At 45.9% G+C, this 41,400-nt stretch carries 43 protein-coding genes, 1 riboswitch and 1 other annotated feature; of the genes, 22 read left to right on the top strand and 21 right to left on the bottom strand.

The window, feature by feature from the left end:
* Positions 1-192: 192 nt before the first annotated feature.
* The 5 genes from FC07_RS13470 to FC07_RS13450 all read right to left on the bottom strand — a co-directional run bounded on the left by FC07_RS13470 (position 193) and on the right by FC07_RS13450 (position 5,439).
* Positions 193-399: a CsbD family protein gene (locus FC07_RS13470; protein ID WP_057905608.1), complete on the bottom strand. Its 207-nt coding sequence runs from the start codon at positions 397-399 to the stop codon at positions 193-195.
* 928 nt (positions 400-1,327) lie between these two features.
* Positions 1,328-2,323 carry a hypothetical protein gene (locus tag FC07_RS13465; RefSeq protein WP_057905607.1) on the bottom strand — a complete coding sequence of 332 codons (996 nt, stop codon included), beginning with the start codon at positions 2,321-2,323 and terminating at the stop codon, positions 1,328-1,330.
* 194 nt (positions 2,324-2,517) lie between these two features.
* Positions 2,518-3,807, bottom strand: coding sequence for an MFS transporter (locus FC07_RS13460; RefSeq protein WP_057905606.1), 1,290 nt, complete (start codon positions 3,805-3,807; stop codon positions 2,518-2,520).
* Positions 3,808-3,809: 2 nt separating this feature from the next.
* Positions 3,810-4,715: an isocitrate lyase/PEP mutase family protein gene (locus FC07_RS13455; protein ID WP_191981099.1), complete on the bottom strand. Its 906-nt coding sequence runs from the start codon at positions 4,713-4,715 to the stop codon at positions 3,810-3,812.
* Entirely contained in the window at positions 4,702-5,439 is a 738-nt protein-coding gene (locus FC07_RS13450; RefSeq protein ID WP_057905613.1) for an isocitrate lyase/phosphoenolpyruvate mutase family protein, read from the bottom strand. The genes FC07_RS13455 and FC07_RS13450 overlap by 14 nt, the downstream gene beginning before the upstream one ends.
* 60 nt (positions 5,440-5,499) lie before the next feature.
* Positions 5,500-5,745, bottom strand: a binding site (T-box leader).
* Between the two features lie 423 nt (positions 5,746-6,168).
* On the opposite strand from FC07_RS13450, the gene FC07_RS13445 reads away from it, so the two are divergent.
* Entirely contained in the window at positions 6,169-6,435 is a 267-nt protein-coding gene (locus FC07_RS13445) for a helix-turn-helix domain-containing protein (protein ID WP_057905605.1), read from the top strand.
* A gap of 40 nt (positions 6,436-6,475) precedes the next feature.
* Here the strand turns inward: FC07_RS13445 and FC07_RS13440 are convergent, their stop codons facing one another.
* Entirely contained in the window at positions 6,476-8,119 is a 1,644-nt protein-coding gene (locus FC07_RS13440; protein ID WP_057905604.1) for an APC family permease, read from the bottom strand.
* Positions 8,120-8,265: 146 nt separating this feature from the next.
* Complete coding sequence (locus tag FC07_RS13435; RefSeq protein WP_057905603.1) at positions 8,266-8,814, bottom strand: TetR/AcrR family transcriptional regulator; 549 nt, start codon at positions 8,812-8,814, stop codon at positions 8,266-8,268.
* 136 nt (positions 8,815-8,950) lie between these two features.
* On the opposite strand from FC07_RS13435, the gene FC07_RS13430 reads away from it, so the two are divergent.
* Together FC07_RS13430 and FC07_RS13425 are read left to right on the top strand one after the other, a co-directional pair.
* Positions 8,951-9,877 carry an alpha/beta hydrolase gene (locus FC07_RS13430; RefSeq protein ID WP_057905602.1) on the top strand — a complete coding sequence of 309 codons (927 nt, stop codon included), beginning with the start codon at positions 8,951-8,953 and terminating at the stop codon, positions 9,875-9,877.
* 141 nt (positions 9,878-10,018) lie between these two features.
* On the top strand, positions 10,019-11,281 hold the full coding sequence (locus FC07_RS13425; protein ID WP_057905601.1) for a hypothetical protein: 1,263 nt from the start codon (positions 10,019-10,021) through the stop codon (positions 11,279-11,281).
* A 99-nt stretch (positions 11,282-11,380) separates the two neighbouring features.
* Here the strand turns inward: FC07_RS13425 and FC07_RS13420 are convergent, their stop codons facing one another.
* Positions 11,381-11,944 (bottom strand): hypothetical protein, encoded by a 564-nt coding sequence (locus FC07_RS13420; RefSeq protein WP_057905600.1) that lies wholly within the window; start codon positions 11,942-11,944, stop codon positions 11,381-11,383.
* A gap of 294 nt (positions 11,945-12,238) precedes the next feature.
* Here FC07_RS13420 and FC07_RS13415 point away from each other — a divergent pair, with 294 nt between their 5' ends.
* The 7 genes from FC07_RS13415 to FC07_RS13385 all read left to right on the top strand — a co-directional run bounded on the left by FC07_RS13415 (position 12,239) and on the right by FC07_RS13385 (position 18,176).
* The gene (locus FC07_RS13415; protein WP_057905599.1) at positions 12,239-13,027 is read left to right on the top strand and encodes an oxidoreductase; all 789 of its coding nucleotides are present in this window, start codon (positions 12,239-12,241) and stop codon (positions 13,025-13,027) included.
* A 98-nt stretch (positions 13,028-13,125) separates the two neighbouring features.
* Positions 13,126-14,100 carry a helix-turn-helix domain-containing protein gene (locus tag FC07_RS13410; RefSeq protein WP_057905598.1) on the top strand — a complete coding sequence of 325 codons (975 nt, stop codon included), beginning with the start codon at positions 13,126-13,128 and terminating at the stop codon, positions 14,098-14,100.
* 103 nt (positions 14,101-14,203) lie between these two features.
* Entirely contained in the window at positions 14,204-15,082 is an 879-nt protein-coding gene (locus FC07_RS13405; protein WP_057905597.1) for a DMT family transporter, read from the top strand.
* 190 nt (positions 15,083-15,272) lie between these two features.
* The gene (locus tag FC07_RS13400) at positions 15,273-15,518 is read left to right on the top strand and encodes a hypothetical protein (protein WP_057905596.1); all 246 of its coding nucleotides are present in this window, start codon (positions 15,273-15,275) and stop codon (positions 15,516-15,518) included.
* Positions 15,519-15,542: 24 nt separating this feature from the next.
* Positions 15,543-16,505 (top strand): alcohol dehydrogenase catalytic domain-containing protein, encoded by a 963-nt coding sequence (locus FC07_RS13395; protein WP_057905595.1) that lies wholly within the window; start codon positions 15,543-15,545, stop codon positions 16,503-16,505.
* A 202-nt stretch (positions 16,506-16,707) separates the two neighbouring features.
* Positions 16,708-17,502: a type I methionyl aminopeptidase gene (map, locus tag FC07_RS13390; protein WP_057905594.1), complete on the top strand. Its 795-nt coding sequence runs from the start codon at positions 16,708-16,710 to the stop codon at positions 17,500-17,502.
* Between the two features lie 230 nt (positions 17,503-17,732).
* Positions 17,733-18,176 carry an SH3 domain-containing protein gene (locus tag FC07_RS13385; RefSeq protein ID WP_057905593.1) on the top strand — a complete coding sequence of 148 codons (444 nt, stop codon included), beginning with the start codon at positions 17,733-17,735 and terminating at the stop codon, positions 18,174-18,176.
* Here the strand turns inward: FC07_RS13385 and FC07_RS13380 are convergent.
* The 5 genes from FC07_RS13380 to FC07_RS13360 all read right to left on the bottom strand — a co-directional run bounded on the left by FC07_RS13380 (position 18,173) and on the right by FC07_RS13360 (position 21,359).
* Positions 18,173-18,646, bottom strand: a complete 474-nt coding sequence (locus FC07_RS13380) for a hypothetical protein (protein ID WP_057905592.1) — start codon at positions 18,644-18,646, stop codon at positions 18,173-18,175. The two genes, FC07_RS13385 and FC07_RS13380, sit on opposite strands and share 4 nt — an antisense overlap.
* Positions 18,647-18,801: 155 nt before the next feature.
* A complete protein-coding gene (locus FC07_RS13375; RefSeq protein WP_057905591.1) occupies positions 18,802-19,188 on the bottom strand; it encodes a carboxypeptidase regulatory-like domain-containing protein in 387 nt (128 codons plus the stop codon).
* 93 nt (positions 19,189-19,281) lie between these two features.
* Positions 19,282-19,932 (bottom strand): YczE/YyaS/YitT family protein, encoded by a 651-nt coding sequence (locus FC07_RS13370; RefSeq protein ID WP_235807525.1) that lies wholly within the window; start codon positions 19,930-19,932, stop codon positions 19,282-19,284.
* The gene (locus tag FC07_RS13365) at positions 19,925-20,359 is read right to left on the bottom strand and encodes a MarR family winged helix-turn-helix transcriptional regulator (RefSeq protein ID WP_057905590.1); all 435 of its coding nucleotides are present in this window, start codon (positions 20,357-20,359) and stop codon (positions 19,925-19,927) included. The genes FC07_RS13370 and FC07_RS13365 overlap by 8 nt, the downstream gene beginning before the upstream one ends.
* Positions 20,360-20,426: 67 nt before the next feature.
* Positions 20,427-21,359 carry an AEC family transporter gene (locus FC07_RS13360; protein ID WP_162255885.1) on the bottom strand — a complete coding sequence of 311 codons (933 nt, stop codon included), beginning with the start codon at positions 21,357-21,359 and terminating at the stop codon, positions 20,427-20,429.
* Positions 21,360-21,749: 390 nt separating this feature from the next.
* Here FC07_RS13360 and FC07_RS13355 point away from each other — a divergent pair, with 390 nt between their 5' ends.
* Both FC07_RS13355 and FC07_RS13350 read left to right on the top strand, forming a co-directional pair.
* Entirely contained in the window at positions 21,750-22,316 is a 567-nt protein-coding gene (locus tag FC07_RS13355; RefSeq protein WP_057905588.1) for a TetR/AcrR family transcriptional regulator, read from the top strand.
* A 61-nt stretch (positions 22,317-22,377) separates the two neighbouring features.
* The gene (locus FC07_RS13350; protein ID WP_057905587.1) at positions 22,378-23,802 is read left to right on the top strand and encodes a DHA2 family efflux MFS transporter permease subunit; all 1,425 of its coding nucleotides are present in this window, start codon (positions 22,378-22,380) and stop codon (positions 23,800-23,802) included.
* A 247-nt stretch (positions 23,803-24,049) separates the two neighbouring features.
* On the opposite strand, the gene FC07_RS13345 is transcribed toward FC07_RS13350, so the two are convergent.
* The 6 genes from FC07_RS13345 to FC07_RS13320 all read right to left on the bottom strand — a co-directional run bounded on the left by FC07_RS13345 (position 24,050) and on the right by FC07_RS13320 (position 28,413).
* Positions 24,050-24,790: a class I SAM-dependent methyltransferase gene (locus FC07_RS13345; protein WP_057905586.1), complete on the bottom strand. Its 741-nt coding sequence runs from the start codon at positions 24,788-24,790 to the stop codon at positions 24,050-24,052.
* Positions 24,791-24,861: 71 nt separating this feature from the next.
* Entirely contained in the window at positions 24,862-25,503 is a 642-nt protein-coding gene (locus FC07_RS13340) for an arginine repressor (RefSeq protein WP_057905585.1), read from the bottom strand.
* Between the two features lie 92 nt (positions 25,504-25,595).
* A complete protein-coding gene (locus FC07_RS13335) occupies positions 25,596-26,225 on the bottom strand; it encodes an endonuclease III domain-containing protein (protein ID WP_057905584.1) in 630 nt (209 codons plus the stop codon).
* Positions 26,218-26,718 carry a methylated-DNA--[protein]-cysteine S-methyltransferase gene (locus FC07_RS13330; RefSeq protein WP_057905611.1) on the bottom strand — a complete coding sequence of 167 codons (501 nt, stop codon included), beginning with the start codon at positions 26,716-26,718 and terminating at the stop codon, positions 26,218-26,220. The genes FC07_RS13335 and FC07_RS13330 overlap by 8 nt, the downstream gene beginning before the upstream one ends.
* A gap of 157 nt (positions 26,719-26,875) precedes the next feature.
* Positions 26,876-27,430, bottom strand: coding sequence for an ECF transporter S component (locus FC07_RS13325; protein ID WP_057905583.1), 555 nt, complete (start codon positions 27,428-27,430; stop codon positions 26,876-26,878).
* On the bottom strand, positions 27,427-28,413 hold the full coding sequence (locus FC07_RS13320; protein ID WP_057905582.1) for a nucleoside hydrolase: 987 nt from the start codon (positions 28,411-28,413) through the stop codon (positions 27,427-27,429). The genes FC07_RS13325 and FC07_RS13320 overlap by 4 nt, the downstream gene beginning before the upstream one ends.
* A gap of 18 nt (positions 28,414-28,431) precedes the next feature.
* A riboswitch (PreQ1 riboswitch) is annotated at positions 28,432-28,476 on the bottom strand.
* A 329-nt stretch (positions 28,477-28,805) separates the two neighbouring features.
* On the opposite strand from FC07_RS13320, the gene FC07_RS13315 reads away from it, so the two are divergent.
* The 5 genes from FC07_RS13315 (at position 28,806) to FC07_RS13295 (ending at position 34,511) form a co-directional block, all read left to right on the top strand.
* Positions 28,806-29,537, top strand: coding sequence for an MIP/aquaporin family protein (locus tag FC07_RS13315; RefSeq protein ID WP_057905581.1), 732 nt, complete (start codon positions 28,806-28,808; stop codon positions 29,535-29,537).
* Between the two features lie 164 nt (positions 29,538-29,701).
* A complete protein-coding gene (locus FC07_RS13310; RefSeq protein WP_057905580.1) occupies positions 29,702-30,544 on the top strand; it encodes an aldo/keto reductase in 843 nt (280 codons plus the stop codon).
* Between the two features lie 17 nt (positions 30,545-30,561).
* On the top strand, positions 30,562-31,230 hold the full coding sequence (locus tag FC07_RS13305) for a DUF6198 family protein (RefSeq protein ID WP_057905579.1): 669 nt from the start codon (positions 30,562-30,564) through the stop codon (positions 31,228-31,230).
* A gap of 260 nt (positions 31,231-31,490) precedes the next feature.
* Positions 31,491-32,864 carry an NAD-dependent succinate-semialdehyde dehydrogenase gene (locus FC07_RS13300; protein WP_057905610.1) on the top strand — a complete coding sequence of 458 codons (1,374 nt, stop codon included), beginning with the start codon at positions 31,491-31,493 and terminating at the stop codon, positions 32,862-32,864.
* A gap of 174 nt (positions 32,865-33,038) precedes the next feature.
* The gene (locus FC07_RS13295) at positions 33,039-34,511 is read left to right on the top strand and encodes an ABC transporter substrate-binding protein/permease (RefSeq protein ID WP_057905578.1); all 1,473 of its coding nucleotides are present in this window, start codon (positions 33,039-33,041) and stop codon (positions 34,509-34,511) included.
* A 95-nt stretch (positions 34,512-34,606) separates the two neighbouring features.
* Here FC07_RS13295 and FC07_RS13290 read toward each other — a convergent pair whose 3' ends face one another.
* Positions 34,607-36,391 (bottom strand): GGDEF domain-containing protein, encoded by a 1,785-nt coding sequence (locus tag FC07_RS13290; RefSeq protein ID WP_057905577.1) that lies wholly within the window; start codon positions 36,389-36,391, stop codon positions 34,607-34,609.
* A 249-nt stretch (positions 36,392-36,640) separates the two neighbouring features.
* On the opposite strand from FC07_RS13290, the gene FC07_RS13285 reads away from it, so the two are divergent.
* The 5 genes from FC07_RS13285 to FC07_RS13265 all read left to right on the top strand — a co-directional run bounded on the left by FC07_RS13285 (position 36,641) and on the right by FC07_RS13265 (position 39,636).
* Positions 36,641-37,525: a LysR family transcriptional regulator gene (locus FC07_RS13285; RefSeq protein WP_057905576.1), complete on the top strand. Its 885-nt coding sequence runs from the start codon at positions 36,641-36,643 to the stop codon at positions 37,523-37,525.
* Positions 37,526-37,655: 130 nt separating this feature from the next.
* Positions 37,656-38,405: an SDR family oxidoreductase gene (locus FC07_RS13280; RefSeq protein ID WP_162255884.1), complete on the top strand. Its 750-nt coding sequence runs from the start codon at positions 37,656-37,658 to the stop codon at positions 38,403-38,405.
* Between the two features lie 11 nt (positions 38,406-38,416).
* Positions 38,417-38,809 carry a cupin domain-containing protein gene (locus tag FC07_RS13275; protein ID WP_057905575.1) on the top strand — a complete coding sequence of 131 codons (393 nt, stop codon included), beginning with the start codon at positions 38,417-38,419 and terminating at the stop codon, positions 38,807-38,809.
* Position 38,810: 1 nt separating this feature from the next.
* The gene (locus FC07_RS13270; RefSeq protein ID WP_057905574.1) at positions 38,811-39,134 is read left to right on the top strand and encodes a carboxymuconolactone decarboxylase family protein; all 324 of its coding nucleotides are present in this window, start codon (positions 38,811-38,813) and stop codon (positions 39,132-39,134) included.
* Entirely contained in the window at positions 39,121-39,636 is a 516-nt protein-coding gene (locus FC07_RS13265; protein ID WP_057905573.1) for a flavodoxin, read from the top strand. The genes FC07_RS13270 and FC07_RS13265 overlap by 14 nt, the downstream gene beginning before the upstream one ends.
* Positions 39,637-39,772: 136 nt before the next feature.
* Here the strand turns inward: FC07_RS13265 and FC07_RS13260 are convergent, their stop codons facing one another.
* Positions 39,773-40,504, bottom strand: coding sequence for a Fic family protein (locus FC07_RS13260; RefSeq protein WP_057905572.1), 732 nt, complete (start codon positions 40,502-40,504; stop codon positions 39,773-39,775).
* Between the last annotated feature and the right edge of the window lie 896 nt (positions 40,505-41,400).

Genomic DNA, 41,400 nt, shown 5'->3' with positions numbered 1-41,400 from the left:
TGGTGTAGCAGCATTCTCGTTAAGGTTTAGGAAAAGATATGCATAATTCAGGCTTAGAAATAGAAAATTGCGCAGAATATTAATAAAAACACAAACAATCACACAATACCGTTTATTGTAAAATCCTAGGCAGTTCACAGTGCCCACCAAAAAACACCTTATCGCCCACACAGGATAAGGTGCTTTTTTGAATCAGTCTTTGAGTTTCCGTTTCAGTTCGTCCACGGCGCCTTTGGCTGTTTCTTTGGCGTCCGCTAACTTTTCCTTGGCTTTCCCAGCAGTGCTTTGGGTTTTGCCTTCCGCTTCAAGTTCTTTGTCGTCGGTGAGCTTGCCGCCGGCTTCCTTCGCTTTGCCGGCAAGTTGGTCCTTTTGGCTCTCAAATTTTTCGTTTTCGGTCATGTTTGAACCACCTTTCCTAGGAATACTGTTATTGTAACAAGCGTCAAGTCTAGGATTCAAGCAATGTGTTGTAGCAAACAGATGAGACAAAATCGTCGTTGCTAACGATGATCGGCTTAGGCTTGTTGGCAATTGGCACAACGCTCGGCAAAGCCTTGACCCGAAAATCAAACTAACTGTGAAACCACCATTCGCTGTGAATGGTGGTTTTTGCTTGCGGTTGATACGCAAAATAATACTGAAAAATTTAAAAAATAGTTTTGAAATTTATTTTATAGGGCTGGTCAGTGAATTGCCAAGCGTTACACAACTCATTTTCAAACGGATGTTCGCGTAGCCGGTTGACTTTGTGTTAGTGGGTTGTAATAATAGCCGTGTCAGATCAAAACGTGATCAAATTGGGTTTAAGGCGTTAGATAATTTCGATCAATAGGTGGTTGATTTGGATAGCTAATATGCAAAGTATTGGGGGCGATACAATGATGACAGCAATTAATATTGATTAAAAAAAGCAATTGCGATCCATTGGATAAGGCAACATTACAAGCTCATAATGAAATAAAACGTGGTGACTATAATAGTTTCCAAAGCGTCAATGACTGTTTTAAGGATTTAACCCAACGTGAAGATTGGGCAAGCAAAACTGTTTAAAAAACAGGCACGTGCAATGTAGCGTAGAGGCGCAGCTAGGTTGGTATTGTATACAATTACGACAAATAATCTTGAAAAACGATATGCGTATCGAGAGCACACCTTAAAAGGCAATCGTGAATTGCGTGTTAGTGGCGGCGATTGGTTATTGCGCTATCGCGTTACTGCGGTACGCTGACTTTGTGGTTGTTAGTGACCGACACACATCGCGACGTGTTAAATATTGAATCATCAAAAATACCCAGCAAGGTTAGTCACCTTGCTGGGCAGTATCAGTCTAATAATGGAAGAAAAATAAATAATCGTTAATAAAAATTTGTTCTAGTGCATCCGTGGTGTTCAATGTGAAGTGCCAATCTGGCAAGTAGTAGCAGTGCCATTGGTCGTCTAAATGCGCCAATACATTATACTGAATGCGACCAAACTGGTAGGGCGCGTGTTGCGCGTTGACCCGACTTAAAAAGTTAATGTTGGTGTGCGGTTTATAGCAGAGCTGTAAAGCTGACATTTGAAATAGATCTGGCCGGGTGATTTGAACGGTAAGTGCACTGGCATCCGGCGCAAGCGTGACGGCTGTATCTTGATAAGTTGCGTTCACTGGCGCATCAAACAGCGCCAACTTTAAGTTTTCAAACGCTGGCAATGGGCCAGTGGCTGGATCACCGTTTGGCATATTTAACTGACTGCTTAGGTGAAAATCGGCCTGATCGCGTAGAATTTTAAAACATTCGGCTGTGGTGTGGCCTGCATTTAACAAGGCGTCATACTGGTGGTCCACCGGAATCGTACGTTGGGCCACTGGTTCAGATACGGTAGGAACTTTAAACAGTCCTTCTGAAGGTGAAAAAAGTTGCTGGTCGTTAGTCGCTAAATTAGCTAAAAAATGATTGCGATAGGCGCTGATCAAGGGACCGGTAAACAAGGCCACCATTAATCGTAATTTGTGGGTATCGCGGGCATAATGGGCGGCCAGGTTATCACCATATTGTTGAAGCTTAGCGGCAGTGTCTGCTGTCAGCGTCAACGTACCAAGACAGAGCTGATTTTCCAGGCCTAAGTCGACCCACAATGTGTAATCGCTATCATTTTCGACGTAAATTTGATAGCGGGCGACATAATGAGTTAAAGGTTGGTAATGAAAAAGGATAGCGGCGTTTTCGAGTTGGGACTGACGAGTGGGTACAATGTCAAGCACGGCCACCGGTTCAGCTTGGCGCACGGCGTCATCTGAAAAATGCGTGGTGGGCTTGAACTGTTTGAACAAAGTTTTCATGTGCGAGTCCTCCGATTACAATAATTGCCAGGGCGCTGTTGTAAAACAAACACCCCACCAGCTTTTATTGTAAAAGCTAGTGGGGTGAATTGAAAGGCTTTTTGTGAATGAACAATCAAAATGAAACACTGGCCATCAAAAAAACGGATTGCGTTATGAAATGTATCGCGCAATCAGCTTTTTAAAATCAGCGGTTATTTAATGGCCTTATCGTTGGTTTCAGGGCCCCATAACCCAATGACGATTGCGGCAATCAAGGCTAAGACCGCAATCCCATAATAAATGAAAGCAGTGGCAACTTGGGTGATCATAAAAGCAACAACCGTTGGCATTAAAACGTTTAACAGCTTTGAAACACCATTGGCAATTCCAGCACCACGGAAACGATGAGTGGTTTCGAATAATTCATTCGTATAAACGCTGATCACCGTAGCCATAGACGCATACAGTGAAATGGTCAGCAAGAAGCCGTTTAAGACGATTCCAATGGTGGTGGTCTCGTAAGCGTAAATAATCCCTAAAATGGCAGTAGTCATAAAGGTGGTGATAATGACTTTTTTCCGACCAGCATGATCCACTAAGGCAGCGCCAATCGCAGCACCAACTGGCGCACCTAACATCATAATGGCGGAAAATCCAATGGAGCTCACAATACTAATGCCACGTTTTAACAACAAAGTTGGCATCCATGACGTGAACGTGTATTGGCATAATAAGGTGGCACTGACCCCAACAATGGCGATAAATAGACCGTGAGCAAAGCTAACGTGGCTAACCGGCTGATGGTGGTCACTAAAGTCATCGTCAGCGTACAATCCACGGGTGGTTAATTGTTGAATGATAACATCGGCTTCATCCCGACGCCCTTTGGCCAACAACCAACGGGGAGATTCAGGAAAATGCCGCCGTAACAGCCATAGCAGTAATGCGCACAGGCCCATAATAATGAACATTGAACGCCAGCCTAACCGTGGAATCGCAAAGGTGGCAATCAACAACGTGATCGGTGCGCCGGTATTGGCCACAATGGCATTTAAGCCTGACCAGTGTCCCCGCCGTTTAATAGGGGCAAATTCGTTGACCACCGCATAACCAGTGACGATCTCGGCGCCTAATCCAATAGCAGCAATTAACCGACAAATGATCAATAGGGTGATATTAGGTGCAAAAGCAGCTAGCAAGGTAAAGGCACCGAATAATAGCAAGTTGATTTGATAAGATTTTTTACGCCCATAAAAATCACCAATATAGCCAGATAAAACTGAGCCAATAAATAATCCTAAAAATCCGCTAGATAAAAAGAGGGAGCCTTGTTGAATCGTGGCAAAGCCTTGGGCCACCATGGCGCTGTTAATGGCACTGGCCATGTACACGTCGGCAGCATCTAAAATCATCCCGGCACTGGCCAATGCGAATACTTTATAGAATAAAGGCGTTTCTCGCGCCGTGTTGAGTTGTTGCTCTAAACTTAATTTTGCTTCCATAACTAGCCCTCCATATATTGCGTCATATTTTCTGGGGCGTACTGCGCCTCACGGGTGTTGACTTGATTCAAACCGACAAATTGATTGAACTTGTTAAAAGTAATCATTTGTGCTTCGGCAGCCGTGGTGGTACCGTCATGCTGTAGTGTTTGGAGCAATTGTTCTTCAGCATAAGCTTGAGTGTAGGTCATGGCCGTTGGGTGGACCACGATGTTAAAGCCTAATTGTTCCAAATCAGCAGCCGTGGTGAGTGGTGTTTTGCCACCTTCGATCATGTTGGCCATGAGTGGTGTTTGTGGAAAAGCCGCGTGGATCTGTTCTAATTCAGCGACACTTTGTGGGGCTTCGATGAAAATCAGATCGGCGCCAGCGGCTTGGTAACGTCGGCTACGGTCGATGGCATCAGCTAAGCCATAAACAGCCCGGGCGTCTGTACGCGACATGATCAAAAAGTCGTCGTGTTTCCGGGCGGCTTTGGCGGCCCGAATTTTAGCTTCTAAGACCTCAGTGGGTTCAACCTTTTTACCGGCCATGTGGCCACAACGTTTCGGCCAAACTTGATCTTCGATGAAAATGCCACAGGCACCGATGGCTTCATAATTTTCAACTGTTCGGCGCACGTTATCCAAGTCACCATAGCCGGTATCGGCGTCAGCAAAAACTGGAATGTTGGTGGCATTAATGATCTCCCGACACCGTTCGAGCGCCATACTGAAATCGCTAATGCCACGGTCTGGCATGGCTAAGGTAGACGCGCTGGTGGCATAACCAGCAGAGAAAATTGCTTGGGCACCAGCTTGTTCAGCAATTTTAGCGGCTAAGGCGTCTGGGGCAACCACCATGCGGACAATGTGGCCACTCATGACTTCGGTTTTAAATTGATAACGCATTTGTTCATTTTTCAGCATAAGCGAGTGCTCCTTTCAATAACGTCTGTAACGCTGTAGCCTGGGCCTGGTGGGCTTGTTGGGCCAAATAACCGGTATCCAACCAGCCGGTGATCCCGTCGATCATATTGGTGGCAGGGGTCCAAGTGGCCAGCAATGGGAGCGGTTGTGGTCTGGCGGTTAGGGCTTGCAACAAGGTTGTCGCCGCGTGGGCTAGGACAATGGCATCGGCACCGGCTTTCGCTAAATACTGAATGCGTTGTTGCGCACCAGCGCCGCCATAATCCCAAAGGCCGTCTAGTTTCACCCAAAGTTGGGTAGCAGGATTTTCAAAACTGTCCTTGGCGGCGCGCACTTTGCCTAGCAGATCGGCAGGCGTGGTAGTGGCCGGTTGTGCCATATTGTGCGCCGGATAAGTTTGGTCATTTAGCAGTAAAATATCACCACCCGAGCGTTCCAATTCTTGTGCGGCGTAATAGGTGTTTAGCGGGTTGCCAAAACCAGACTGCAAGTCAGCAATCACCGGCACTGTTTTTTTCAGTTGTAGATCGCGGACAAATTTGGCGTATTCTGAAATGGTCAATAACCCAGGATTACGTTCTGCCAACAAGGTTGTTGTGGTTAACGTGGCATCTAAATAAATGGCGGGTGCTTGCCCAGCGTTTAAAAGTTGGTATGTGGCGCCATCACCGGCCGCCGGTAAAATTGTTTGGGGATGGGTGCTGAGATAATGTAATAAGTTCATGATAAATCGACCTCCAGTGAATCAAATTTGAAATAAAAAACGCCCTACGAAGAAAAATCCTCGAAGGGCGCAATTGAGATTGCACGGTACCACCTTGTTTTTGCCGCTAAGTTACAGCAGCCTTGCGAGCGTGTCAAATAAATTTGACAGATTCGCTGGCCCGATAATGAGGGCAGTCAATGACGACTTCTTTCGTCGCCGCCATCGCTCCAAGCCTACTTTCCTGATTGTTAAGTTACGTTCGTCACATCACCAGAACGCTCGCTGAAACTTCAAATCAGTACTCCTGCTTTTCATCACTTTTTAATTATTTTTTAATGTGGTAGTAGCATAACGCATTATTTTTTAATTGTAAAGTGGCTATTTCAAATTGAATGCAAGCGTAACAGCTTTCATAGCTGCTATATCAAATGATAATTGAATTAATTTAAAATGAGAATGACTGTTATGATCAATCCGACGTTATTTGACATGAAGTGGTGATGTTGTTGTTTGGACTTTTCCATAGGAATCTTTCCGTAAGAGCCAAATTATCTGAGGGTCATGCAGGAAGGCCGTCAGCACGGCTTTAAAGGTGCTTGACTATTTCTAGGCGAGGCTTTTATGTATTGGATGCTGTGTTTTATCTTTGCCAGCGTCTTGCGTCAATTATCGCTGCAGTAAACCGCTTGCGAAATAGCAAACGTCCAGTTATGCTAGGGCTAAATGATGAAAGGGGCGCTTACTATAATGTTAACTTGGACCACTGTGCAACAACATCAAACCAGCCTATCACCTACCACACAACAGCAAAGCCGATTACTCGCTTTCCTTGTTGCGCAACGCATTAAATTGGGCATCACCCAACAAGACTTCGCGGCCTTGATCGACATGAAGCAACCGCAATTGGCTAAAATTGAACAATTGCAGTCGATGCCGTCACTGACAACGTTAAATCGTTATGCCAAAGGCTTAGGGCTTCAAGTGACATTGGCGTTGACGCCATTAGAATCGTAATCAAAAAGCACGACCTCGCCAATCCGAGTCGTGCTTTTCATTAAGCTGCCACAAGGCCTTTTCGGCCATTATGGGTCATATATAAAATCAAACCAACCACGATCACATCGACCACTGCGGCGCTACCGTAACGCAGGCCAGCGGCAGCGTGCGGCAACAGGCTTGTGGTGATGCCTTGGGTAACCAGGTAGACCAAGGCCACGATCATAATCACGGTAAATAGCCACCACAGTCCTTTGCCAAAGGCATTCCCTGTTTGTTGCCGTTTGGCGATCCAAGGCATCATAAAGCCTAGAATGACCATGCCAATTGGCACCACAATATTCAAGGTAAGCATTAGCGCAAAGGTTTTTTCGTTGGCATCGGTAGGGAAGAAGCCTAGCACTGCCAACAAGAAGGTGACCACTAGCATCCACAATCCGACGATAAAGCCTAATTTATCTGATTTGATGAAAGTGTAATCTGGTTTTGGAAAACGGTCTGCATGACGCCGCACCATGATGTAAGACCAGAATAAGAAACAAGTTGAAAACGGTGATACAATGCCGTTTAAGTTTAATAGCCAGTTGAAAATATCATTGATTTTTGGCAACATCCCACCTAATGCCATGATCAACGCACATAAAACGGTGGTCAACCAGTAGCCGTTGATCGGTAGACCATCGGCGGTTTTCTTGGTTAATTGCCGGGGCATGAAACGCTTGGCCACATCGGATAAGAAGACCCGAGTAGAGGCGTCCAAAATGACGGCTAATTGGGCTAACATGTAAATTCCTTGGACCACGGCAAACAGGTACATTAAACCGTTGCCCATGCCAAATTGTTTACCGATGGCTTGAAAAGCGTAGTATGAACCGTTCATTTTCAAGTCGTTTGGGAGGTGATGGGCGTTAAAGTACACACCTAAGGAGAAGGTGCCAAACAAAGTTAAAAACATGGTCATAATGGCAATCATTTTTAACGCCTTCGGAAAATCCTTTGCCGGATGCTTCATATCTGCCGTATACGGCGCGGCGAGTTCAGAACCGTTCATGGCAAATACGAACAGGCCAAAGGTCGATAGGAAGCTCAGCGACCAAAAATTTTTCGGCATAAAGGAACTGAAATGGAAAGGATGGGTGGCAACCGGATTGCCATGGGCCAGTCCGACGAAGGTCATGATCACAAACAGCACGGTCATCACAAACATGGCGCCACCCCCAATGGTGGACATGACTTCCAGTGATTTATTTTTAAAAAAATGTTGGAGCCAAATGAAGACAATGAAAATCACAGCGGTTAAAATACCGAACCAAGCGTTGCCTAAATTGGCTTGAATATTGCCGTTCCCGTTTTTGATCCAGCCAAAGGAAATGACTACGGAATTGGCCACATCCACCACGTAAGGCAGGCCGGTGATCCAATAAAACCAAGCGGCAAAATACCCGACTGTATCGCCGTTTGTTTGGCGCATCCAGCTGGTGATCCCGCCGCCGTGTTCCGCAAATGTGGACCCCATGTGCGCGACAATCAAATTATACGGAATGACATAAAAAATGGTCATGATCACCCAAGATGTAACGGCGACCAAACCTTGGTTTTGAAAGTTATAAATAATGTCATCAAAGCCGATCACGGTCACGAAATCCATCAGTCCCACGATCACCCAAGGAATATAGTGTTTTTGTTTTGTTTCAGGTTGCATAAATTACCTCCAAAGTCTGTAGTGTCAAGCGACAACCACGGACCCTGGTGCTTTATTGTGAAAGAGCACGTGAGCCTCCTTATATTGAAATCTAAAAAGTAACAAATCTTTTTGTATTTTAGCGGAATTTTTGGTAAAAAGAAACACTAATGAAGATTTTCCAGCAATAAATCACTTAAACGTTGGGCAATTTGCTGTTGTTGTGCTGTTTGCGCGGCTAAAACGTATTGGTCTAAGACGCCGATCACACCAGAAGCGAGAAATTGTAGTCGCACAGGATCGTGTTGAAGTGCTGGATTATTGCGCCACAGCGCCTTTTGCTGGATCTGCGTTTGGACAAAGGTTAATAATTGTTGGCGATAATCGCTGGCGGCACTACTGGCCAAAATCGCTTGGATCAAGGGCTGATGCTGGTCAAAAAAGTCTAACCAGACCAGTGTTTTCGCTTGGAAATCGTCATCGCTGATCTGTTCGCAAATTTTTGCTAACGCTTGAAATAATTGCGTCACCATTTCAGCGACCAGTGCGTATTTATCGACGTAATGCAGATAAAAGGTTTTCCGGGCCATATCGCTGGTGGCGCAAAGGCCTTTCACGGTGATTTTATCTAAGGGTTCATGTTGCAATAAGGTTTGTAATGCCAGTTGCAACTGTTGGCGTGAACGCTTGACCCGCCGGTCTTCTAATTGAGGCATGTTAACACCACACTTTTTGAAATTTGTAACTTAAGTAACAGTTGGCGCCAATTGGTCATTGTGTTGTGGCGCTACTTTTAATAATATACTCGTGAGCAGTAAGTAACACAAGTGTATTATAAAGGAGCGTTTAACAATGGAACAAAAACAAATTCAATTTGCCAGTCGGCATTTTAACTTAGCAGGGGTCCTAAATTTGCCAGATCATTTGGACACGACGGTGCAACATCCCGCAATCGTGGTCAGTCATCCCAGCAGCAGTGACAAGCAACAAACATCTGGTTTATATGCGCAAAAACTAGCAGCGCAAGGTTTCATTACTTTGGCGTTTGATGCTGGTTATCAAGGTCAAAGTGAAGGCACACCGCGCTACATTGAAGACCCTGCCGTGCGGACGGAAGACATTAGCTTTGCCATCGATTATCTGGTGACGTTGCCTTACGTGGATGCCAACCGGATTGGGGCGCTGGGAATTTGCGCAGGTGGTGGTTACACCATTAATGCCGCTAAAACAGACCGCCGGATCAAAGCAGTGGCTACAGCCGCAGCTGCCAATGTTGGGGCGGTTTATCGCGAAGCATTTGGCCCAGATGCGACTTTGTTGCAAACCTTAGAGCAAATTGGCCAGCAACGAACAGCGGAAGCACAAGGCGCTGAACCCATGATCACGCAGTGGATCCCGAATAGCCCAGCTGAATTGGAACAAGCTGGTTATCAAGATCGGGATTATATTGAAGCAGTGGACTATTACCGAACACCGCGTGGGCAAGACGAATTCGCACCTAATCACTTGCGCTTTACCAGTTTGGCGCAAGTACTGGGCTTTGACGCCGGTCACTTGGTGGAAAAGCTGCTGACTCAACCATTGTGTTTGGTGGTCGGTGAAAAGCCAGGTGCGTTTGGGTCTTACCGCTTTGGTTGGGAAATTTATGATCGGGCGGCAGCAACTGATAAAACATTGACAGTGTTACCCGGTGTTAGTCACTATGATCTGTATGACCAACCAGCACCTGTGAAGCAAGCATTAGCGCAGTTTGTGCCATTTTTCCAAGCGCATTTATAAATGATTGATCAACGTCGCCAGTGTGCGGCGTTATTTTTTTAAAAAATTTTAAAATAAAAAAACGAAATCAAATGTTTTAGCGCATCTTAATTATAGAGCAGGTCAAAAACCGCTTTAATTCAATTAAGGAGCGCTTTAAACATGGCATTAAAGTTACAACAGTTACACGTGGAAAATATCAAGGACATTCAGGACGGCACCATTGATTTTCGACAGGTCGGGCCAGTATTAGGACTTTACCCGCTGACGCAGGCGAAATTGGCCATTCAAATCGGTGACATTTTCAAATTTATGCGGGAAATGATGGATCGCGGCCAAACGGTCGGCGCTGTTGAAGCCAGTACGGCGCTGGCAACACTAAAACAAGTCAGTCAAATTGAATTGACCTTTAAAATGGATCAAGCACTGATCACTTATCAAGTGGCATTTACCCAAACAAATTTGGCTAAATGGAAGATGAATGGTGTCCAAGTCGTCCGGGAAAAAGTGTGCTGCCAAAATATTGGCGTGGCAACAACTCAGATTTTATTAGATTATCGTAATCCAGATTTAGCAACAACTGAGGAAGACGCGCAGCACTTGCCCCTTTGGTATTTAACCCCCAAAGCATGTCAATGTGTGGCGCGCTGGTATTTATTAAAGCAACTGCAACAGGAGATCGAAGCACGTAATAGCTCGTTTTTATTTTCTTGGGGCTGTGACAATTTATTATCGCAAAGGGTATTGCCCCAACGCCTGGAGGAGGTTCGCAACCAATTGATCGATTGGTTGCGGCAAATGAGCCTTTATACATTTCATGAAACCAATGATCTTGAACCGGCGTTTCCACTTCCTAATCATTTTTCAGGGATAACACCGATTGCGATGGACACACCTGAATTAGTGCTGGAAGGTGATTATCGTGAAGCCAAGCGCATTATGCGCCAGATCAATTACATTTTAGCCGTTTTAAAGCCTGATTTGCGACTCGATCTTTTTCAAAATGATTTTCATAATTGGCATCGGATTCGGATCAATACGCAACGAGGGCCGCAATTAAATGAGTTGCCGTTGCCGCTAAAACATGTGATTTTCTGTTTGGGAGGTCTCATTGAAGCTTATCATAACCCAAACGCCTTGGTTGTTTTGCCCCGCACGGCTTTAGACGTACCTCGCTTTACGGCGTTAATTGCAGTATTGGCCAAAAATGCCAAAGGGCAAGTGATTTTCACGGCTGCCGATACCCGTTTAATGACACCATTACAGCCAACAGCCTGTGTCCTGGTCACCGACCAAAAAAAGGCACATTACCAATCTTGGACGCGCCATGCTTTTCCAATCCAGCCGGCTGAAACGCCTTGTGTGTCGCTGGTCACTTTACGCAAAGCCTTTGAACAAGCAACCACTTTCGCCATGCAATTTTAGCGGCCACACTGTAAACGTGCGCGCCAATCATCAGTATTGTTAGCGAAAAACAGCATAAAAAACGAGTCAAGCGTTCGCCTGGCTCGTTTTGATTCCATCTTAGTAACCGGTTTGATTGTTGTCGGCCGCTCCTGTATTTGGGCTGGTACCAGCACTTGTACTGGCGTTGGTATCATTGCTAGCACTCGTGTTATTGTCAGTGTTTGTGTTACTAGTGTTATTACTGGTGTCAGTACCAGTATCGGCGGTGCTATTGGCATTGTCCGTTGCACTGCTTGTGGCGGTATTGTTGTCACTGCTAGCAGCCGTCGTTTGTTGGGTGGTTTGGTCAGTCGCAGTAGACGCTTCGGCCGCGGCAGCATCTGTACTAGCCTGGGTAGCGGCGTCATCAGAAGATGAAGCAGCCGCCGAAGCAGCATCTGCGCTGGCCTGGCTTTCTGATTTAGCCTTTGCTTTGCTTTCTGAAGCCGCTTTGGCCTTGGCCCGTTTTTTAGCAGCTTTTTTATCGGTTTGAGCTGACGTCTTGGTTGTTTTAACTTTTAGTTGATCAGCAACTTGAATTGAATTTCGTCGTGATTGCGACCAATCCGCATTTTGTCGACCACAGGCTGCCAGCGTTAGCGCGGCAACGAATGTGAGACACAGCGTGATGCCTTTTTTCATAAGTAATTCCTCCAAAATACTGTAAGTGCGTGTGATTCAAATCAAATTTAAACGCAAGTTAGCGTGTAGCGGTGATTTTGCCGTCAAAAGTGACGCAGGACAATCACGCTTATTCTTATTAAAAACTAATTTGCGTAACCTGACAATCATTATTTTGAAAATTTGGCGGCCAATTACGATTAAACTGTAACTGATTGGCATCAATTGTGCTTAAATTGACGTGAATTGTCCTATTAAAAGACGTCAATTGCCCGTAAACTAAAGCCATTAACTTGAAAAGGAACGGTGAAGACAATGACCAAAATTTTAGTAACAGGCGCCAGTAGTGGGATGGGCTACCAAATTGCAACGGCTTTAGTGCAGCAAGGGTATCAGGTTTATGGGGCGGCGCGACAGGTGACGAAAATGCCAGCCAATGTGATCCCATTGTATCTGGATCTGACAGATGAGGCGGCGATTGAAAAAATGGTCACGCAAATGGGGCCGGTGGATATGGTGGTCAACAACGCAGGCTATGGGGCTTATGGTGCCATTGAAGACGTTACGTTGGCTGAAGCCCGCCGCCAGTTTGACGTGAACCTGTTTGGCTTAGCCCGTCTGACCCAACTGGTGTTGCCACAAATGCGGGCACAAGGGCACGGCCGGATCATCAACATCGGTTCCATGGGCGGCCGCTTTACCACTTATCTGGGGGCTTGGTATCACGCCACCAAGTATGCGCTGGAGGCCTTCACCGATGCGTTACGCATGGAAAGCAAGCCGTTTGGCATTCAAGTGATCCTCATTGAACCTGGTGGCATTAACACACCTTGGGGCCAAATCGCAGCTGACCATTTGGTACAATCAGCCCAAGGCGGGGCCTACGCACAACAAGCTCAAAAGGCAGCGCAACAATTAGCAGCGACCTATCATTCACGTTGGTTATCGCAACCAACCGTCATTGCCAATACCGTTTTAAAAGCCGTCAAGCGTCGTCATCCCCGGCCGCGCTATTTAGTCGGTGCCGGTGCTAAACCACTGGTGTTGCTGCATACCCTGTTACCCACGCGCAGCTTTGATTGGTTAATGGTGCACTTCACCTAGACCAAAGGACTCATCGTGTTCGCAAAATCTTAGGAAAACGTCATCTTGACGTGGTACCATTAACAGTAGATCGAGGAACAGAGAAAGCAGGTTAACAAATGAAATACGCAGTGCACACACAATTACGTCGTTTTCTTGGAACAATTGGCTTAGATCTTGCTGATTTATTTCAACGTGCCGGTTTACCGGACCGAACTTGGCAGGAAACCATCACGCTGACCCCAATGGCGTATTATCAATTTTTACAAGCTATTGACAGCCAATTAACGGACGACCAAATTTTGGCGTTAAGCGACGTGGCCAACGTACAATTCTTTTTCCCACCACTATTTGCAGCGCTAGCGGCCCAAAACGGCTATCAAGCAGTCCAACGTTTAGTGGCCTATAAACAATTGATCGGCCCGGTAACAGCCCAATTGACGGAAACGACCACAACGGTGGCGGTGCACTTTGATTTTATTTATCCCGCTATGGCGCAAACGCGCTTAGCCTTGTTAGTCGAACAACTCTCGCTATTAAGCCTATTACGCACCGGCACCCGCCAGCACATTGTCCCGTTGAAGATCAAAAGCCCGGTCACTTATGGTGCGGCGATCCAAGATTATTGTGACGTGATGCCACTGGCTAGCGATGACAATCAAATTGTATTGACCAAAGCCGCTTTGCAAAAACCGTTTAAAACAGAAAATAACGTCATGTGGCAGTATTTAGAGCCAACGTTAAAGGCCAAGCTTGCGCAACTGACAGCCGCTGCTTCCTTGGCCGCAACCATTCGCAAAGACCTGATCACCGCCATTCCTAGTGGTCAATTTAGTATTGAAGCCATCAGTCAAACGTTAGGCTTAAGCCCACGCACCCTGCAACGGAAGCTGGCACAAGAGAAAACCACTTTTAACAAATTATTACAGGAAACGCAAAGCCAATTAGCGGTGAATTACTTACAGGACTTTAAACTCAGCAATGCGGAAATTGCCTATTTAGTGGGTTATGCTGAACCCAGCGCTTTTGCAAGGGCCTTTCATCGCTGGACCGGTGAAACCTTGGCCCAGTACCGGAAACAATTGGTGCATTAATAGAAAAAGGGTGTACTTCTGGCCTAAGCGTTTTATAATGAAAAAAATGATGCAAAAGGACTGAGGAAATGCAGGGTGTTAATAAATTGGGAAGTGAGCGGCCATGACCGATCGACGGGCACTGTGGCTGATGATTTTGGTTGTGGCAGCGTGGGGTGCCTCCTACATGTGGATGAAAGTGGCGCTGGTCAGCTTAGCACCTCTGATGCTGTTAGGGCTACGTTTTACGGTCGCCTTTCTGGTCACTGGTGTGGTGTTTCATAACGCTCTCCAACGGTTGACCCGGCATGAAGTCAAAGTAGGCCTTATTTTAGGCACATTACTATTTCTGACCTTTGCCCCGGTATTAGTGGGGTTACAACACACCAGCGCTGCCACAGTGGGCTTTCTCACCAGTACTACGGCGATTTTCGTAATCGTTTTAACCGCGATCATCCAGCAAACTTGGCCCACACCGGTTGCTACAGCCACCACGCTGACCATGTTGTTAGGCCTATACTTAATGTTGGCCAGCGGACCGCTGCAAATGAACGGCGGTGCCTTGTTTTGTATTTTAGCTGCGGTGGTGTACGCCATTTATATTCTGGTTACGTCGCATTACGCCCACCAAGGCAGCGCCGGTTTAGGCGTTAGCGTGTTACAACTTGGCGTTGCTGGCGTTGAAGGCCTGATTGCCAGTGCCTTTGCCGGGCAAGTTCGTTTACCGCAAACCCCAACCCAATGGGGCGCCGTATTGGCGTTAGGCTTGATCTGTAGTGCCTTTGGTTTTATCGTCCAAACCAATGTCCAACATTATTTAACGGCGGTTACGGTAGGCTTGATCTACTCCTTAGAGCCGATCTTCGCCGCCGGATTTGCGTTTTACTTTCTCAACGAACGGCTGAGTCCCCGCCAACTGATCGGCGCTACCATTGTCTTTGCCAGCGTCACCATTGCCCAATTGGCACAATCTTGGGCACAAAGGCGAGTTAGGGCAAAATAAATGGGAAACTGATGTATATTCATTGAACCCCATGACTAAACACCGTACACTGAAGATACTCCTAAAGAAATTGGACCTGGACAAGCTAATTTCTTAAATGTTAATTTCATAATATCCTTTTTTCCGCCTCACAAGTTGAGGCGGTTTTTTGCTATAATAAGGGCAATTTATTTGGAAGGGAAGTTTTAGCATGTTAAGTCAGCAACAGCGTCGCACCATGTTGGTTTTGGATGGTTTGAATTTCTTATTAGCAGCGGTTAATCTGCGAACCGCCGTACGCCAGTATCACGCATCATTAGCTGCAGCACAGGCCCCTCAGCATGGCTGTCAGCACAGTCATTGTCAACACCAGCACCGGTTACACCACTTCATGCGGTTGCACGTACAAGCCCATTGCCGTCATCATCGTTTCAAGCAACAGCACTGTCACCATTAACCAACCAGGAAAGAAAGTGTTTCAATGAAGGCTTTGTATTTTAACGAATTTGGTGGCAATGAGGTGCTACAGTATGGCACGGTTGCGACGCCGGTACCTGGTGCTGACGATGTGTTGGTACAGGTGCAATATGCAGGTCTGAATTTTGCGGACATTTATCGCCGTCGTGGCACGTATCATTTGGAACCCCATACGCCGCATATTAACGGCTATGAAGGACTAGGCACTGTTGCGGCCGTTGGTGAAAATGTTACGCATTATCAAGTTGGTGCCGCAGTTTTCTTTGTGGACACTCCGTTAGCACAAGCAGAATACGTGGTCGTACCTGAAAGCCATGCGCTACCAGTGCCAACTGACCTGGCCCCAGAAACGATTGCAGCAATCGGTTTGCAAGGCTTAACGGCTGACTTTTTGGCACACGATTTAGGTCAAAATCAACCAGGTCAGCGGGTATTGGTACAAGGGATCAGCGGTGGTGTCGGGCAACTGTTGTTACAAATTTTAGTGGCGGATGGGCTGCAAGTGGACGGCATTACGTCGACAGCTACCAAGCAAACACTGGCCTTACAACAAGGGGCAACACAGGTCTTTTTACGTCAAAATTTAGAACAAGGTGCACAACAAGGGCAGTATGCCACGGTTTACGATGGTGTCGGGCGTACCTTGCCGCAAAGTCTAAAATTAGTGCAACATCGTGGTAAAGTGGTCTTTTTCGGGATGGCTGGTGGCAATCCACCAGCACTCGATCCAATCGCACTTTTAAATGTGTCCAAAAGTCTGTTAACAGGCGACCTATGGGACTACTTAACCAGTTATCAAGCGCGCTTCCAGCGTAGTCAGCGCCTATTGACTTATCTCCGCCAGGGCGCGCTACAAGTTGCACCACCTACGATCATCCCCTTGCAAAACGGGGCGCAGGCCTATGCGCAGTTGGAATCTGGTCACAGTCACGGTAAAATTTTGTTGCAAGTGGCAGGCAGCCATTAAATGAACCAGGCGCTACCGTCTGATGATCGGTCATAACTGATTTTCAGGTGTGCCCCCGGTGACCGCACGGCATGCCAAATTGGCGCTTAAAATCAGTGTCATTTGTCAGCGCAACATGACTTGGAAACTGATGCACCAGTGAATGAAATTTTAGCGCCAATGTGCTAAGCTTGATGAGCACAGTAAATAAGGGGGCAACACGTTGATTACATTAAAATCAGATTATGAAATTGAAGGGATGGCCAAGTCTGGCGCGATTTTAGCCGGAATGCATGTTGGTCTACGCGACATTATTAAGCCAGGAATCTCCAGCTGGGAAATTGAAAAATTCGCTTGCGAATGGATTGAAAGTCATGGCGCGACACCTGAAGAAAAAAACGTTGATGGCTACAATTATGCCACTTGTGTTTCGATCAATGATGAAGTGGCGCATGCCGCACCACGCCGCGGCTTAATGCTGAAGGCTGGCGACATTGTGGCAGTGGACACCGTGGTAAACTGGCAAGGCTTTATGTCCGATTCTTGCTGGACTTATGCGGTAGGTGAAATCAGCCCTAAGCGTCAGCAATTAATGGATGACACCAAAAAAGCCATGTATTTAGGCATTGACCAAGCGGTTGTTGGCAACCGGTTAGGTGATATTGGTTATGCAATTCAGCATTACACCGAAGATCTGAAAGGTTACGGGGATGTGCGTGAATTGATCGGCCACGGGATTCAACCGACCATGCATGAAGCACCAGATGTGCCAGCTTATGGCAAACCAGGCCATGGCTTACGTTTAAAAGCTGGCATGACCTTGACCATTGAACCGATGATCACCACCGGTACTTGGGAAATCGCCAGCCGGCCACAACCACATGAAGACTGGGAATACTATGTCACCGCTGATGGTTCTGATTGTGCCCAATATGAACATACCATTGTGGTGACCAATGATGGTCCTAAAATTTTGACCAGCCAAGATCCAGATCTAGATGCAAAATATTTATTGTAATGAAAAAAATCGTTTACTGCTTTATTGGCAGTAAACGATTTTTTATTACCATTTACGCAAAAAAAGTCGCTTTCAGTGATAATATTTTTAGACGGGAACACACGTTTAAGAAAACTTTAAAAAGGTTGTTATAAAATATTTTTTTTGATAAAGTGTTGTCATACGCAGAGGGAGGTTGCAGCAAAGCAGTCGGCTACGACGCTAACAAACATATTAAAGGGGTTGGTGAGATGCGTTTTAGAAGGTTACTTTTAAGTGGGTGTCTGCTGTTAATTGCAGCGATAACGGTGGGCCTTGCAAGCGGTGTTTTATGGCGGTTACCGGTGCGGTTATTAACGTTTTATCATGAACTAGGGTTTGCCAGTCTGTTTGGCGTCGGCTTATTACTAGGAACGTTCGCCATTTTGGCAGCGTGTTGGGTCTGCTTGGCAATTGCTCGGGGATGTTGCAAAACGGCAGGCCTTGACACCACTTGCCGTTACAGCTTTAGCGCGGTTAAAATGGGCCTGCGTCGGGCTTTGTTGCCAAGTGATTTATTAAATGGCGGCTGGTGGAGAGGCACCGGGCTTGATGGTCATTGGGTTGGTGTTTATCCCGTTTGTTATCAGTGTGTTTTTAGCAATATTACAACGGTAGTAGTTGACCAATTAAAAAAGCCTGATCACAGGCTTTAAAGCATCATCTGGCGGAGACTGATCGGGGTGGTTTGCACGGTGCCATCATTGCGAACCACTGTGATAAAGCCTTGTACAAACCAGAAACTATCTAAGTTATCAAACGTTGCGTTGCCCACCCAAGCATTGGTTGCCGGATCAACAGCTAACGTTGGTGTTAATGTTTTGACCACAGTGGCCTTTTGACCTAAGGCTGGTGCGGTATAAAGTTGAATGTTGGTTTCAACGGCTTTGATGTTATCAGCCGTCGTGTGTGGGGCTAAGTAAAAATTAACTTGCGTTACAGTTGTTGATTGGGACCCGGTTAAATCATAAGCGCAATTGGCCAATAGTGGCGTTACTTGTTCAATTGGCGCGAGAATATCGACTTTTAAGGAACCGCTTTCATTATTTTGCGCCGCAACAGCTGTTCCAAATAGTGATAAACCTAACAGCAACATAAAACCTCGTTTGAATGATCGTCCCAACATGAAAAACACCCCTTCGCATAATTTATCTTATCATTATCATAATTGATATGTGAAGCTCAGCGCAATTGATACGCCTGTGTTTTGATAAAAAATCTTTGAAAGGGTGGCCAATGGCAATTAAAAAACCACATGCAAGTCGCATGTGGTTTCAAAGCTTAACGCCAACGTTGTTCGATACGTTGCTTTGTTTGGCTAGGTTGTGTTGCGCCATCATTAGCAGCAGCGTTGGCCTTTTGATTTGTCACTTTTAAGGTTTGGGAGGTACTTTGGCGACCGTTTTGTGTGGCCACAACTTGGTAAGTACCAGCAGCTAAATGCCGGGCAACAAAATGGCCTTGTGCGTCAGCACTGGTGTTTTCCACAACTTGCCCATTACGGGTAAATTGTACCTTAGCACCGGCAGATGTGATGCCTTGGATCTGCGTTGAGCTAGCAGATGCGGTTGCCGGAACGCGTACATCAAGTTGACTTTGCCAGCCGCCTAATAACCCAAATGCAGCGACGACTAGTACGCCCAGTCCAAAACGATTAATTGATTTCATGTTTCATGTGCCTCCACGGTAATTTCTTTTTAAACAGGGACTAGTATACCGCAGATGAAATAGGGATGGTAGCAATAAGTTCATGTAAACGTTTTAGTGTTGCAACCAATTTTGTAAACCGCTAAAATGTGCTTCGATCCACCCAATGATACGTCCGGTGAGGATGGCTGCCACTAAGGTGCCTTCACGCACGCCGATCAAACGATGACTGAAAATAAAGGCCAAGCCGATTGCCATGACCACCATCGTAATGTCGGTACGAACTTTCATTTTGGCAAAGGGTTGATGGAAACGAAAAGCTAAGGCCGCGGCAATGCCTTCTCCTGCCATGACAATGGCTCGGGAGTTGACTTCGAAAAAGACACCCCAGGCTAAGCAGACCGTACTGATCAAGGTGAGAATCGCTTTGGCCCAGTAAGTTTGCGGGGTTAAAAAGCTAAAGACAGTCATAAAAAAGTCGATCAGTGCACTAAAGATAATGGTCGGCACCAATTGAAGCACGTTCCGCCAACTAAAATCACGTCCCAGAACAATGGCTTCTAAGACCACCACTAACGTCATGAAAATCATAGTGTTTTGACCAATCGTCAGTGGGGTAATGATCGATAGTACATTAGGGACGCTAGAGATTGGGGAAGTGCCTAGGGTGGCAATTTTGGCTAAGGCAATACTCATGGCCATGATTAAAATTCCCAGCACCAAAGTAGCATAATGGCGTAATTGATGTTGCCAAGTATTAGTCATGTGGTGCCTCCTGGCGCAAGGCGTCATAAACATGTTCTAATTCGTGTTGTAATTGTGCTAAGTCGATCTCAGGATGGGCTTGGGAAAATTGTTGCCACCATTGGGCGTTGAGGTTTTTCAATTCAGCAGCGGTTTGTTCACCAGTAGCGGTGAGGGCCACCAAACGACTGCGTTTATCGGCGGGGTTGGCCTGACGCTGAACCCAGCCGTGTTGTTCCAATACCTGCAGGTCCTTGGCAAGTAAGCTAGGGTCAACACTGTTGGCTTTGGCAATTTTTGCCTGGGTCAGGTTAGGATGATCGCTGATAAAGAGCAATAGATCACTTTGAGTGGCGCGCACATTTAATTTAGCGATTTGCTGATTCAAAGCACCTTTTGACAGGCGATAAACGCCAGAAAGGTATTTGGTTAAAGGCGATGTTTGCAAAAAAGGACCTACTTTCAAATTTAATGGATATCTCCATTAAATTCCAAAGCAAGCCTTTTGTCAATGGTTAGAACAGTGGAAGTAGCCATTGAACAGCGATCCAGCAGATGATTGGAAGGGTGAAAATGGCAGCAATGGTTGTGACAAATACTGCCCCAACCGCATAATCACCATCCGAGCCAGCATGTTTGGCTAACATGACGATTGCGGACATTGCCGGCATCCCCGTCAGGACCATCAGCGTAAAACGCATACTAGCTGGAATCGGCACAAACTGCAACGCCATAAAAATCAGCAATGGCAAGATCAGCATTTTATAGAGCACTAAGCCGTATAGTTCCCGGCACTTTAAGTAGCGCCTAATTTGCAAACCAGCAAACACGGCGCCTAAGTAGATCAATGCCAGCGGGGTCGCCGTGGCCCCGACTTTACTAAGGGCGCCGTCTAAATAGGGCGGTAACTGCACCCCGACTAAAATCATCAGCAACGCCAACGCGATGCCGACGGTGGCGGGGCTGATCAATTTATGCCAGTTAAAGCGCTCGCCACTGGTTAACTTGATGCCAACGGTCCATAACATCAGCTGGTCCACAATGGAAAATACGGCCACGTATAACATGCCCCGACTGGGAAATAAGCTGGTAAGAATGGGAATTCCCATAAAGCCCACATTCCCAAATAGACTAACGGCTTCAAATACTTGCCGCCGTGGCGCCTGTAAATGAAACAAACTTGCGGCCACTGTTCCTAAAGCTAGCAATAGCCCGTATAAAAGTGCCGCCAGCACTAATAGCGGCCAGGTTTGAAATAAGACGGTACGAGTAACCCCGTGCAGTGTGTTGGTAAAAATCAACAGCGGTAAGGCTAATTTGATTACCACTGCAGAGACCCCAGCAATCCCACGCTCATTTAAAACCTTGGTTTTCACCAGTAATACACCCATGATCATGTAAATCACAAACAAACCAATTTGTTGGATCACAATTTGAAATTCAGCCAATAAAACCATCCCTTCATCATTTGTAACTGTCTTCACTATCTTAGAGGTTTAAGGGGCGCAGCGTCAACTGAAATTAAATCGTTTACCCCGCAGCGTGCGACTACTATAATGAAAAGGATAACGTTCAGTCAGGCACGGTGGGGAGGTGCTGGCGCCTGTTGAGGCCCACGCCCATGTGAATCGAATTGCACACGGCATTGATAGCTACTCAATAGGGTCACGGCCAAGAAACAGCAATTGCCAGCCTATTCGGTTAGCAGCCAAAGAACGCTTAAGCCAGGCGCCTAAATACAATTTCCCAGTGTGTGATGTTTGATCAGTTCAAGGCTTGACGAAATAGGGACAGCAGGATTAATATATAGACCAGTTGTTATAATTAAGGAGGAACGCATGAGTACACGTGAAAAATTGATTGTCACTGCCGCAACGTTGTTTCAACGTCAAGGCGTGCGGGCAACCGGATTGGCTGAAATTTTAAAGGTCAGTGGCACGCCTAAAGGGTCACTTTATTATTATTTTCCCAAAGGCAAAACAGAGTTGATCGCGGCTGCCATTGATTATGCCGGCACAAATATTAAAAATCACGTTCAGGCTGCTTTAGCCAGTGAGGTCGATCCCGCTAAGGCCATTGAACGCTTATTTAGTGAAATTGCTGCGCATATTTCAGAAACAGGCCATTTGGATAATGTTTCCATTAGTTTAGTTGCATTAGAAACCACAGATGAGCCTAGTCTACAACAAGCTTGCACCCGACTGTTTACGGAACTGGAGGCCATGTATACAGCAAAATTGGAAGCCAGTGGTATCGCTAGTGAGGCGGCAGCAGCATTAGGACAGCTGATTCAAGCTGCTACTGAAGGTTCTTGTACCATTGTAGCGACGAAAGGCCAGCCGGAACAATTGCTGGTCACCGCCCGTTTATTGCAACAATTGATTCGCGCGCAATTACCAGCCTAGTGTCCGAAAACGAACCGCCTTAATTCATAACAACGACATTAAATAAGGATGGTTCAATGTTATGCAAGCAACACAAACAAAAGAAATGCCCCAGGCGCGGGTTAAAATCGCCCATCCCAATTTGGCCATTTTAGGGTTAATGATCGGTTCATTTGTTGGGATGTTTTCAGAAACGGCCTTAAACATTGCGTTACCAAGCTTAATGACCGCGTTGCATGTGACTCAGGGCACCGTACAATGGTTGGTCACAGGTTACATGTTAGTCATTGGAATCTGCATGCCGTTATCAAGTTTGATCACAAAATGGTTTACGACAAAGCGGATCGTTTTATTTGCATTAGGTGCTTTTATGTTAGGGGCCTTGATCTCGGCTTTAGCCAGTGCTTTTCCCATGGTATTACTCGGCCGAATGATGCAAGGCATCGGAACTGGTGTAGTGTTGCCATTGATGTTTTCAGTGGCATTACAAATTTTTCCATCTTATAAATTAGGGACGATCATGGGGTTAGCATCTTTGGTGATCATGGTTGCACCAGCTGTGGGGCCCACCATAACGGGTCTGATTCTGGCTAAATTGACGTGGCATTATATTTTCGGATTATTTGTGCCTGTTTTGGTGCTTGCTTTTGTGTTAACCGAAATTGGGTTGGATAATATTTATCCGCAAACGAAAACACCTGTGGATTGGTTGTCAATTGTGACATCGACCATCGGCTTTGCTGGGATCGTGATGGGGGCGTCAATGGCCAGTGACCTCGGCTGGCTATCTTGGCAAGTACTGGTTGCGTTGTTGATCGGGATCATTGCGCTGGTTGTTTATGCACGGCGCCAATTACAGTTGCCGCAACCGATGCTTAATTTAAAAATCTTTAAAACCAAGCAATTTACGGTGGGCACGTTATTAGTCATGTTAGATTTTGGTATTATTTTAGCCAGCATGTACTTGTTACCCATGTACTTACAGCGGGTGCTAGGATTACCAGTGGCGTTAACCGGGATCGTGATGCTGCCTGGTGGTGTGATGAATGCTGTTGTGTCTGCGATTGCTGGTCGCTTATACGATAGCCACGGTGCGAAGTGGTTGGCGCGTGGCGGTTTTTTGATTGCCGGTATCGGTGCGTTGTGCTTATTCTTTAGCAATGCGCACAGTTCCATTGCCTGGTTGATCTTCGGTCATGTGGTGTTAATGATCGGCGCGCCGTTAGCCATGTCGCCTGTTCAAACTTACGGCTTAAGTAGTTTGAAAGGTGCCACCAGCGCAGATGGCAGTGCGGTGATGAATACGTTGCAACAAGTTGTCGGCGCTGTTTCGACGGCGATTGCAACCAGTTTGATTGCCATGGGCAGCGCGCGTCAAGTCGGCGTGGCTGGGCTAACCAGCGGAACTCACGCCGGTTTTATGTTCGTCTTGATTTTAGTGGTGATTGCTTTGATCATCACGTCGCAAATTAAAAACGTTCAGCAGCACGCTGCTGAACCACATTAGTTCGTAGAAGGGTGTTCTGCGTCTAACAAAATACAAGAGGCTGAGCCATAATTACTTATTTTGGTTTGCACACCGCACCCGGCCGATTTTAAATTTATCTGAAAAAGGAACAAAATCGGCCTCTAACGTGCGCCATAATGCAGATTCCGACCTTTAACAACAAAGTAGCTCCAGACTCAAAAACCAGAGTCCGGAGCTACTTTTCGTTAATACTCGGAACCTAAACGCATTATGGCCCACCCATTTTTTAAGGTTTGCTGGCGACCGCTTGAAGTCGTTGATAATCGGCGATCCAAGTGCCATTTTGCCACAATTCAGAGACGTTGGTCGCTAATTGAGCTAAAACGGCAGTTTGTTGCGCCGCAGTTAAGTGCGCTAGGTCAGGTGCAAAAAATTGCCGGGCCCAGTTGGCTAAGCCAGCTTCACCAGCAGCCAGCGGGGTTGGTCGTTTAAACGTTACCAAATGTTTCACGTGAAAACCAGCCTGAGTCAGCGCTTGACCAAACGTATCTGTGGTGGGGAAATTAAAGCGTTGTTGGTGAGTACCACCAACTTGGGCCAGTGCTTGGGCAAAGCCGGTTTCAATGGTTTGAATATTACCAGCGCCACCAAACTCACAAATTAATTGGCCGCCAGGTTTCAAAGCCTGGAAGATATGGGCCAATAAGGTGGGATGATCGGGAATCCAATGAAAAACGGCATTGGAGAAAATAAGATCATATTGTGGCGTAGGCGCTAAGGTTAACCCATTGCCAACTTGAAACTTTAGTTGCGGATAGTGCTGGCGAGCCTTGGCAATCATGTCAATAGAGGCATCCATGCCGGTTACTTGACCGTAGTCTTGGAGCTCAGCGGTTAAAGTGCCCGTGCCGCAGCCTAAATCTAAAATTGTTTGTTGTGGTGCTTGCGGTAAAAAATGCAGTAAGTTTTCGCCATATTTGGCGACAAAATTGTGTTTTTGATCGTATAATTGCGTGTTCCAGTGCATGTAACCACTTCTCTCATCGATGTTGGCATCTATACTAGCACAAAATAAAAAAGCCAGCAGCACTGACTTTTTTAAAAATCAGCCCAATTTTCTAAATCATGGGCTAAAGTTGCATTTGAGACGTTAACCGTACTATCGGCTAATAATTCGGCCAAAGCGCTACGATCCCAAATTTGGTAGTGGCGCGCTTGAGCGGCTTCAATGGCGTGAGGCGTGGCCATTTGATTAGTGACCAATATCCCTTGCCCAACGGCTGGTGCTGCCTGTTGCAAGCAGGCATTCACATCTTGCGCACTAAAAGGGCTGTTCGAAATATCGCAGTAAAAGGTGTAGGTCAGATTTTTGTGGGTGGCCTGCAGTTGGACTGCCGGTATTACCACCAAATGCGCATACCCCAGTTTGGTTAGCAGTAATTTAAAGTAGTTGGTAAAATTTGTCGCGGACAATTGATCGACTTTTTGTAACTCATAAGTGACAAAGTCGGTTTGATCCGCATTTAACTTTTGGGGCTGTGCCGGTTGTCGTTGATGGAACAACCCTAAAAACCAGGCACGAATGTTTTTAGGAAAAATAAAGTAAGCCATGACCAACGCCACGACCCCGGCGGCTAAATTGTCACTTAATGGACCAGAATCAAAGGGCGCGGTGAGGCCAACCATTAAGAAAATCGTCCCAACGATGATCCGCCCAGCATGTGTTTTGTTTTTTTTCATAAGTCCTCCAAGAAATGTTAATGCGCTAATACTATACCTAAAAACCACTGGTTATGAAGGACATAACGGGTTATTTAAAGAAAACGCAATAATTACAATTGTTGGGCCAGTTGACTGCGACTAAAATCGCCGGAATGTTGTAGAAATTGCTTGCCAAATTCGTCGATCAAGCCGTGAAATTCTTGGGCATCTTGGAATGTAAAATTTGCAGGTAGCTGGATCTGTTGTTGCAAACCAGCATAAGTTTGGGTGTTGGCATAGCCAAGTTGCTGGAAAAGCAAGCGGGCATAATGATCGGCAATAAAGGCGGGTTGATCGAAAATGAAGACTAAAAACACATCTGCGGTTTCCTGTCCAACCCCGCGTAACGTTAATAATTCTGACCGAAGCGCCGTGCCAAAGTGGGTTGCAATGTGGGCGTAATCCCAGTGATACTGTGCAAACCAAGTGGCCACGGTGCGAATGGCAATGGCCTTGTTGTGGTAAAAGCCGCTTGGTCGAATGAGTTCAGTCAGTTGGGCTTGATCTAACGCCAGCAAAGTATCTGCTTGAAATGCAGTTGCCGCTTTGAGATTTTGCAAGGAACGGGCCACGTTCCGCCAATTGGTGTTTTGGACCAACAAGGCTCCTAACATAATTTCCAGCTTGGAATCCGCTGGCCACCAGCCGGAAGGGCCAATTTCTTGGGTTAGCGCACGATAAAGCTGGGTAATGCTAAGCATGTTGGCGGGCTTCCATATCTAAGAGGTCTTGTTTAAAAGCAGCGCCAGCTCGATATTGACCAGTGGTATGGTCGCTACGAACGATGCGATGGCACGGAATCACGATCAAGAGTGGGTTTTTCGCCACGGCTGTGGCCACGGCACGAACAGCTGTGGGATGGCCCACTAAAACAGCCAGTTCCTGATAAGTACGGGTTTCACCGTAAGGAATGGTCAACAAGGCTTGCCAGACCTGTTGCTGCAACGCAGTACCACTTTGCCAATCAAATGCTGGCAGTTGTGCTGGGCGTTGGCCACTTAAGTAGGCGGTTAAATAATCGGCGGCTGCTGCAAAGCGATATTGACTCGGCACTAATGTGGCGTCCGTAATGAAGTCGTGAATCTCATCAATGTCACCGTTAGGACTGCCGACAAAGCTTAAACCTTTTGCGGTACCAGCGAGAAAATATTGTTGTTGGTTAAATTCATATTTTTCAAAGTAAAGGGTTGTCATCCGCTCACCTGGTTTCATAAGATATGAAGGATTGGTCGACCTTCACAGCTAAGCATAGCCGAAAAAGTTTAAAAAACCTAGCCACAATGCCTTTAAAATTCCGTAAAGAAAAAAGCACGCTTGACCTTAAAAAGAAGCCGGTCAAGCGTGCTTAAAGTTAATGTGATAAATCAGGCAACCGGCGCTGGATTACGCGATAGGCAAGGCCCACCACAGTTAAACTAACCAAGCGATCCAAATAGTCGGTGCCGACTTGGATCAGCAAAACAGCGGCAGTTTTGCTTAAACCAGTGCCGAGTAATAATTGAACCAGTAAGCTAGAACCTGATGATGTGATCCCACCGAAAAACTGTACGGTGATCAACGTCGATAATAGGGTGCCCGGTAAGGCAATGACAAGGGCTAACCACCAGTTGTGGCTGAGCTTGCTAGGGGATAAGCGCCGGAAGGCTAATCCGGCTAGTAACCCTAAGACCAATTGAATCGGTAAGAAAAAAAGGGAATAGAGGTCGGTGGTTACGCCAACGAACAAGCCAGTTAAGCCCCCAACGGCCATCCCAGCAAGCGGGCCAAACATCGCGGCGGCCAGCAGGGTGCCCATTGAATCCAAATAGATCGGCAGTTTCAATAATAACGCCAAGTTACTGCCCACCACATTCAGGGCAATGCACAAAGCCGAAACCGTTAAAATGCGGATTTTAATTCGGTTCATGCGCCCACCTCCAATAACTGATGCAAGGTGGTGCTGAGATCAGGGTCAGTGGCTTTTAGCACTCGGGTCAAAAAGAGTCGCCAAAAAGCGAGCACGTCAACTTGGGTTAAAATGTGGCTGTTGGCCTGTTGATGCCAAAAATCATGGTCGTCAACAATGGCTTGACCACGGGCAACGCCAGTGGTGGCAACCGTGGTGTAGCTGTCAAAGCCGCTTAACAAAGTCGGGTCGATCAAAAAGGCCATGGCCAAGGGATCATTAATGACGCAGCCGATCACCCGTTCATATTGCCAATGAAAATCAAAGTAAAATTGCGTGATCTGTGCAATAAAGTCACCGAGTACCGGATTCACGCGTTTCATGTAGCTTAAAAGACTAGGCGTCAACACGATTTGGCGGGTCACATCTAAGCCCACCATTTCCAATGGCACCGGGGTGTTTTCCAGCACAATTTTAGCCGCATCCGGATCGCACCAAAAATTGTATTCTGCCACTGGGGAGCAATTACCATGGGACTTGTACGACCCACCCATGGCGACAAAGCGGTTGACTTGCGCAAATAATTCTGGTGCCACTTGCAACCGTGCGGCCAAGTTGGTTAACGGACCTAAAGCTAAAACCGTGGTGTCAGGTTGTGCCATCAGCGTTTTTCGTAAAAAGCCAACAGCATCATCATGTACCGCCACTGTTGTAACAGCCGGTAATTGGCTATTGCCTAAGCCGTCGTCACCATGCGTATCTTGGGCGCTGGTGTAGGGTACTTGCAACGGTTGCGCCGCGCCAACATAAACTGGCACATCTAACCGATCTGTCAGCTTGAGGATCTTGAGCACATTTTCAGCCCCTAATGTTGCTGGGACATTGCCACTGACGGTGGTGATTCCCAATACGTCCCATTCAGGTGAATTTAGCGCTAACAACAGTGCTAGACTGTCATCAATACCAGGATCACAGTCGATGATCAAAGGTTTTTTTGCATTCATTTTCCTACCTCCTTAGCGAAGTTCTTGGTTTTTTATCCTGGGAAGTTTCCGAACCAGTCCAAGGCAAGCCTTGATTTGATAAATGCAATGGCTTCAGTATACTATCTTTGTGACGCACACTTCAACCAAGATTTTGTTACTCAGTGAGCATTTTAATAGGCAAGACCGCTGGTTTAGAACCAGGTTCAGTATATATGAAAATATTTTTAATATAATAATGCTATTCTAGCTAAAAAACTTTTTTGTTTTATTGGAAAAGTAGGTGTAAGTACCGCTAGATCAAGCTTTTAAAAATTTAGCTTTACGAAAGCGCTTCCAGCTGATAAAATTTATTCGTGAGTATTTTTGACATTCCCTTATTGTTCACTCATTGACAGAAAGTAGGAGAATCTATGCATTATACTTTATTCACTCGCGTGATGGCGGAATTTTTTGGTACCGCTTTCTTACTCATTTTAGGGAACGGCTCAGTTGCGAATGTGGAACTGAAAGGCACCAAAGGTACAAAAGGTGGCTGGATCTTGATTGGGATCGGCTACGGTTGTGGGGTGTTGATTCCGGCCATGATGATCGGACATGTTTCAGGGAACCACATTAACCCGGCTTTCACCATTGGGCTGGCGCTAAATGGCATGTTCCCTTGGAATGAAGTTGTGCCATATGTTGTGGCACAGTTTGCCGGTGCCATTGTGGGGCAGCTGGTTGTGGTTTGGTGTTACAAACCTTACTATGATAAGACCACTGATCCAGAAGCTATTTTAGGGACTTTCTCAACCATTGATGCCGTTCATTCTAATAAAGATGGGATGATCAACGAATTCTTTGGGAGCTTCATTCTTTTCTTCGGTGCCCTTTGCATGACTGGGAACATTGCCTTTGAATCCAATATCGGGTTGGCCAACTTCTGTGTCGGGATCTTAGTCGGAACATTAGTGGTTTCCTTAGGGGGCGCCACTGGACCTGCTTTAAACCCGGCCCGTGATTTAGGGCCACGTTTGTTACACGCATTATTGCCATTGAAGCATAAAGGATCTTCTCAATGGGACTATTCATGGGTACCCGTTTTAGCCCCGATCCTAGGCGCTACAGCCGCTGTTTTTGCTTACAAGCAACTCTTCGTTTAATGTTGCATGCCACTTTACAATCAGGGAAAGTCAATTCAGGATCATACATAATCCTAAACCAAGCGACTGCGCACTGCAGTCGCTTTTTTGCTGCAAGTGTTTTAATAAAACACCAGTTGCTGACAGTGCTATGATGAAACTAAAACTGGGAAGAAGGGCAAGTCATGCGACAAATTCAATTTGGCACCGAACAAGTTTCAGCTTTAGGCCTAGGCACTTGGCATTTAGGTGAAGGCAATCAACAGCAAACAGAACAAGAATTAGCGGCGTTAAAACTGGGGTTACAAGGTGGCATCAATGTGATCGACACCGCCGAAATGTACGGCGAAGGCCGGGCAGAAATCTTGGTTGGCCGGGCCTTACGTGACGTCCAACGGGACAATGTTTTCTTGATTTCCAAGTTTTATCCCCATCACGCCACGCCTGCTTTAATGAAGAAAAGCTTAACCGCCAGTTTAAAGCGTTTAGGCACTGATTATTTAGACTTGTATTTGCTACATTGGCGGGGCAATACCCCACTGCAGGAAACGGTGACAGGCTTGGAACAACTTCAGCAAGCCGGTTACATTCGCCATTGGGGCGTGTCCAATTTTGACTTAGTGGATTTGCAAGAATTGTGGACCACTGAAAATGGCCGCCATTGCTTTGCCAACGAAGACTTGTACAATTTAGGCAGCCGTGGCGTGGAATTTTCAGTGTTGCCTTGGCAACAACAGCGCCAAATCGCATTTATTGGCTATGCGCCGTTTGGGTCCGAGCATGGCGATTTCTTCCAGGTGAAACCAGCTTTAAAAGCTTTAGCAGCGGCTAAAGGGGTTAGCGTGCAACAAGTGATGTTGGCGTGGACCTTACAACAAGGCTACCTCACGATTCCCAAAGCAGGCCAACCAGCACACATGCAAGCCAACTTAGCCGCGTTACAGCTGACGTTAAGTGCAGCTGAGATTCACCAATTAGAACAAGACTATCCAGCCCCAACGCGCAAGCAAGGCTTGGATGTTATTTAGATAAAGGTTGTGTCGTCGTGTTTCATTTAGTTGATTTTAAACAACGGTTTTATTTTTTGTTAATTGCGCTATTTTTATTAGGCGCTGGCAATGCGCTGGCAATCGCAACGCATTTAGGCAGTGCGGTTTGGACTGGGACCACTGTGAATTTAGCCCACGTGTTTCATGCCCAGTTAGGCAATACTTTGTTTGTCTTTGGCATTGCGGTCACAGTGCTTAATCAGTTACTACTAGGCCATTTTGACCGGCGTCGTTTGATCTCAAATATTTTGTTCACGCTGCCGTTTAGCTATTTAGTCGCAGCATTTACCGTGTTTTGGCAATGGCTCGGGGTGGGGCAGCTGAACTTACCTGTGCGCCTGATTTTGGATACTTTGGGCATTGTGATCGTTGGCACAGGCGGGTCTATTTACCAGCGCGCAAACTTGATTTTGCACCCAACTGATGATCTGGCCTACATTATCCGCTTTAAATATTTAAACGGTTCAGCGACCTTTGGACAGTGGGCCAGCTACATCCCACCATTGTTATTATTGGTATTTTGCGGATTCTGGCTCAAAAGACTTGATGCGATTGGTTATGGGACCGTGGTGGCCTTATTGGTACAGGGATCTATCGTGGCTTGGGCGGATCATCATATTTTCACCAGCCTGAAACAACATGTGGACGTAGTCGCCCATCGTTGAAAAACATTCATGAAATTTTCGGCTTTAAAATTTATTTACAAAAAGTTTTTTTGTTCATCAGTTACTTTGTTTTTCATTTTTAACCGTTCCCAGTGCTACCGTATACCATTTGTAATTTAATCGAAGAAATTTAAATGTTTGGCGTATATGCGTCTTTAATCACAAACTATACCAATTTAAAAAACATTATGATTTTGGTTGTCTTAAATGAGGAAAGCGCTTATAATGAACTCACATCTTATGAAGGAGGAATTTTACCAATGGCCTATCAAACAATTTATCCCTACACAAATGAGGTTCTTAAGTCATACAACAATGCAACCGATGCTGAGTTAGAAGAAGTTCTGACAACTAGCGCAGCATTATACCACCAATGGCGGCAGGAACCCGCCGCAACACGTAAACCGATCTTGCACAAAATCGCTTCAGCATTACGCGAACACAAAGCAGAATTGGCGAAGATCATGACCCAGGATATGGGCAAACTCATTGGTGAATCTGAAGGCGAGGTCGACCTATGTGCCGATATTGCCGACTATTATGCCGACCAAGCTGAAAACTTTCTACAGCCAGTGCCGTTAGACACTGCTGCCGGTAAAGCTTACTATGTGAAGCAAGCCACTGGTGTTTTAGTCGCCGTTGAACCTTGGAATTTCCCACTGTACCAGATCGTGCGGGTTTTTGCCCCAAACTTTATGGTGGGGAATCCCATGATTTTAAAGGATGCTTCCATTTGCCCAACGTCCGCCAAAGCTTTTGCGGATCTAGTCCTCGAAGCCGGCGCACCTGCTGGCAGCTTGACCAACTTGTTTATTAGCTATGACCAAGTTGAAAAAGCCATTGCCGACCCACGTGTAAGTGGGGTTGCTTTGACAGGCTCTGAACGCGGCGGTAGTTCCGTTGCGGCAGCGGCTGGGAAGTATTTAAAGAAGTCTACCATGGAACTTGGCGGCAATGATGCCTTTGTGATTTTAGACGATGCAGACTGGGATCTGGTTAAAGAAATCACCCCACAAGCACGCCTTTATAACGCTGGTCAAGTTTGCACATCATCCAAGCGCTTTATTGTTTTGGAACAAGATTACGATAAATTTATCGTAATCTTGAAAGAAGCCTTTGCCGCTGTTAAGCCGGGTGACCCATTGGACCCAGCCACAACCTTAGCCCCACTATCATCTGCTAAGGCCAAGGTCAAAGTGCAATCGCAAATCGACCAAGCCATTGCTGGTGGCGCAACGCTGGTTTATGGTAATGAAACCGTTGACTTACCAGGCCAGTTTATCCAACCGACGATCTTAACGGATATTAAGAAGGATAACCCTGCTTATAACACTGAGATCTTTGGCCCAGTCGCGCAAGTTTACAAAGTTGCTAATGAAGCAGAAGCCATTGCTTTGGCTAATGACTCTAGCTATGGTTTAGGCAGCTCTGTGATCTCAAGCAACCCAGAACACGCACAAAAAGTGGCTGAACAAATCGAAGCGGGGATGACGTTTGTCAATGCTTACTGGATGAGTTTGCCAGAATTGCCATTTGGCGGTGTGAAGAATTCCGGTTATGGCCGTGAATTAAGTGCATTGGGCTTTAATGCCTTTGTCAATGAGCATTTAGTGATCAACGCAGCTGAAAAATAATTGATTTTTTGCAGGAGAGGTCAACGTGACCTCTTCTTTTTTTACATAAATTGATTATTTTATACAGCATAAATGTATAAAATAGACTATTTTTAATTATTTTTGGCTTTATATTGCATAAAAATATTTTTACATGTATAATACCCCTAATAATAAAAAAGAGCGGGTGTTAAAATGAAATCGAAATTCATGAAATGGTTGATGTTGACCATATTACTGTTTGCGCCATTTGTCGGTTGGTCCGCGTTAACCACAACGTCAACGCAGGCCGCTACGGTAACAGATAGCCACTTAAAGAAAATTAAAAAGCAAGGCTATATTACGGTGGGGTTGTCGGCAGACTACCCGCCTTACGAATTTCACCAAACCATTAAAGGGAAAGATGAGATCGTTGGGTTTGATATTAGCCTAGCCAAAAAGATCGCCAAGGATATGGGCGTGGAGCTGAAGGTCAATGAAATGGGCTTTGATGCCTTATTAGGTGCTTTGAAAACCGGCAAGATCGATATGATCATTTCGGGGATGTCGGAAACACCTGAACGGGCCAAGCAAGTGACGTTCTCCAAGCCTTACTTGTACGTTAAACAAGTGGTACTTGCGAAAAAGGAAGATGCCAGCAAGTTCAAAACGTCTGCTGATTACAACGGCGTAGCAGTGGGGGCACAAAAGCAAACCACTCAAGAAGAACTAGCCCAAAAAGAATTGTTTGGTGCGAAAGTCACTTCTTTGCAAAAAACCACCGATTTAGTGTTAGACCTGCAAAACAATAAATTAAAAGCCGTTGTGATGGAAAAACCAGTGGCAGATGCTTATGTCCAAAAGAACAAAGATTTTACGATCACGAAAACCACATTTGCGAATTCGACTAAGCCAACAGCAGTGGCCTTACCAAAAGATGCGCCGGCTTTAACGGCACAGATCAACAAGACCATTACCACAGTGAACAAAAAACATTTAATGACGCAATATAAGCAAGAAGCCAATGCGTTGATGTTTCAAAAGCAAGGCTTCTTTCAACAGTATGGCAGTTACTTTGTTAAGGGGACCTTGTATACGGTAGCGATTGCCATTGTAGGGGTTTTCTTCGGGGTGATCCTCGGGACACTGTTAGCCTTTATGAAACGTGGTAAAAACCTATTGCTGAAGTCCATTGCCATTGTTTATATCGAGTTCATTCGGGGGACACCGTTACTGATCCAAGTATTTATCGCGTTCTTCGGGGCCCAAATGTTAGGCCTAGGGTTGTCAGCCTTGGTTTCAAGTATGATTGCCGTGTCGCTGAACTCTGGGGCTTATGTGGCTGAAATTATTCGTTCTGGGATCGGCTCGGTGAAGCCAGGCCAGCTGGAAGCTGCGCGTTCCTTAGGGCTCAGTCAAACCAGCAGCATGCGTTACGTGGTCTTACCGCAAGCCATTAAAAACATTTTGCCAGCGCTAGGCAATGAATTTATCACGGTATTGAAAGACTCCTCAGTGGTATCAGTGATCGGGGTCGGCGAATTGATGTTTGAAACCGGCGTGGTGCAAGGCGCTAGCTTCAAGCCATTTTCACCATTGATGTTTGCGTCATTGATCTACTTCGTATTGACTTTCGGGATTTCACGGTTGTTGGCCGTATTCGAACATCGGTTAGCAAAATCAAATTAAGTCAATAAAAAACAACTTCCAATTGCGGAAGTTGTCCAGAATGGAGACAAACGCCATTTCTCAATTGAGAAATGTGAGTTTGTCTCTTTTTTGAGTTAAGTCATCCGTGGTAAAACAGGTTCGCCAAAGTAATAGCCTTGCGCATAGCGGACGCCAATTTGTTTTAAAGTGCTTAGATCAGCGTCCGTTTCAACGCCTTCTACAATAAACATGAGATGGTGGTCATCCGCGACTTGTTTCCAAAACTTGATCAAGGTTAAGCCTTCCGTGCGGCGTTGGGCATCATCTAGCCGTTGGACCGAAAATTTCAAATAATCTAAGTAAGGGAGCAATGGGGCGACTTGCTCGTAAGCGTTGATGGTGCCGACGCTATCCATGGTGAGTTTGATGTGCCCAGCGTGATAGATCTGGCTCATCCGTTGCATGGTGGTCAGATCGGGCGCGTGGGTGATTTCTAATACCAAACGTTCGCCGGCATCCGTTTGATTTTGAAAGCGCAACTGGCGGTTAAACTGAATCAGTTCGGTGGCCACTGCTTCATTCCGAAATTGTTGTGGCGTTAAATTAAGCGCCACCGATTTAATGGTGGAATGTGCAATGGTGCGCCGCATCAGCGCAATCTGGTCACTAACGGCCATGTTAAAGTCCAGCGGTCGTAGCCATTTACCACGCTCAGGGTAATACACCCGCATTAACAGCTCATTGCGAATCGATTGATCTTTTTCAAAATCCAAAACAGCCTGGGTGAAAAACGCATAGGTGGCAACCAACGAATTGTGGCGCATGCTATAGTGTGAGGTGCCTTCAATCGTGATGGCATCGCGGCCTTCGTGTTTTGATTGGTAAAGATAACGGTCGGCCCGTTTATATAAGGCGCGGACCTGGGTGTCCGTGGGGCGCAGTTGGGTCATCCCCACTGAAATTGTAAAATTAATGGGTTGGTCATCATAAGTAAACGTGGTGTTACGGATCTTTTGCCAAAACTCAGCAATCAATGGGCGACTATCGGTAACGCTTTGCCCAGCTAAAATAACGTTGAATTCCTCGCCGCCAGTTCGGTAGAGCACGTGTTGAAAGCCGGCCGTTGCTAACTGCTGTTGCAGCGCAGCTGTGAAATCTGTCAAGATTTGATCGCCAGCAAGGTGGCCGTAAGTGTCATTGATATTTTTAAAATAATCAATATCTAACATGACCAGTGTGAGGGGTTGTTGGCGCTGTTGGGCAGTTCCAAAAGCAGCTTGGAGTTCTTGTTCAAAGGCGCCGTAGTTTTTCGCACCGGTCAGGGGGTCAAGTGCCACGTTAGCCACCAGTTTACGGTGTTGCACGAAAAACCAGTAGCTCATGGTTGCGCCTGTCATGATCACAAACATCAGCCAGGCTGCCACAGCCCCTTGCCAATGAGGACGCAAGCACCAAAAAATGGTGCCAAAGAGCAATGTTACCAGGGCTTCCACAAATAAGCGTTGCCGTGGGGATAGGTGGATCAGACGTATCCCCCATAAACCACCTAGGAGCAGGATCAACGTCAGTGTGGCAACCAGGGAATTTGGTGTGTGGTAGCGTAACCAGATGCCTAGCAATCCCAATGCTTGACAGCCGTAGCCCCAATTGGTCGACCGAGTATCGAATAACGGTAAGGTTAAAACGAAAAGGCCGGCGTTAGCGTAAAGGGTTGTCGTTAGGGTGAGTGATGCCGCAACGTGCATCAAGCCAAGGCCTAAACTTAAGGTAAAGCCTAGCCGCAAGCCAGTTGTGATATTAACGGACCATGTTCGTCGCCCGATATACTGATAAACTTGAATGAATCCAAGAATTAAAAGAAAGGCTAGGACCAACTGCATGGCCCAGGTGAATAAAGGGAGCGTGTGGATCTGCATCATTTGATCAGCTCATTTCATGAATTAAAAACGACTTATATGGGTTATGATAGGCCATGCGAACGCAATAAGCAAAGATAGAAATATTCAAAAGAATATGTTGCGCTAAAAAATATTTTTGTTATACTATGGTTAAGGCATGTTTTTATATTGGACTTCCAGATAGATAGACGAAATCGCAATTATTTCGTCTATTTTATTTTGCGTGGCGTTACAAATTCACCTACAATAAAAGGAGAAAGAGGTGGCGCGATGCTTGAAATGCGTTTGTTACAATATTTTTGGACGGTGGCTGATGCAGGAACCGTTTCAGCAGCAGCTCAGCGGCTACATGTAACCCAGCCGACGATCAGTCGGCAATTAAAAGAACTCGAACAGCAACTGGGGGCGCCACTGTTTGAACGGCGGCATCAACGTTTGATCTTAACGGAAGCTGGGTTATTTTTAAAAAGTCGCGCTGAAGAAATTTTAGCGTTGACCCAGCAAACGCAACAGAGCTTTGTTGATCGTCAACAAACCGTGATGCGTGGGACGATTCATATCGGGTGTGTGGAAGCGGACAATTCGGATACCATGGCGATGTTGCTGGAAGAGCTGACGCAAGACTATCCAGAAGTGACGTTTTCAATTTACACCGGCGATGGTGCGCTGATCGGAGAACGGCTGGATAAAGGCCTATTAGATGTGGCGATTATGATTGAACCGATCGATACGGCAAAATATTTTACGTTGCAACTCCCGCGCGTTGAAAAATGGGGACTGCTGACGGCCACCAGCTCATTTTTAGCCCAGCAGCCGGTGATCCGACCAGCAGATCTAAGTGGTATCCCGCTGATGCTTTCGCCACGACCAGAAGTACAGGCCATGTTACAACAGTGGCAAGGTGAAAATCCACCGCCGCAAATCGTAGGGCACTACAATTTGATGTTTAACTCACTGGCCTTAATTGAACGCCAAGTGGCCAGCGCCTTGGCCATTGAAGGCGTCACCCACAACCTGGACCCTGATGTGTTGCGCTTTGTACCGTTGGCGCCAGCCGTGACCACCCATTGTGTCCTGGTTTGGCGCAAAAATCGGGTGTTGACGCCGCTGGTTTCCGATTATATCCAGCGGTTTAAAACCGCATTTGAACATTAATACCAAGCTTACGCAAAATAAGCTTGGTATTTTTTTATGCTTTTTAGGCATGATCAGATACGATTTAGGTATTTTTCGTATCAGTTTCAGCGCGTTACACTAAGCTTGCTTAGCAAGAAGAAAGGACTTGATGAAACTGACGATTCAACATAAAACGATTGTGATCACAGGCGCTTCCAGTGGGATCGGCGCCGCTACGGCACAGCTATTGGCACAAAACGGCGCCAATGTCGTACTCGGTGCGCGCCGTGCCGACAAATTAGCCGCGCTTACGGCAACGATCCAACAAGCAGGTGGGCAGGCAGCCTATCGCGTCACAGATGTGCGGCATTTAGCAGAGGTACAGGCTTTAGTCGCGCTGGCCCAGGCAGAATTTGGTGGCGTCGATGTGATCTTTAATAATGCGGGCATTATGCCAAGTGCGCCGATCAGCGCTTTACATTTACAAGAATGGGATGACATGATCGACATTAATTTGAAAGGGGTATTGAATGGGGTCGCCGCGGTAATGCCGATTTTCACCGCTCAAAAAGCAGGACAGATCATTACCACGTCATCTGTGGCTGGCTTGAAATCATTTCCTGGTGCTGGGGTTTATGGTGCTACAAAATTTGCAGTTCGAAATTTAATGGAAGTGATCCGTCAAGAAAGTGCCACCGAAGGCACCAATATCCGCACGACGACGGTGTATCCAGCTGCAATCAATACGGAATTACTGCAAACCATTACTGACGAGGCCACGCTAAAAGGGATGACACAACTTTACCAAGCAGTGGGCATTTCCCCTGAGGCCATTGCCCGAGTGGTGAACTTTGCAGTCGATCAGCCAGCAGATATGAGCGTCAGCGACATGACCGTTTATCCGACAAAACAAGCATAGAAAGGTGATCTATGATGACAAGTATTTTTCCAAAAGGGCCGAAAAATGAGACTTACCAACAATTTTTTGTTGGGCAAAGTTATTTACAAAACTTAGTGGCTGACCCAGAAGTCAATATTGGCGTTGGACAAGTGACGTTTGAACCGGGGTGTCGTAATAATTGGCACATTCATCATCAAGGGTATCAGATCTTGTTAGTGACAGCTGGTGAAGGCTGGTACCAAGAAGCTGGGCAACCAGCACGCCACTTAAAGCCCGGCGACGTGGTTGTGACCCATGATGGTGTCAAACATTGGCACGGTGCAACGAAGGATAGTTGGTTTAGCCATGTGGCAATCACAACTGGAACGCCTGAATGGCTAGAACCAGTTAGCGATGAACAGTATCAAGCACTGGAGGATTAAAATGGTGAAAAAACAAACAGCAGGTCGCCAACAATTAGGTGACCTGGCCCCACAATTTGCCGCCTTAAACGATGATGTGCTTTTTGGGGAAGTGTGGGCTAAAACAGATGAATTATCGGCACGCGATCGGAGCTTGATCACATGTGCCGCCTTAATAGCCCAAGGGTTATTTCCGCAACTAAAAGCACATTTGAAAATGGCGCAGGCCAACGGTGTGACGCAAACGGAAATCGTCGCTTTAGTGACCCAGCTGGCTTTTTACACGGGTTGGCCGAAAGCTTGGTCTGCCTTTGACTTGGTCAAGCAAACTTATGGCCAGGCCTAAAGCGGCAGTTGTCTATTTTTCAAGGCCCGGCGAAAATTTGTATGGTGGCACCTGCCAATTTCTAAATCAAGGCAATACCCTGTTGGTGGCTCGTCAAATTGCAGTGGCCTTGCAACGACCGTTAGTGGCGCTTCAACCGGTCAGGGCCTATGAAACGGCCTACAAAACGGTTTTACAACGCACACAACAGGAATTACAGCAACAACAATTACCGGCATTAAAGCCGTTACCGCAATCCTTAGGTCAAGTGACCCAACTCTACTTAGGCTTTCCAGTATGGTGGGGGCATTTACCACGGCCAGTGGTGACCTTTTTAAAACAGCAGTATGCTTTGCAAGTGACACTAACCCCATTTTGTACGCATGAAGGCAGTCACTTTGGCAGCACGATCAGCGAGCTTAAACAACTGGTACCAGCCGCTGAGCTGCAACCAGGACTGGCCATTCGTGGCACCAACGCTTGGTGCGCGCAACGTGCTATTCAACATTGGCTCAAAAAATAAGCCACCCCTATCAGGGAGTGGCTTATTGGTGTGGGTGGTTAAGCCACACAGGAACATGATTACGCGATTTGACAATGTCATTATAACATGAATGAATACAAAATTTAATCAAAAGTTATTTTGTTCGTTGTTAAGGCTATTTCGACGTTGTTTCTAGGGCGTTTAATTGTAAAACAGCCTGCGTATAAGCTTGCTGTTCAGTGGCAAATAAGTGACGTAATTGGCCTGGATCAGCTGTATAAGCAGCCAGTGCGTCTAAATAGTCAGTGTGTCGGTCGCTTGAAATGAAAAATGGCATTTGACCACAACGACATAGTTCTTTGAAAAGCAATAAACGGCCAATGCGGCCACTACCATCGCTAAAGGGATGGATCACTTCAAATCGCTTATGAAAGGCTGCGAAATCGGCCAAGTCTGTATACTGATGCCGGTTCCATTCACAGAACAGGTGGATCGTTTGGTCAGGCGCCTCGGCTGCCGATGTCGAAAGTTGTTGACCGGTAAGCATTTTGGCCTCGCGTTTGAAGCCTCCAACATTATAGCGGGGATCCCAGTCTTGGCTCGTGCCACCTTTTAAAATCTGATGTAAGTCAAAAATATATTGTTTTGACAATGGATCATCAATCGTATTCAAAATCTGGTCAAAGGCACGAAAATGATTTGCTGTTTCCAATGCGTCATCGAATTTGATACTGGTTGTGGTGGTGAGCCGGCCAGTTTCAAAAAGTTCTTGGGTTTGGTCCTGTGTAAGTTGTGTCCCTTCCAGGTGATTACTATTGTACGAAAATAGAATCTGAGTCCAATAATATAAACTTCCAGGTGTCTGGGCATCACGTTGCTGAATAAGCTCACTGACAAGTTTGATCATTGTATTTCCTCCTCAAAGCCATCTACTAATAGCGTCAGAAATTTTAAATTTGAGTTGAATGAATATGCCTTAGCCATTAGTCAGATAGAAGTATTATTTTCTTCCTGGGCGCAGGCTGATCAAGTGGTTAGCTTGCCAGTACCAACACATTAAACAGGAACCATCTTAAGTATTAAACAATTTAAAAACAGCGTCAATCTAAATAAAGTTTGTTAGTGCTAAAAAACAATCAGATATGAGTTCTTTTAATAGATTTTATTTTGAAAATAGTTATGCAAATCTTGCTAATAAGGGAATTTACTGAAATCGATTACATTATTGCTGAAATGGTTAAAAAAAGTTAGGGTAAACCTGTAGATCACAGAGGCCGAATTAAATTTGAACTATATTATAGTAGAAACAGCTCAGGGTTTGTGTCGAAAAGCAAATTGATCGCATAAAATTTGTGGGAAATAGGCACTATAAGCGAACAATTGGCTCTCATTACATCATTTTGTTCATAAAATGACTGAGTGGGAATGACTAATTAGTCGAAAAAATGATTATTATGCAATTGTAATCTTAAGAAGCCGAAGATTGATGCTGATTTTAAACCTGAAAATGAATCTGAAATGGTAGTTGACGAATGCTGTAATTGCTGATAAGATAGTCTCTGTTGTCAAAAAGACGCACCAACACAGCTTGATTCATTCAAATGTGTTTCAAAAAGTCCTTGACGACAACAAATCATTTTGATAAGATATAAAAGTTGTCAATTGAACGAAACAAATTAATAACTGCATAAACATTCATTAATTTAAAAAAGTTCTTGACAAGGATATAGCTTATCTGATACACTTGAAAAGCTGTTTATCAGCTTTGGTAGACCTTTGAAAACTGAACAAAGTTTCGACGAA

The organism is Loigolactobacillus bifermentans DSM 20003 (assembly GCF_001434575.1).
Classification (GTDB): Bacteria; Bacillota; Bacilli; order Lactobacillales; family Lactobacillaceae; genus Loigolactobacillus; species Loigolactobacillus bifermentans.
Note: the sequence above shows the minus strand (reverse complement) of the source record. Positions and strands in the feature narration are given on the sequence as shown.

Bases quoted from the DNA above. Each gene is read 5' to 3' on its own strand.
- FC07_RS13470 (WP_057905608.1), bottom strand. From the start codon at position 399: ATGACCGAAAACGAAAAATTTGAGAGCCAAAAGGACCAACTTGCCGGC.
- FC07_RS13465 (WP_057905607.1), bottom strand. From the start codon at position 2,323: ATGAAAACTTTGTTCAAACAGTTCAAGCCCACCACGCATTTTTCAGAT.
- FC07_RS13460 (WP_057905606.1), bottom strand. From the start codon at position 3,807: ATGGAAGCAAAATTAAGTTTAGAGCAACAACTCAACACGGCGCGAGAA.
- FC07_RS13455 (WP_191981099.1), bottom strand. From the start codon at position 4,715: ATGCTGAAAAATGAACAAATGCGTTATCAATTTAAAACCGAAGTCATG.
- FC07_RS13450 (WP_057905613.1), bottom strand. From the start codon at position 5,439: ATGAACTTATTACATTATCTCAGCACCCATCCCCAAACAATTTTACCG.
- FC07_RS13445 (WP_057905605.1), top strand. From the start codon at position 6,169: ATGTTAACTTGGACCACTGTGCAACAACATCAAACCAGCCTATCACCT.
- FC07_RS13440 (WP_057905604.1), bottom strand. From the start codon at position 8,119: ATGCAACCTGAAACAAAACAAAAACACTATATTCCTTGGGTGATCGTG.
- FC07_RS13435 (WP_057905603.1), bottom strand. From the start codon at position 8,814: ATGCCTCAATTAGAAGACCGGCGGGTCAAGCGTTCACGCCAACAGTTG.
- FC07_RS13430 (WP_057905602.1), top strand. From the start codon at position 8,951: ATGGAACAAAAACAAATTCAATTTGCCAGTCGGCATTTTAACTTAGCA.
- FC07_RS13425 (WP_057905601.1), top strand. From the start codon at position 10,019: ATGGCATTAAAGTTACAACAGTTACACGTGGAAAATATCAAGGACATT.
- FC07_RS13420 (WP_057905600.1), bottom strand. From the start codon at position 11,944: ATGAAAAAAGGCATCACGCTGTGTCTCACATTCGTTGCCGCGCTAACG.
- FC07_RS13415 (WP_057905599.1), top strand. From the start codon at position 12,239: ATGACCAAAATTTTAGTAACAGGCGCCAGTAGTGGGATGGGCTACCAA.
- FC07_RS13410 (WP_057905598.1), top strand. From the start codon at position 13,126: ATGAAATACGCAGTGCACACACAATTACGTCGTTTTCTTGGAACAATT.
- FC07_RS13405 (WP_057905597.1), top strand. From the start codon at position 14,204: ATGACCGATCGACGGGCACTGTGGCTGATGATTTTGGTTGTGGCAGCG.
- FC07_RS13400 (WP_057905596.1), top strand. From the start codon at position 15,273: ATGTTAAGTCAGCAACAGCGTCGCACCATGTTGGTTTTGGATGGTTTG.
- FC07_RS13395 (WP_057905595.1), top strand. From the start codon at position 15,543: ATGAAGGCTTTGTATTTTAACGAATTTGGTGGCAATGAGGTGCTACAG.
- FC07_RS13385 (WP_057905593.1), top strand. From the start codon at position 17,733: ATGCGTTTTAGAAGGTTACTTTTAAGTGGGTGTCTGCTGTTAATTGCA.
- FC07_RS13380 (WP_057905592.1), bottom strand. From the start codon at position 18,646: ATGTTGGGACGATCATTCAAACGAGGTTTTATGTTGCTGTTAGGTTTA.
- FC07_RS13375 (WP_057905591.1), bottom strand. From the start codon at position 19,188: ATGAAATCAATTAATCGTTTTGGACTGGGCGTACTAGTCGTCGCTGCA.
- FC07_RS13370 (WP_235807525.1), bottom strand. From the start codon at position 19,932: ATGACTAATACTTGGCAACATCAATTACGCCATTATGCTACTTTGGTG.
- FC07_RS13355 (WP_057905588.1), top strand. From the start codon at position 21,750: ATGAGTACACGTGAAAAATTGATTGTCACTGCCGCAACGTTGTTTCAA.
- FC07_RS13350 (WP_057905587.1), top strand. From the start codon at position 22,378: ATGCAAGCAACACAAACAAAAGAAATGCCCCAGGCGCGGGTTAAAATC.
- FC07_RS13345 (WP_057905586.1), bottom strand. From the start codon at position 24,790: ATGCACTGGAACACGCAATTATACGATCAAAAACACAATTTTGTCGCC.
- FC07_RS13340 (WP_057905585.1), bottom strand. From the start codon at position 25,503: ATGAAAAAAAACAAAACACATGCTGGGCGGATCATCGTTGGGACGATT.
- FC07_RS13335 (WP_057905584.1), bottom strand. From the start codon at position 26,225: ATGCTTAGCATTACCCAGCTTTATCGTGCGCTAACCCAAGAAATTGGC.
- FC07_RS13330 (WP_057905611.1), bottom strand. From the start codon at position 26,718: ATGACAACCCTTTACTTTGAAAAATATGAATTTAACCAACAACAATAT.
- FC07_RS13325 (WP_057905583.1), bottom strand. From the start codon at position 27,430: ATGAACCGAATTAAAATCCGCATTTTAACGGTTTCGGCTTTGTGCATT.
- FC07_RS13320 (WP_057905582.1), bottom strand. From the start codon at position 28,413: ATGAATGCAAAAAAACCTTTGATCATCGACTGTGATCCTGGTATTGAT.
- FC07_RS13315 (WP_057905581.1), top strand. From the start codon at position 28,806: ATGCATTATACTTTATTCACTCGCGTGATGGCGGAATTTTTTGGTACC.
- FC07_RS13310 (WP_057905580.1), top strand. From the start codon at position 29,702: ATGCGACAAATTCAATTTGGCACCGAACAAGTTTCAGCTTTAGGCCTA.
- FC07_RS13300 (WP_057905610.1), top strand. From the start codon at position 31,491: ATGGCCTATCAAACAATTTATCCCTACACAAATGAGGTTCTTAAGTCA.
- FC07_RS13295 (WP_057905578.1), top strand. From the start codon at position 33,039: ATGAAATCGAAATTCATGAAATGGTTGATGTTGACCATATTACTGTTT.
- FC07_RS13290 (WP_057905577.1), bottom strand. From the start codon at position 36,391: ATGATGCAGATCCACACGCTCCCTTTATTCACCTGGGCCATGCAGTTG.
- FC07_RS13285 (WP_057905576.1), top strand. From the start codon at position 36,641: ATGCTTGAAATGCGTTTGTTACAATATTTTTGGACGGTGGCTGATGCA.
- FC07_RS13280 (WP_162255884.1), top strand. From the start codon at position 37,656: ATGAAACTGACGATTCAACATAAAACGATTGTGATCACAGGCGCTTCC.
- FC07_RS13275 (WP_057905575.1), top strand. From the start codon at position 38,417: ATGATGACAAGTATTTTTCCAAAAGGGCCGAAAAATGAGACTTACCAA.
- FC07_RS13270 (WP_057905574.1), top strand. From the start codon at position 38,811: ATGGTGAAAAAACAAACAGCAGGTCGCCAACAATTAGGTGACCTGGCC.
- FC07_RS13265 (WP_057905573.1), top strand. From the start codon at position 39,121: ATGGCCAGGCCTAAAGCGGCAGTTGTCTATTTTTCAAGGCCCGGCGAA.
- FC07_RS13260 (WP_057905572.1), bottom strand. From the start codon at position 40,504: ATGATCAAACTTGTCAGTGAGCTTATTCAGCAACGTGATGCCCAGACA.